Annotated in this window: 51 protein-coding genes, 1 tRNA gene and 1 pseudogene (1 of these 53 cut by a window edge); 22 read left to right on the top strand and 31 right to left on the bottom strand. The window is 71.8% G+C overall.

Translation table 11 applies throughout. The features are described 5' to 3' along the window. On the top strand, positions 1 to 266 hold the 3' portion of the coding sequence (locus FZ103_RS19470) for a type 1 glutamine amidotransferase (protein ID WP_156003090.1). The gene continues 445 nt to the left of window position 1, outside the view; only the last 266 of its 711 coding nucleotides appear in the window; its start codon lies off the left edge, out of view; its stop codon occupies positions 264 to 266. Between the two features lie 78 nt (positions 267 to 344). On the opposite strand, the gene FZ103_RS19465 is transcribed toward FZ103_RS19470, so the two are convergent. From FZ103_RS19465 to FZ103_RS19455, 3 genes are all read right to left on the bottom strand, one after another. After that, on the bottom strand, positions 345 to 1,118 hold the full coding sequence (locus FZ103_RS19465; protein ID WP_156003089.1) for a GIDE domain-containing protein: 774 nt from the start codon (positions 1,116 to 1,118) through the stop codon (positions 345 to 347). Positions 1,119 to 1,400: 282 nt separating this feature from the next. Next, a complete protein-coding gene (locus FZ103_RS19460; protein ID WP_156003088.1) occupies positions 1,401 to 2,429 on the bottom strand; it encodes a folate-binding protein YgfZ in 1,029 nt (342 codons plus the stop codon). A 675-nt stretch (positions 2,430 to 3,104) separates the two neighbouring features. Continuing rightward, complete coding sequence (locus FZ103_RS19455; protein ID WP_156003087.1) at positions 3,105 to 3,632, bottom strand: FABP family protein; 528 nt, start codon at positions 3,630 to 3,632, stop codon at positions 3,105 to 3,107. A gap of 301 nt (positions 3,633 to 3,933) precedes the next feature. Between FZ103_RS19455 and FZ103_RS19450 the strand changes: the two genes are divergently transcribed. Continuing rightward, positions 3,934 to 4,722 carry a GIDE domain-containing protein gene (locus FZ103_RS19450; protein WP_156003086.1) on the top strand — a complete coding sequence of 263 codons (789 nt, stop codon included), beginning with the start codon at positions 3,934 to 3,936 and terminating at the stop codon, positions 4,720 to 4,722. A gap of 43 nt (positions 4,723 to 4,765) precedes the next feature. Then, positions 4,766 to 5,128: a DsrE family protein gene (locus FZ103_RS19445; RefSeq protein WP_156003085.1), complete on the top strand. Its 363-nt coding sequence runs from the start codon at positions 4,766 to 4,768 to the stop codon at positions 5,126 to 5,128. A gap of 24 nt (positions 5,129 to 5,152) precedes the next feature. Here the strand turns inward: FZ103_RS19445 and FZ103_RS19440 are convergent, their stop codons facing one another. The 5 genes from FZ103_RS19440 to FZ103_RS19420 all read right to left on the bottom strand — a co-directional run bounded on the left by FZ103_RS19440 (position 5,153) and on the right by FZ103_RS19420 (position 9,761). Then, positions 5,153 to 5,899: a phosphoglyceromutase gene (locus tag FZ103_RS19440; protein ID WP_156003084.1), complete on the bottom strand. Its 747-nt coding sequence runs from the start codon at positions 5,897 to 5,899 to the stop codon at positions 5,153 to 5,155. Positions 5,900 to 5,988: 89 nt separating this feature from the next. Continuing rightward, a complete protein-coding gene (locus FZ103_RS19435; RefSeq protein WP_156003083.1) occupies positions 5,989 to 6,507 on the bottom strand; it encodes a YbjN domain-containing protein in 519 nt (172 codons plus the stop codon). A gap of 94 nt (positions 6,508 to 6,601) precedes the next feature. After that, the gene (gene mshA / locus FZ103_RS19430) at positions 6,602 to 7,852 is read right to left on the bottom strand and encodes a D-inositol-3-phosphate glycosyltransferase (RefSeq protein WP_186356552.1); all 1,251 of its coding nucleotides are present in this window, start codon (positions 7,850 to 7,852) and stop codon (positions 6,602 to 6,604) included. 366 nt (positions 7,853 to 8,218) lie between these two features. Then, positions 8,219 to 9,211 (bottom strand): alpha/beta hydrolase-fold protein, encoded by a 993-nt coding sequence (locus tag FZ103_RS19425; RefSeq protein WP_186356549.1) that lies wholly within the window; start codon positions 9,209 to 9,211, stop codon positions 8,219 to 8,221. A 22-nt stretch (positions 9,212 to 9,233) separates the two neighbouring features. Continuing rightward, entirely contained in the window at positions 9,234 to 9,761 is a 528-nt protein-coding gene (locus FZ103_RS19420; protein ID WP_156003082.1) for an O-acetyl-ADP-ribose deacetylase, read from the bottom strand. A gap of 150 nt (positions 9,762 to 9,911) precedes the next feature. Here FZ103_RS19420 and FZ103_RS19415 point away from each other — a divergent pair, with 150 nt between their 5' ends. The 4 genes from FZ103_RS19415 (at position 9,912) to FZ103_RS19400 (ending at position 12,141) form a co-directional block, all read left to right on the top strand. Then, positions 9,912 to 10,262 (top strand): DUF6247 family protein, encoded by a 351-nt coding sequence (locus tag FZ103_RS19415; RefSeq protein WP_156003081.1) that lies wholly within the window; start codon positions 9,912 to 9,914, stop codon positions 10,260 to 10,262. Between the two features lie 134 nt (positions 10,263 to 10,396). Further along, complete coding sequence (locus FZ103_RS19410) at positions 10,397 to 10,759, top strand: BlaI/MecI/CopY family transcriptional regulator (RefSeq protein WP_156003080.1); 363 nt, start codon at positions 10,397 to 10,399, stop codon at positions 10,757 to 10,759. A 5-nt stretch (positions 10,760 to 10,764) separates the two neighbouring features. Beyond that, positions 10,765 to 11,706: a M56 family metallopeptidase gene (locus FZ103_RS19405; RefSeq protein ID WP_156003079.1), complete on the top strand. Its 942-nt coding sequence runs from the start codon at positions 10,765 to 10,767 to the stop codon at positions 11,704 to 11,706. 150 nt (positions 11,707 to 11,856) lie between these two features. Continuing rightward, the gene (locus FZ103_RS19400; RefSeq protein WP_156003078.1) at positions 11,857 to 12,141 is read left to right on the top strand and encodes a DUF2516 family protein; all 285 of its coding nucleotides are present in this window, start codon (positions 11,857 to 11,859) and stop codon (positions 12,139 to 12,141) included. On the opposite strand, the gene FZ103_RS19395 is transcribed toward FZ103_RS19400, so the two are convergent. From FZ103_RS19395 to FZ103_RS19385, 3 genes are all read right to left on the bottom strand, one after another. After that, complete coding sequence (locus FZ103_RS19395; protein ID WP_156003077.1) at positions 12,028 to 14,529, bottom strand: hypothetical protein; 2,502 nt, start codon at positions 14,527 to 14,529, stop codon at positions 12,028 to 12,030. The two genes, FZ103_RS19400 and FZ103_RS19395, sit on opposite strands and share 114 nt — an antisense overlap. Before the next feature lie 74 nt (positions 14,530 to 14,603). Then, positions 14,604 to 15,551 (bottom strand): neutral zinc metallopeptidase, encoded by a 948-nt coding sequence (locus FZ103_RS19390; RefSeq protein WP_156003076.1) that lies wholly within the window; start codon positions 15,549 to 15,551, stop codon positions 14,604 to 14,606. Positions 15,552 to 15,618: 67 nt separating this feature from the next. Further along, a complete protein-coding gene (locus FZ103_RS19385; protein ID WP_343233605.1) occupies positions 15,619 to 16,599 on the bottom strand; it encodes a neutral zinc metallopeptidase in 981 nt (326 codons plus the stop codon). A gap of 211 nt (positions 16,600 to 16,810) precedes the next feature. Between FZ103_RS19385 and FZ103_RS19380 the strand changes: the two genes are divergently transcribed. After that, a complete protein-coding gene (locus tag FZ103_RS19380; protein WP_394350122.1) occupies positions 16,811 to 18,583 on the top strand; it encodes a DUF2207 domain-containing protein in 1,773 nt (590 codons plus the stop codon). Positions 18,584 to 18,682: 99 nt separating this feature from the next. Beyond that, entirely contained in the window at positions 18,683 to 19,108 is a 426-nt protein-coding gene (gene dtd, locus FZ103_RS19375; RefSeq protein WP_156003074.1) for a D-aminoacyl-tRNA deacylase, read from the top strand. Positions 19,109 to 19,151: 43 nt separating this feature from the next. On the opposite strand, the gene FZ103_RS19370 is transcribed toward dtd, so the two are convergent. Together FZ103_RS19370 and FZ103_RS19365 are read right to left on the bottom strand one after the other, a co-directional pair. After that, positions 19,152 to 19,844, bottom strand: coding sequence for a response regulator transcription factor (locus tag FZ103_RS19370; RefSeq protein WP_186356548.1), 693 nt, complete (start codon positions 19,842 to 19,844; stop codon positions 19,152 to 19,154). Continuing rightward, entirely contained in the window at positions 19,841 to 21,019 is a 1,179-nt protein-coding gene (locus FZ103_RS19365; protein WP_186356547.1) for an ATP-binding protein, read from the bottom strand. Before FZ103_RS19365 ends, FZ103_RS19370 begins: the two co-directional genes overlap by 4 nt. 122 nt (positions 21,020 to 21,141) lie before the next feature. Between FZ103_RS19365 and phoU the strand changes: the two genes are divergently transcribed. The 3 genes from phoU to ispF all read left to right on the top strand — a co-directional run bounded on the left by phoU (position 21,142) and on the right by ispF (position 23,246). Next, positions 21,142 to 21,804 (top strand): phosphate signaling complex protein PhoU, encoded by a 663-nt coding sequence (phoU, locus tag FZ103_RS19360; RefSeq protein ID WP_156003073.1) that lies wholly within the window; start codon positions 21,142 to 21,144, stop codon positions 21,802 to 21,804. 443 nt (positions 21,805 to 22,247) lie between these two features. Beyond that, positions 22,248 to 22,730, top strand: coding sequence for a CarD family transcriptional regulator (locus tag FZ103_RS19355; protein WP_156003072.1), 483 nt, complete (start codon positions 22,248 to 22,250; stop codon positions 22,728 to 22,730). 36 nt (positions 22,731 to 22,766) lie between these two features. Then, complete coding sequence (ispF, locus tag FZ103_RS19350; RefSeq protein WP_156003071.1) at positions 22,767 to 23,246, top strand: 2-C-methyl-D-erythritol 2,4-cyclodiphosphate synthase; 480 nt, start codon at positions 22,767 to 22,769, stop codon at positions 23,244 to 23,246. Between the two features lie 238 nt (positions 23,247 to 23,484). Here ispF and FZ103_RS19345 read toward each other — a convergent pair whose 3' ends face one another. Next, positions 23,485 to 25,257 carry a DUF2637 domain-containing protein gene (locus FZ103_RS19345; RefSeq protein WP_186356546.1) on the bottom strand — a complete coding sequence of 591 codons (1,773 nt, stop codon included), beginning with the start codon at positions 25,255 to 25,257 and terminating at the stop codon, positions 23,485 to 23,487. Between the two features lie 563 nt (positions 25,258 to 25,820). Between FZ103_RS19345 and cysS the strand changes: the two genes are divergently transcribed. The 3 genes from cysS to FZ103_RS19330 all read left to right on the top strand — a co-directional run bounded on the left by cysS (position 25,821) and on the right by FZ103_RS19330 (position 28,712). Further along, a complete protein-coding gene (gene cysS / locus FZ103_RS19340) occupies positions 25,821 to 27,224 on the top strand; it encodes a cysteine--tRNA ligase (protein WP_186356545.1) in 1,404 nt (467 codons plus the stop codon). Positions 27,225 to 27,540: 316 nt separating this feature from the next. After that, the gene (gene rlmB / locus FZ103_RS19335; protein WP_156003069.1) at positions 27,541 to 28,584 is read left to right on the top strand and encodes a 23S rRNA (guanosine(2251)-2'-O)-methyltransferase RlmB; all 1,044 of its coding nucleotides are present in this window, start codon (positions 27,541 to 27,543) and stop codon (positions 28,582 to 28,584) included. Between the two features lie 55 nt (positions 28,585 to 28,639). Further along, positions 28,640 to 28,712: transfer RNA gene (locus tag FZ103_RS19330), tRNA-Thr, on the top strand. A 101-nt stretch (positions 28,713 to 28,813) separates the two neighbouring features. Here the strand turns inward: FZ103_RS19330 and FZ103_RS19325 are convergent. The 8 genes from FZ103_RS19325 to FZ103_RS19290 all read right to left on the bottom strand — a co-directional run bounded on the left by FZ103_RS19325 (position 28,814) and on the right by FZ103_RS19290 (position 35,815). Then, positions 28,814 to 29,998 carry a site-specific integrase gene (locus tag FZ103_RS19325; RefSeq protein ID WP_156003068.1) on the bottom strand — a complete coding sequence of 395 codons (1,185 nt, stop codon included), beginning with the start codon at positions 29,996 to 29,998 and terminating at the stop codon, positions 28,814 to 28,816. 30 nt (positions 29,999 to 30,028) lie between these two features. Then, complete coding sequence (locus tag FZ103_RS19320) at positions 30,029 to 30,271, bottom strand: AlpA family transcriptional regulator (protein ID WP_156003067.1); 243 nt, start codon at positions 30,269 to 30,271, stop codon at positions 30,029 to 30,031. Next, positions 30,268 to 31,944, bottom strand: coding sequence for a replication initiator (locus FZ103_RS19315; protein WP_156003066.1), 1,677 nt, complete (start codon positions 31,942 to 31,944; stop codon positions 30,268 to 30,270). The genes FZ103_RS19320 and FZ103_RS19315 overlap by 4 nt, the downstream gene beginning before the upstream one ends. Next, on the bottom strand, positions 31,944 to 33,359 hold the full coding sequence (locus FZ103_RS19310) for an FtsK/SpoIIIE domain-containing protein (protein ID WP_156003065.1): 1,416 nt from the start codon (positions 33,357 to 33,359) through the stop codon (positions 31,944 to 31,946). Before FZ103_RS19310 ends, FZ103_RS19315 begins: the two co-directional genes overlap by 1 nt. Next, positions 33,359 to 33,610: a hypothetical protein gene (locus tag FZ103_RS19305; protein WP_156003064.1), complete on the bottom strand. Its 252-nt coding sequence runs from the start codon at positions 33,608 to 33,610 to the stop codon at positions 33,359 to 33,361. Before FZ103_RS19305 ends, FZ103_RS19310 begins: the two co-directional genes overlap by 1 nt. A gap of 108 nt (positions 33,611 to 33,718) precedes the next feature. Next, positions 33,719 to 34,150: a plasmid replication, integration and excision activator gene (locus FZ103_RS19300; RefSeq protein ID WP_156003063.1), complete on the bottom strand. Its 432-nt coding sequence runs from the start codon at positions 34,148 to 34,150 to the stop codon at positions 33,719 to 33,721. Between the two features lie 151 nt (positions 34,151 to 34,301). Beyond that, positions 34,302 to 35,510 carry a helix-turn-helix transcriptional regulator gene (locus tag FZ103_RS19295; RefSeq protein ID WP_186356544.1) on the bottom strand — a complete coding sequence of 403 codons (1,209 nt, stop codon included), beginning with the start codon at positions 35,508 to 35,510 and terminating at the stop codon, positions 34,302 to 34,304. Beyond that, positions 35,507 to 35,815, bottom strand: a complete 309-nt coding sequence (locus FZ103_RS19290) for a putative quinol monooxygenase (RefSeq protein WP_156003062.1) — start codon at positions 35,813 to 35,815, stop codon at positions 35,507 to 35,509. The genes FZ103_RS19295 and FZ103_RS19290 overlap by 4 nt, the downstream gene beginning before the upstream one ends. A gap of 156 nt (positions 35,816 to 35,971) precedes the next feature. Here FZ103_RS19290 and FZ103_RS19285 point away from each other — a divergent pair, with 156 nt between their 5' ends. The 3 genes from FZ103_RS19285 to FZ103_RS19275 all read left to right on the top strand — a co-directional run bounded on the left by FZ103_RS19285 (position 35,972) and on the right by FZ103_RS19275 (position 39,015). Next, complete coding sequence (locus tag FZ103_RS19285) at positions 35,972 to 36,391, top strand: ATP-binding protein (protein ID WP_156003061.1); 420 nt, start codon at positions 35,972 to 35,974, stop codon at positions 36,389 to 36,391. Between the two features lie 252 nt (positions 36,392 to 36,643). Next, positions 36,644 to 37,966 (top strand): hypothetical protein, encoded by a 1,323-nt coding sequence (locus FZ103_RS19280; RefSeq protein ID WP_156003060.1) that lies wholly within the window; start codon positions 36,644 to 36,646, stop codon positions 37,964 to 37,966. Between the two features lie 692 nt (positions 37,967 to 38,658). Continuing rightward, positions 38,659 to 39,015 carry a hypothetical protein gene (locus FZ103_RS19275; protein ID WP_156003059.1) on the top strand — a complete coding sequence of 119 codons (357 nt, stop codon included), beginning with the start codon at positions 38,659 to 38,661 and terminating at the stop codon, positions 39,013 to 39,015. A gap of 501 nt (positions 39,016 to 39,516) precedes the next feature. On the opposite strand, the gene FZ103_RS19270 is transcribed toward FZ103_RS19275, so the two are convergent. Continuing rightward, positions 39,517 to 40,152, bottom strand: coding sequence for a maleylpyruvate isomerase family mycothiol-dependent enzyme (locus FZ103_RS19270; RefSeq protein WP_156003058.1), 636 nt, complete (start codon positions 40,150 to 40,152; stop codon positions 39,517 to 39,519). A 187-nt stretch (positions 40,153 to 40,339) separates the two neighbouring features. Between FZ103_RS19270 and FZ103_RS19265 the strand changes: the two genes are divergently transcribed. Continuing rightward, positions 40,340 to 40,807 (top strand): SRPBCC domain-containing protein, encoded by a 468-nt coding sequence (locus FZ103_RS19265; RefSeq protein WP_255430162.1) that lies wholly within the window; start codon positions 40,340 to 40,342, stop codon positions 40,805 to 40,807. A 176-nt stretch (positions 40,808 to 40,983) separates the two neighbouring features. Here FZ103_RS19265 and FZ103_RS19260 read toward each other — a convergent pair whose 3' ends face one another. The 7 genes from FZ103_RS19260 to FZ103_RS19230 all read right to left on the bottom strand — a co-directional run bounded on the left by FZ103_RS19260 (position 40,984) and on the right by FZ103_RS19230 (position 49,763). Next, positions 40,984 to 41,814 carry an SAM-dependent methyltransferase gene (locus FZ103_RS19260; protein WP_156003057.1) on the bottom strand — a complete coding sequence of 277 codons (831 nt, stop codon included), beginning with the start codon at positions 41,812 to 41,814 and terminating at the stop codon, positions 40,984 to 40,986. 358 nt (positions 41,815 to 42,172) lie between these two features. Then, on the bottom strand, positions 42,173 to 42,388 hold the full coding sequence (locus FZ103_RS19255; RefSeq protein ID WP_156003056.1) for a hypothetical protein: 216 nt from the start codon (positions 42,386 to 42,388) through the stop codon (positions 42,173 to 42,175). A gap of 2,923 nt (positions 42,389 to 45,311) precedes the next feature. Beyond that, on the bottom strand, positions 45,312 to 46,220 hold the full coding sequence (locus tag FZ103_RS19250) for a hypothetical protein (RefSeq protein ID WP_156003055.1): 909 nt from the start codon (positions 46,218 to 46,220) through the stop codon (positions 45,312 to 45,314). Between the two features lie 42 nt (positions 46,221 to 46,262). After that, positions 46,263 to 47,588: a type VII secretion integral membrane protein EccD gene (gene eccD / locus FZ103_RS19245; RefSeq protein WP_156003054.1), complete on the bottom strand. Its 1,326-nt coding sequence runs from the start codon at positions 47,586 to 47,588 to the stop codon at positions 46,263 to 46,265. 85 nt (positions 47,589 to 47,673) lie between these two features. After that, a complete protein-coding gene (locus tag FZ103_RS19240) occupies positions 47,674 to 48,759 on the bottom strand; it encodes a TNT domain-containing protein (RefSeq protein ID WP_156003053.1) in 1,086 nt (361 codons plus the stop codon). A 339-nt stretch (positions 48,760 to 49,098) separates the two neighbouring features. Beyond that, positions 49,099 to 49,401 carry a pore-forming ESAT-6 family protein gene (locus tag FZ103_RS19235; RefSeq protein WP_156003052.1) on the bottom strand — a complete coding sequence of 101 codons (303 nt, stop codon included), beginning with the start codon at positions 49,399 to 49,401 and terminating at the stop codon, positions 49,099 to 49,101. Between the two features lie 26 nt (positions 49,402 to 49,427). Then, the gene (locus FZ103_RS19230; RefSeq protein ID WP_156003051.1) at positions 49,428 to 49,763 is read right to left on the bottom strand and encodes a hypothetical protein; all 336 of its coding nucleotides are present in this window, start codon (positions 49,761 to 49,763) and stop codon (positions 49,428 to 49,430) included. Positions 49,764 to 49,948: 185 nt separating this feature from the next. On the opposite strand from FZ103_RS19230, the gene FZ103_RS19225 reads away from it, so the two are divergent. Beyond that, on the top strand, positions 49,949 to 50,422 hold the full coding sequence (locus FZ103_RS19225) for a hypothetical protein (protein WP_156003050.1): 474 nt from the start codon (positions 49,949 to 49,951) through the stop codon (positions 50,420 to 50,422). Between the two features lie 30 nt (positions 50,423 to 50,452). Beyond that, on the top strand, positions 50,453 to 50,794 hold the full coding sequence (locus tag FZ103_RS19220; protein ID WP_156003049.1) for a DUF6507 family protein: 342 nt from the start codon (positions 50,453 to 50,455) through the stop codon (positions 50,792 to 50,794). A gap of 39 nt (positions 50,795 to 50,833) precedes the next feature. Here the strand turns inward: FZ103_RS19220 and FZ103_RS19215 are convergent, their stop codons facing one another. Next, positions 50,834 to 53,092 carry a germacradienol/geosmin synthase gene (locus FZ103_RS19215; RefSeq protein WP_156003048.1) on the bottom strand — a complete coding sequence of 753 codons (2,259 nt, stop codon included), beginning with the start codon at positions 53,090 to 53,092 and terminating at the stop codon, positions 50,834 to 50,836. 485 nt (positions 53,093 to 53,577) lie between these two features. Between FZ103_RS19215 and FZ103_RS24950 the strand changes: the two are divergent. Next, positions 53,578 to 54,863 (top strand): annotated as a pseudogene (locus FZ103_RS24950) (hypothetical protein); the annotation flags it as partial.

The raw sequence follows: 54,863 nt of genomic DNA, 5'->3' as shown, positions 1-54,863 counted from the left end.
CCGGCTTCGAGAACCACCAGGGCCGCACCACTCTGGGCCCCGGCGCCACCCCGCTGTCGCGCACGCTGACCGGCATCGGCAACGACGGCCGCACCGAGGGCGCCTACCAGGGCCAGGTCCTGGGCACCTACCTCCACGGCCCCGCGCTGCCGCGCAACCCGCAGCTCGCCGACCTGCTCCTGCGTATGCGGGTGGGCGACCTCGCCCCCCTGCCCCCGTCCTGGGGCGAAGCCCTCCACGAGGAGCGCCTGGCCGCGGCGCTGTAGCACGGTCGGCGCGGCCGCGCCGGACCGGCGGCCGCGCCGACCGCTCAGGCCGATGCGGCCGGGTCTGCCGGAACCGGCCTAACCCAGCAGCAGGGCGAAGGCCAGCAGGACGAGGGCCACCGGCAGGGCGGTGTAGCCGAGGACCTCCTTGCTGCGGTCCTCGCGGATGAGCTCCTGCTCGCTGTGGGTGGAGATCGTCATCGGCTCGTCCTCGCCGCCCATCAGGACGACGGTGCCGTCCTTGCGGTGCGGGAACGCGCGGACGAAGATGCGCTCACCCGGGCGGATCACCCATTCGCGGAACGTGCAGCCGGGTGTGAGCGCGGCCGGACCGGCCACCTTGGTGCTGGCCGCCTGCACGCCCCGCTCCGCCGGGTCCAGGTGCGGCGGGGACAGCGCGTCGGTGGGCGGAATCGCGCCCTCGTCGAAGCGGTCGTGCACGAGGTCGGCGTGCTCCACCTCGATCCAGTGCGGGCGGCACTGGGCCGAACCGGTGACGTCGGTGAGCGTGAAGGGCTCGTGGGAGTGCAGGTCGAAGACCGGAGTCACCTCCAACCGGTCGCCGGTCTCCTCCTCGTAGTGGTGGTGCTCCACCTCGACCCGGAACCACACGCACTCCGTCTGCGAGTACGGCGAGACCAGCGGTCCCTCCGGGCCGGGCCCGGCCTCGGCCAGGACCTCCGCCTTGGCCGGCAGTTCGGCGGCCTCGTTCAGCAGCCCCAGGGTGTAGTTGGGGGTCGTCTGCAGCCGGAGCCGGTGCCGTCGGGCCTTCATCGCGCGCAGCCACAGGTAGCCGCTGATACCGACCAGAATCAGCGCGAGCAGTTGGAGGGTGGGTGCCAAGTCGTCCATGGGGTTCCGATACGCGTCGGTGGTGAGGGAGTGACCGGATCACCGGCGGGCCGAGGCGCCGGGCGCCGGAGCCGCGCCCGCGGCGTCCGGTCCGGTCCCGCGGCGCGGCCGCGTTCGTCCTCGGCCTGCCTGAACCCGGCCGTGGGATCCGCAGCAGCAGACTAATGGATCCGCCGCGATTCGATCACCTCCGCCGCTTCGCGGTCGCGCCTTCCCCGACGCGGCTACCCGCGGCCGGCCCGGGGGACACGTGACCAGGCTCCCATCGGCGCCCGGTGCCCGTCAGGCCGGGCGGCGGCGCAGCCGGATGTCGGCGTTGGCCCCGGTGTCGGGCGGCACGACGACCTCCTGGCCGGCGGCGATGCCGTCGACGCTGAACTGCGCGTCGGTGGGGACCGTCCGCTTCACCAGGCCCAGGGCGATGGGGCCGAGTTCGTGATGGCGGGCCGAGGATCCCACCGCGCCCACCGACCGGCCCTCAAGCTCGATCGCCGCACCCCGCTCAGGCAGGCGCTCGGCGGTGCCGTCGAGGTGCAGCAGCACCAGGCGGCGCGGCGGACGGCCCAGGTTGTGCACGCGCGCGACGGTCTCCTGACCGGGGTAGCAGCCCTTGTCCAGGTGGACGGCCGGCCCCACCCAGCCCATTTCGTGCGGGATGGCGCGGTGGTCGGTGTCCAGCCCCAGGCGAGGGCGGTGGTCGGCGATGCGCGCGGCCTCGTGCGCCCACATGCCCGCCGGGCGGATGCCGGCGTCGGCCAGCGCGGCCGCCACCGGGCTCACGGACTCCGCTGGCAGGAACAGGTCGACGCCGGAGTCGGTGCGCCGCAGGGGGACGTCCGCGCCGAGGTCGGGCACGAGCGCCAGCGCGGCCTCGCGGTCGGGGCCCGCGAGGGTCAGCACTGCCCGCGCGTCGCTGAGGTCCTCGACCTCCACCCGCAGCATGAACCGCATCGAGTCCAGGAAGGCGGCGAGGTCGGCCCCGGCGCCCGGCTCGGTGTGCATCCACACGGCGGTGCCGTCCTCGACCAGGGAGAGGTGGAAGCGGATGTGGCCGTTGGTGTCGAGCACCAGCGCCTCTGCCGCGGTGCCGGGGGCGGCGTCGGCGAGGTGCTGGCTGGTGAGGCTGTGCAGCCAGCTCAACCGGTCGGGTCCGCCGACCCGCACGACCCCCCGGTTCCCGCGGTCGATCCAGGCGGCGCTGCGGTCCATCGCGCGCCCCTCCTGCACCGGCTCGCCGTAGTGGGCGGCCACATCGGAGTCGGGGGGAGCGGCGGCGACGGCACCGGGACGCGTCAGCAGCGGCGAAGTCATACCTCCGATGGTATGCGCCGCACGGGCGTCCCGCCGTGCGGCGGCGTCCGGCGCGGGCCGCACACACGCGGAAAAGCCCGCGCGACCAAGCGAGGAGGGAAGGCGGCGCGTCTACGCCGCGTCCAAGAACAGCGGGTGCCGCTTTCCGGGCACCCACCGGGTACCGCCCGGGGCGGCCGCCATCGGGGCTGCGGCGATGGGTGCGCTTCGCGCATCACAGCCCCGTTGCCGCAGCCGCTGTGGTGTCCGGCTTCTCAACCAGGACGTGAGCGCCCCGTAGGACCGCAGGAAAAACATTTGCCCCGTTCTTCAGCCGCGCCGTAGTGTCGAAGGCACGCAGGAAAGGAGGTGGTCCGAACAGTGAAGACGTTTGGGACTTGCGAGGTGTCCGCCCGCTAGGGCGACACGAGGTATCGGTTCGCCCTAGCGAATCCACCGTGGACACCCGGATCCCCGGGTCGCCGGACCTTGTCCAGCCGGCGCGATCCCGCCCTCAGTGGCGGAGGTCACCCCGGGGATCTGTCCTTCTCCCGCGGGCGGTCGCCCCCGCACCGCCACCCGGCGGAGGCGCTTCGCGTCCCGCGTTCCTCCCCGGGCGCCGATCCCGCGGCGCCCGTCGCGGTTGCCGGCCTGGCGGCCCCGCCAGCGCCGCGCCGCCCCGATGCACGAACCGGCCTACGCCACCTGCTTCAGCTGCGCGGACATGAACGACCGCAGGTCGTGGCCGCGCGCCGCCATGTCCCAGGCATAGCCCAGGGTCTCGCGCTGTTCGCCGAAGAGGCCGTAGAGCCGCTTGCCCGCCGTCACCTGCTCGCCCGTCTCGGTGCGCAGCACCGCATCCGTGGTCAGTTCCACGCGGCTGGCGAAGATCGTGCCGAGGTACATCTCGCTGTAGCCCTCCGGATGGGTGATCAGCGCCTCGACGTGGATCGAGGGCGCCTCGCCGGCGGGCTCCTCCGCGGCCTGCGGGCGGCACCGCCAGTAACCGGCCTCGGAGGTCCACAGCTCGCCCAGCGAGCCGTCGGAGGCCAGGCGCCAGACCCGGCTGCGGTAGCCCAGGTAGGGCCCGCCGTCGTTGCTGAACTCCACTTCCTGGCCGAACTGGAACTCCGGCATGTCGGCGTAGCCGGCGACGCCCACCCCTTCCCACCGGCCGATCAGGAACGACAGCTTCTCAAGATCGCGGTGCACCTCTGACTGCATGGTCTCCGAGCGTAGCCGCTTCCGGGCCGCCGAGCGCACCACCGGGCAGGGAGCGGGTGACACCGCGTGTTCGCTCCGCATGGCACGGCATCCAGCTCGTATTCACGGTCCGGCCTCTCTGGTCGGGTATTACGGTGTTCGTTCGCGTGGACGCGGGGATGCGGGCCGCCGCACAGCGGCGATCGGCCATGTCCGGCTTCCCCGCCGAACCTGGTAAAGAAGATGCCAGCGCCGCGGCGCCGTAAGCGACGGCAGCCCACGCGGCCGACATCACCCGTGAAGCGACGAGAGGCGGCCTGGAATGCTGTTCTTGGGGGTGGCCCTCCTGCTCTGCGCGGCGATCCTCGCGCCCCTGGCCGTCCGCGCCGTGCGCCGCTGGGCGCACCGGCGCGCCGCCGACGACCTGCACCCGCGCGCTGTGGCGGCCCGAGCCGGCACCGAGGTCGCGCTCACCGGCGTCGCGGTGCCGGGCCCCCAGGGCGCCATCGAGTCGCGCCTGGCGCGAAAGGACTGCGTCTGGCACGGGCACGAGGTGCTGCGCCACTACTGGTCGCTGACCGAGGACTCCGCCACCGGAGAGCGGGTGCGCGTGCGCGCCTGCGACTCCATCGCCGACTACGGGGCCGCCGACGTCTTCGGCATCGCGGGCGGCGCCCGGTCCGCGGCCCGCGGCCGGCAGCCGGTGCTGGTCGACCCCGAGGACGCCGCCTTCTCCGGCGCCGACCTGTGCCTCCAGCGGGTCGTGGGCCGCCCCCAGCGCGGCGTCCCCGCGCCCGCCGACGACCTGCTGCCGCGGGTCAAGGGACGCATCTCGGGCCTGTTCCGCGGCGAGACGATCGAGTTCGAGTACCGCGAGTGGATCCTCCGGCCGGGCGACCCGATCACCGTGCACGGCTACCTGGAGCTGCGCGACGGGCACCCGGTCGTCACGGCCCCGCCGGACGGGCGGCTGCGCATCGAGCACGGCCGCGAGCCCTCCGCCCGGGAGCAGCCCCAGCGGCCCGCCGGCGCAGACGCGCTGCTGCTCAGCGGCGGGACGGTGGCCTCGGCGTGCGCGGGGCTGCTGCTGATGCTGGCCGGGGCGGCCTGACGGCGGCGGCCGGCACGCGGCGGGCGGCCGCTACCCTGGCCGCATGAACCGCACTCTGGTGATCAAGGCCACCGCCGGCGAGGACGCCCCCGAGCGCTGCAACCAGGCGTTCACCGTTGCCGCGGCCGCGGCGGCGAGCGGCGTCGAGGTTTCGCTGTGGCTGACCGGCGAGGCCGCCTGGTACGCGGTCCCCGGCCGCGCCGAGACGTTCGCCCTCCCCCATGCCGCGCCGCTGGCCGACCTGCTGGAGGGCGTCCTGGCCGCGGGCCGGGTCACGGTCTGCACCCAGTGCGCCGCGCGGCGGGGACTCGCCGAGGACGACCTGATCGAAGGGGTCCGCATCGCCGGCGCCCCCGCCTTCGTCGAGGAGACCCTCCAGGAGGGGGCGCAGGCGCTGGTGTACTAGCCGGGACCGCCGGGCGGGCTCCGACTACTTCTTCCCCTGGTTCTTCACGGCCTCGATGGCCTCCTTGGCGGCCTCGGGGTCGAGGTACTCGCCGCCGTGCTTGCGCGGGGTGAAGTCCTCGTTGAGCTCGTAGACCAGCGGGATTCCGGTGGGGATGTTCAGCCCGGCGATGGTCTCGGCGTCGACGTCGTCCAGGTGCTTGACCAGGGCGCGCAGCGAGTTCCCGTGGGCGGCGATCAGCACCGTGCGGTCGGCGGCCAGGTCCGGGACGATCGTGTCGTACCAGTAGGGCAGCATCCGGTCCACGACGTCGGCCAGGCACTCCGTGCGCGGCATCAGCTCGGGCGGGAGCTGGCCGTAGCGTCGGTCGCCCACCTGCGAGTAGGGGTCGTCGTCGGCGATCGGCGGCGGCGGGGTGTCGTAGGAGCGCCGCCAGACCATGAACTGCTCTTCGCCGTACTTCTCGCGGGTCTGGGCCTTGTTCTTGCCCTGCAGCGCGCCGTAGTGGCGCTCGTTGAGCCGCCAGGAGCGCCGCACGGGCAGCCAGGTCAGGTCGGCCTCGTCCAGCGCGATGTTGGCCGTGCGGACGGCGCGCTTGAGAACCGAGGTGTGCACGATGCCGGGGCGCAGGTCGGCCTGGCGCAGCAGCTCGCCGCCCCTGCGCGCCTCCTCCTCGCCCGTGGCCGAGAGGTCCACGTCCACCCAGCCGGTGAACAGCCCTTCGGCGTTCCAGACGCTTTCGCCGTGTCGCAGTAGAACCAGAGTCGCCATGGCAGCCAGCCTAGCGACTCCGCCTCGGGGGTGCGCCGCGGGCTCGGCAGTGGTCCAGACCAATCGGTCCGCCGTTTCGGGGCGCGGGGTCAGGCGCCGGCGGCGCTGCCGTCCTCCTCCACCAGATGGCGGAACGCCTGGAGGTTGCGCATGCTGTAGCCCCGGCGGTAGCGCCACTCCCACTCCTTGCGGATCGAGGAGGCGAAGCCCCGCTCCAGCGCCGCGTTGAAGTTGTCGTCGGAGTAGGTCAGCACGCAGCCCAGCAGCCGGTCGACCTCCTCGGGGGTGACACCGGCCAGCGGCAGGCGGCCCACGATGTAGACGTCGCCCACCTCGTCGGCGGAGAACGCCATCCCGAACATGCCGTCGTTCTTCTGCAGCAGCCACCGATAGAACTCGGCGTGGTTCTCGTCGGGGCGCCGGCAGAAGAACGTCTTCACCAGCAGGCTGTGCTCGCCCACGCTCAGCCATACCATCGTCTTGAGCTTGCGCTGCCCGGGGAGCGCGACGACGAAGGACTCGGGATCGGGGCGCTCGGTGTCGAGGCCCGCCTCCGCGACCGCGGTCTCCACGGCGGCGACGGCGTCGGCTCTGGCTCCGGTGGACATATGTGCGGGTGACCTTCCCTCCCTGTATGCCGCTCGGTCGCGCCCGCCCGCCGCCGTCCGGTCGCCGGAGGGGGGCGGCGGGCCGGCCCGCGGGCTACTGGCCCGAGGCGAGCGGCAGCCGCTCGCCGACCAGAGTCCCACGGTAGACGTCCAGCAGTCCGTCGACGGTCGCGTCCCAGCTCAATCCGGCCGCGTGGGCGACACCGGCCGCGCCGAGGGCGTCCCGCCGGGCCGGTTCGCGGATCAGCCGGTGCAGCACCCGCGCGTAGTCGGCGGGGTCGTGGCCGTCGACGAGCACGCCGGAGACGTTGTCGCGCACCGCGGTGGGCAGCCCGCCCACGCGCGCGGCGACGACGGGGGTGCCGCACGCCTCGGACTCCACGGCCACCAGGCCGAAGGACTCGGAGTAGGAGGGCACCACGGTGGCGGTGGCCGCGCGGTAGAACGTCACGAGTTCGGCGCGCGAGCGGGGCGGCTCCCAGCGCACGATGTCGGCGATCCCCAGCGACCGCGCGAGTTCGGCCAGGCGGCGCGGCTGCGTCAGATCCGAGCCCGACAGCCCGCCGACGACGGCCACCACCAGCCGCTCGCGCAGCGAGGGTTCGCGTTCCAGCAGCGCCGCCGCCGAGCGCAGCAGCACGTCGGGCGCCTTCAGGCGCTGCACCCGGCCCACGAACAGCAGCAGCTCGGTGTCCTCGGCCAGCCCGAGGCTGCGCAGCGCCGCCCGCCGCGAGCCGGGGCTGAACACGTCCAGGTCCACGCCCGGGGGGACGGTGCTGACGCGGAAGGGGTCGGCGCCGTAGTGCTCGACGAGCTGATCGGCTTCGACAGCGGTGTTGGCGACCAGATGGTCGGCGTTGCGCACCAGGTGGTCCTCGCCGCGCAGCCGGTACTCGGGTTCGGCCGCGTCGCCCTGGGCCAGGGCGAGGTTCTTGACCTTGGCCAGCGTGTGCATCGACTGCACCAGCGGCACTCCCCAGCGCTGCGCGGCGGCCAGGCCCGCCCGGCCGGAAAGCCAGTAGTGGCCGTGCACGAGGTCGTAGTGGTCGGGTTCGTTGCGGGCCTCGGTCTGCAGCACGCCGAAGATGAAGGGGCACAGGTAGTGCGCAAGCGCCGACTTGTCCAGGGAGCCGTAGGGGCCGGCGGGGATGTGGCGCACCGTGACGCCGGGCAGCATCTCCACCACGGGCGGCTGGTCGGGGCGGGTGGCGCGGGTGAACACGTCGGTGGCGACGCCCCGCGCGGCCAGGCGCTTGGCGACCTCGACGGTGTAGACGTTGAGTCCGCCCGCGTCCCCGCTGCCGGGCTGCTCCAAGGGGGAGGTGTGCAGGCTGATCGAGGCGATCCTGCGGGGGAGCGGGCCGTCGCGGCCGGGCCGGGGGCCCGCTGGGGCCGGCTCCGCGGCCGCGAAGCGCCGAGCGGGGCCTGTTCCGGGCGCGTCAAGGCTGTCCGCCACCACTGCTTCGTCCCTTCCGGTGCTGTCCGCTGGTGGTGTGCCCGCGGCTTCGGTGGAACCGGTCGACTCCGGCCGGATCCGCACCGGTGCGGCGGGGCATGGAGCCGGTCGACGCCGCCCGGCGCCGCGCTCCGCGCACAGCCGCGGACCTCCTCCACTCAACAGGGGGCGGGCGCACAGTGTTCCATCATGGCCGCGCAGGGTCGGCGCACCGGCACCCGGGGTGGGCTTTTCGGGCCGGGGCGGCGGCGGGAGTCAGTCGCCCCGTGCGGCGGCCGGCCCGGAGGGCGCGGTCCAGCCCTTGACGAGGAAGTCCACGGCCTGCGGGAAGGTCGGGATCCAGGTGTCCCAGGTGTGCCCGCCGTCGGGGTGCAGGGTCTTGACGGTCATGTCGCGCTCGCGCAGCATGCCGGCGAAGCGCTCCGCCTCGCCGTGGATGCTGCCCGTCTGCAGCGGCGTGTGGTCGTCCTTGCCCTCCACCAGCATGAACCGGATGTCGCGCACACCCGGCTCGTCGAGGAGCTGGTCGGGTGCGTGGGCGTCGGGGTTGTCGCCGAAGGTGTCGCTGGGGTCGTCGACCTTGAAGTAGCCGGCCCAGCTGACGGCCTGGGCATAGGTGTCGGGGTGGCGCATCGACAGCGCGGCGGCGCCGTAGCCGCCCATGGAGAACCCGCCGATGGCGCGCAGTTGGCGCGGGCGGGTGTGCTCGCCCTCGACGGCCTTGACGGCCTTCTCGGTGACGAACGTCTCGATCGCGAAGTCGCCGTCGGCGGCGTCGCCCCACTCGGTGTCGCTGCCGCCGACCTCCTGGCCGAAGGGCGCGGCGATGACGAACTCCACGCCGCTGCGGCACATCTGCTCGTCGAGGGCGTCGCCGACACCCGCGTCGCGCACGTCGAGGTGGGTGGTGGTGGACCCGTGCAGGAGGTAGAGCACGGGCAGGTCGTCGTTGTCGGGGCCGGGCGGGCGGTGCACCCAGATGGGCCGCTTCCCGTCGGGGGCGCCCTTGTCGGGGACGGTGATGATCTCTTCGCTGCCCGGCTTGTCACAGGAGGCGACCTTGCCGGGGCGCGGATGCACCGGCGAGCCCCCCTGGGCGCCGGGGACCATCGCGGCGTCGGCGGCCTGCGCGGCCGCCCCGCCGGGACGGGCCGCGTCCTCGTCCAGAGCCGCGAGCGTGCCCGCCGTGGCTACGACGAGTGATGATGCCACGAGAACCGCGGTTCTGCGTGAGAGCGTGGTGAACACACCGAGATCCTAAAGGCCAAGGTCAAGGGAACGGTCCGGTGCTCTGACCGAGCGCGCGGGCGAAGGCTTCGTAGGCTTCCGCGCTGAAGAGTACGAACCGGACCTCACCCAAGGTAATCGACGATTCCCGGACGGACCGCACGGCGATCTCGGCCGCACTCTCCATGGGCCAGCCGTAGACCCCGGCCGAAACCGCGGGAAACGCGACGCTGGAGGCGTTCAGCTCCGCTGCGACCTCCAGGCTGCGCCGGTAGCAGGAGGCGAGGATGTGCGAGCGGTCCTCAGTGGTGCTGTAGACCGGCCCGACCGTGTGGATCACCCAGGTGGCGGGCATTTCGCCGGCGGTGGTGGCCACCGCGTCGCCTGCGGCCAGGCCGTCGGGGTGAGTCGTCTCACGCAGCCGCCGGCACTCCCGCAGGATCTCGGGGCCGCCGGCCCGATGGATCGCGCCGTCGACCCCGCCCCCGCCCATCAGCGAGGAGTTCGCGGCGTTGACGACGGCGTCCACCCGCTGTTCGGTGATGTCGCCCTGCACGAGAGTGATGTCCATCCTGCGTCCCTTCCGAGGAGATGCGGCACCTCCTCTCCCACTTCCCCGCCCCGCCTCCCGTTCCCCATCGCCGAATTCGGCGATTGACCCGCACGTCCGGGATCCACCGGGATACTGTCTCCCCGACAACCGCCCGGCCCAGGGGGAGCGATGACCGAGCAGCACAGTGAGGATTGTGAAGCGCCCCGCATCCCCCGCCCGGCCGCGACTCCTGAGGCGTTGCCCAAAGCGGTCTCCAGGATCACCCCGTCCCGGCTCAAGGAGTTCGATCGCCGGCTCGTCGAGGCGTGTACGGAGGCGCTGGAGCTTCAGAGGTTGTCCCCGCTGCACTTGTTCTGCTTCAGCTGGGCCCATTTCATCGAGATCGAGCGGCACCCGGCCACCGCTCGCCGCCTGGCCGAGCTGGAGAACATGGTCGGTACCGGCCATCCGGACACCAGGAGCGCGGTGCAAGAGATCAGCCGGATCCTGCGTGAAACGGATGCGGCGTTGGGCCGGTGAGCGAGTGGACGTGGGGCTTCGAGACTCCTGATCGCGGGGGCATCCACACCGTCGAATCGGGGTAAAACCACGCGCAGCGGGCCGATCGGTGGGCCGCGACAGCCTGTAGTACTACCCGGAGTAGACTCGGACCCATGAATCGGCTCGGCGATCTCGAACGCGCGGTGATGGATGTACTGTGGCAGCGGAACGAGCCTTTGACGGTCCGCGAGGTGGGCCGTGCTCTGGCCGACCGCGACCTCGCTCACACCACCGTTATGACCGTGCTCGACCGTCTCGCCAAGAAGGGCGTCGTGGCGCGGGACCGCGAAGGGCGCGCCTGGCGCTACCGCCCGGCCGCCAGTCGTGAGAACTACGTCTCCGAACTCATGATCGACGCCCTGGGGGAGACCGGCGACCGCGACGCCGCGCTCGCGGCGTTCGTCCGCTCCATGAACGGCAGCGAGGCCGAGGCGCTCCGGCGCGCGCTAGAGGAAATCGACGAGCCGAGGACGTAGCCGAGATGGTCAGTGCCGCACTGCTCAGCGCCATCGCGATCAGCTGCTTCGTGGCGGCGGCACGGCTGCGTCGGGCCTCGTGGCCCCGCCGGGGGCCCTATGTGGCCGTCATCGTCTGGCAGGTGCTCGGACTGGCCTGGGGGTTCTCCACCATCGGCGCGCTGCTGGCCTTCGGGCTGGCCCCTTACGGCCGCGGCGTCGTCGGCGGGCTGGTCGCGCTCGTCCAGGACGCGGGCACCCACGGCCTCTACCTCTCTGAGATCGCCGGCACCTCCTTCGGCGCCACCCAGGTCGGCGCGGTGATTCTGGCCTTCAGCCTCACCCTGCTGCTGTTCAGCGGCCTGGTGGCGTCGTTCGTCCAGGTCCTGCGGGTGCGCCGCCGCCACCACGACCTGCTCGGGCTGGTGGCCCACGACGACCCCGAGGTCCCCGGCGCGCGCATCCTCGACCACCCCGCCGCCGCGGCCTACTGCCTGCCCGGCGTGCTGCGCTCGGAGGTGGTCATCAGCGCGGGCGCGCTGGAGGTGCTCGACCGCAGCGAGTTGGCGGCGGTCATCGCCCACGAGCACGCCCACCTGCGCCAGCGCCACGACCTGGTGCTGCTTCCGTTCTCCTCGCTCAAGCGCGCGTTCCCGCACGTGCGGATGGTCGAGACCCACTACCGCGCGGTCGCGCTGCTGATCGAGATGTGCGCCGACGACCAGGCGCGTCGCGAGCGCTCCCCCAAGGAGCTGGCCATGGCGCTCCTGCGCTTCGGCGCATCGGGCACCGCGCACGTGCCCGCGGGGGCCCTCGCGGTGACCTCCGACGAACCCGAGGTCCTCACCCGCGTATCCCGGCTGCTCAACCCCGTCCAGCAGCTCTCGCGTCGCCAGACCACCGCCGTGCTGAGCGCCGCTGTGGCGCTGCTGGGCACCATCACGGTGCTGTGGAGCCTGCCGGTGTAGGCGGTCGCCCGCCGCACCGCCCGGCGCCGGGGCGCGGCCGGGCACGATCGCCTGGACTCGCGCGTTTAGTCTGGGAGAGGCCGGGGGCAGCGCCGCCGGCAGATTCGTCCGCCACGAGGTTCGGAGCGTGCTGTGCTCGGCATCCTGGATATGCTTTGGTGGCTCATCTTCGTAGCGATCTTCGTCACCAGCCTGTTCGCCCTGGTCGACGCCGTCCGCACCCCCGGACAGGCGTTCCCCGCCATGGACAAGCAGACCAAGAAGCTGTGGGTCGGCCTGCTCGCCGTAGCCACGTTCGTGTCGTTCAGCGCGGTGTTCACCTCAATGCGCTTCTTCGTCTTCATCGCGCTGATCGCCTCGCTCATCTACCTGCTCGACGTCCGCCCCGCCGTCCGCAGCATCGGGCGCAACGAGGGGCCCTACGGCCGCTGGTAGCTCGGAGCCCGGCGGCGACGCCGTCCGCCTGCGGGCGTCGCCCGCCGACAGCGGCCCGGCCTCCGGCGCCGCATCGCCGGCACCGCTGCGCGCCGCCGGAACGGCGGGTGCCCCGGCCGCCCCGTCCGCCCCGGCGGTGACCGCCTCCGCGGCCCGCCCCACCGCCTCCGCGTACAACGGGTCGCGGGTGTAGTAGGAGTGCCCCAGGATCGGCGGATACAGCGCCTCGCCGGGCCGCACCCCGTAGTGGCGCGGGTCGGGCAGCGGCTCGGCATAGCCCACCGGCTGCGCGCCGCCCTCGCCGGCCGCCAGCACCGGCCCGCCGATCGGGTCGGTGGCGCGCCACAGGTTGCGCCAGCGGACCGCCCGCGTGCGCAGGTCGCCCAGCGCCAGCGGCCCGAAGTAGGCGGGGAAGTAGCGGGCGTAGAGCCGCGACAGCGGTGAGCCGTGGGTGATCAGCACCACCCGGTCGCGGCAGCGCGGCGGCGCCTGCCACAGGGCGGCCGCCGCGAGCACCGACCCCTGGGAGTGGCCGGAGAACACCACCCCCGTGCCGCGGTCGGCCATATCGGTCACCCGCGCGACCAGCTGCGGAACCGCGCGCTCGCCGTAGCAGGGCGGGGCCAGCGGATGGGCCAGCCGCGGCCAGAAGGTGCCGATGTCCCACAGCACGCCCACCGCCTGCCGGGTGGGCTGGTCGCGGTAGGCGCTGCCGCCCAGCATCATCAGCGCCGCCAGGAAGGCGCCGCCGAGGAACGAGCCGACCGCCACCAGCGCCGACAGCGCGCCCTGGGCCCAGCCCGTCGCGGCACCCGACGGCGGCTGTGCCGCCTCGCCCCCGGGCACCGGATTCAGGTGGCCGGTGATCGCGGAGTACAGCATCAGGCCCACCAGGGCGGCGACCGGCAGCAGCAGCGCGGCCAGCAGCGGCGGCAGGAACTCGGTGACCCCGCCGAAGGCGCGGGCGCGCGCGATGTCGCGGGTGCGCCCCGCGTCGGCCGGGCGGCCGTACATCGCCGCGACCGCATCGGCCTGCCGGCGCGCCCGCCAACGCAGCAGCACGAACACCGCTCCCGCGCACACCAGCGCGATCGCGGCCTCCAGGGTGAAGGCGAGCTGGAGCCAGGAGTAGGCGGCCGCCGGCCGCAGCACGATGCAGCCGTCCGCCTCGGCGCCCGGGTAGTAGCAGCCGCCCAGCCACCCGGCCGCCTGGTAGACCACCGCGGCCGAGAGCGCGCCGCCCAGCAGCGTGCCCAGGATGGCCGCCGCCGGCCCGGCCAGCCCCGCCAGCGGAACCCGCTCGGGCCTGCCCGCGCGCCGGTAGAGAACCGCCGCGGCGGCGATCAGCAGCACCCCCAGCACGCACTGCACGGCGAACAGCGAGTTGAGCACCGCCGAGTACCACGGCAGCGGGCCCTGCGCGGCCCAGCCGGGGCGCGGCCACAGCGCGTAGACCAGCGCGGCGCCCAGCAGCACCAGGGAGGCGTTGCGCACCAGGCGGCAGGCGGTGTCGGCCAGGCGCTGCGACCGGAGTGTGGAGCCCGGGACCGCCGCCCCCGCGGCACCGGCCAGCACCGCGGCGGCCGCCAGCCCGGCGATGGGCAGCCCCGCGGCCAGACCCGCGGGCGACGCCCCGTCGTGGTGCAGCGCCGGAGCGGCCAGCAGGAAGGCGACCACCGACACCGCGACCGCGATGTGCGCCGAGCGCAGCCGCGCCGTCGTGGCGCCGTCCCGCCAGAACCCCGGGCCGCTCAGCGGCGCCTCCGGCCGCGGCGCGGGCTCGGGCAGGGCCGCGGCCACCGCCTGCGCGCCGCTGCGCCGCGACAACCGCCACAGCAGCGCGATCACCAGCAGCGGCAGCAGCGCGCCGGCGGCCAGCGCCCGCGCCGGCTCGGCCAGCGGCGCCTCGGGTGCGGCGAGCATGCCCAGCAGCGGGCGCAGCTCGGCGCACCGGCGGCCGTAGCCGGCGCACTGCCAGCCGACGAGGTCCATGCCCACCCCCGCCGCCGCCAGGATCAGCAGCGCCGTCAGACTCAGCGCCAGCAGCCGGGTCGCCGCCCGATAGGCGTGCTCGGCCGCCGCCATGGTGCGCGAAGGCGCCTCGGCGCTGCGGGCGGGCCGCATCCAGTAGGCGATGTTGACCAGCATGAACGGCAGAAGCAGCAGCCACAGCGCCCGCGAGGAGCGGCCCGAGGTCAGCTTGCCCCAGGCGAAGATCTCGCGGGGGACGCCGGGCACGGTCTCGGTGTCGGGCTTGCGGCGCCACCGGAAGAACCCGGCGAGGGGATCGCCGGACACCCGCACGGCCGGCTCGACGTCCAGCAGCTCCTCGGCCTGTCCACCGCTTACTCCGTGTACCCGCAGCTCCACGGCGCGCGTCTTGGCCATGCCGCGATTCTCCCACGCGCCCGCGCCGCGCTACGGCGGAAGAGGCGGCGGCGCCGGGCGGCGCGGCCGGGCGCCTACTGCAGGACCGACTCGTCCTCGACGGCCCAGGTGTTGCAGGCGCCGGGGGACTCCTGCTTCAGCCCGTGCTCCAGCCACAGCACGCTGTTCTCGGCCGTGCCGTGGGTGCGCTCCTCCGCGGGCGCGTCGGGGCGGTCGGCGGTCGCCGCCGCGTCGTCGAGCACCGCGTCGATGTCCTCGTCGTCCAGCGGATAGGTGGCCTCGACCGCCCCCAGGAAGACTCCGGCAAGGCAGTTGGCCTGCAGCTCGCTCTTGCGGGTCCACGCGTTGGCCTGGACGCGCGAGGGCTCGTTCGCCCGCTGGTCGTGGTAGTACTCCAGCAGCCCGGCCTCGCCCTGCACGTGGTGGCCGTACTCGTGGGCCAGCAGCGAGGCGTAGACCGCGCTCTGCTCGGTGCCGCCCCACTTCTCGACCACGTCGCTGGTGCCGATGTAGATGCTCTCGACGGCCCGGCAGTAGAACGCCCCGGCCGCGGAGGGGTACTCGCGGCACGGGCTGGTCCCGCCCTCGCTCCAGTAGACCCGCTTCGGCGGGTCGAACGGGATCCCCGCCTCCTCGAACTGGCGCGCCCAGGCGTCGTCGAGGCAGTCGGTGACCGTGTCCAGGAACTTCTCGACCGAGGCGGGGTCGTGGACGTCGAGCCGCGGCGCCGGGCACGGCAGCGGCACCAGCTGTCCCGTCGAATACAGGGGGTTGTCCACGAGCGCGGCGTGCCCCGAGGGCCGCCGGGTGTCGGCCGAGGTCTGCGGAGGGCCGGAGAGGTCGGGCTCGGTCCGGTCGGCGGTGGCGGCGGGCTCGATGCCCTGCCGGACCTCCTCGTCGGACACGATGACGGTGAGGGCGGCCAGCGCCAGCAGCAGCACCGCCAACCCCGCATACAACGCCGTCCGGCGGTGGGCGGAGCCGCCCCCGCTCTGACCGCCGGTGGACCCGGACGCCCCCATGCGCTAACCGCCGGGCCGGCTCAGCCGCGGCGCGGGCCGGCCGCCCGGCCCGTGGTCGGTTCCGTTCTCACTCGACCAGCTCCTCCCCCGCTTCCCAGGTGTTGCATGCGGCGGGCTCGCCCAGGTCCATGCCGTGGGCGGTCCACATCCGGCCGTTCTCCGGAGTGCCGTGCTCGCGCTCGCCGGGGCTGAAGTCGCCGCGCCGCTCGGCGTCGGCCAGGATGTTGGCATGCTCCTGCCCGCCGATGGGGTAGGTCTCGGCGACAGCGCCGAGGAACAGCCCGCCCAGGCAGTTGGCCTGCAACTCGCTGCGCCGGGTGAGCTCGGCCTCGACCGCCGGGTCCTCCTCGGCGGCCCGCACGCCGTGGAAGTAGCCGAGAATGCCCGCTTCGCCCTGCACGTGGTGGGCGTACTCATGGCTGAGCAGGAAGGTGTAGGCCTCGGGGTGCTCGCTTTCCGCGGAGTTCTCCACAATGTCCTCGATACCCAGATACAGCCCTTCATTCGCCTGGCAGTAGAACGCCGCCGTGCCCGCCGAAGGAAAACTGCCGCACGGGCTCTGCCCGGCCGTGTACCAGTAGATCCGGCTGGGCGGGTCGAACCCCAGCCCGGTGCCGGCGAACTGCTCGCGCCAGGCGGTATCGAGGCACGAAGTGATCTCGTGCAGGAAGTCCTCCATCGACGCCGGGTCGTCGGGGTCCAGTTCCGGGGCGGGACAGGTGACCTCCGCCATGGCGCCGCTGCTGTAGAGGGGGTTGTCGGTGAGCAGGTGGGCCCCGGTGTCCCGGGGCGCCGGCTGCTCGCCCGACACCGGGGCGGCCGCCGGTCCGGAGGCGACGGGCCCGGCGTGGGCGGGCGCGGCGAACAGGGCGGAGACGCTGATGAACGCGGAGAAGCCGATCGCGGTCAGCCCGGTCAGCAGGACCAGGGTGACGCTCAGGCTCAAGCGCGGCCGCGGCCGCCGCGCGTAGTCAGGGACCGCGTAGCCGCCGGACCGCGGGCTCCGGCGGGCGGCGGTCTCCCCGGCCGTCCGTGTACGTTGGGCCACGCGCCGCCGCACCTCCCCCTTGATGCCGTGCCTCGGCCGGATGCGGATTCATCCGTGCCCATGACGATTATGCCGGTAGGTGGGGAGATGTGCAGGCCCGCCCGTCACCCCCCCACCACCCCAACGGTGGCGCAGAAGCGCCGCCTTTCCCTCGGCCCGTCACCCGGCTCCGAGCCGGCGGCGTTACCGCCGAGCGGTAGGCTCTCACCCCATGTGGCGGGTGAGAATGGCACGGTTTGCGGCCGCGGTCGGCGGTCTGCTCCTGCTGTGCGCTCCCGCGGCGGCGTGGGCGCAGGACGGGGCGTCGCCCTCCGCCGGGGCCTCGCTGCCCGCGTCCCTGCCCGACGGCGCACAGCGCCAGATCGCTAACGAAATCCGCCTCAATCTGGATGAAAAGGGCGTGCTCCACGCTGAGGAGTCCATCTCCTTCGGCGACGACCCGCCAGAGGAGTTCGTACGGACGTTCTCCGTCCGCGAGCCCTATGACTCCGACCACAGCCGGCTCTACGAGGTCGAGCGCATCTCGGCCGTCGACGGCAGCGGCCGGGAGATCCCCGTCTCGACCGACCGCGACGGCGCCGCCCTGCACGTGCGGATGGACACCGCCGGGCGCTCCGAGGCCCTGCTGCGCTACACCGTGCGCGGCGCCGTGGACCCCGTCGGCGGCGGCACCGAGCTGGAATGGACCGCCGTGGGCGGCTACAGCCGGACCGTCGCCGAGACCACCGTGGTCGTCGACGCCGCCGTCCCGCCCCGGGCCCTGTCCTGCACCGCCGGCCAGGCGCGCAGCTCCATCTACTGCACCTCCTCCGACATGGGCGGCCACGAGGCCGTGCTCGCCCGCTTCCTGCAGACCGACATGCAGCCGGGGGAGTCCCTGCACATCGTCGTGGGCTATCCCCCCGGCTCCATCGGGGGCGAGGCCATCGTCGAGCGCGACTGGTCGGTGCAGACCGCCTTCGCCATCACCCCGGCCACCGCCACCGTCTTCGGGCTGCTCCTGCTGGTGCCGGTGGGTGTGCTGATCGCGCTGATCAGGATCCGCGGACGCGACGAGCGCGCCCTGCGCACCGAGGCCGCCGTGGGCGACAGCGCACCGGTGGACGCCTCGGGCGACGCGTCCGGTTCCGGCACCCTCCGCTTCAAGCCGCCCGACGACGTCCACCCCGGCCAGATCGGCACCCTCATCGACGAGCAGGCCGACGTGGTCGACATCACCGCGACCGTCGTCGACCTGGCCGTGCGCGGCCACCTCACCATCCGCGAACTGCCGCATGCCCAGTTCTCGGCCACCGACTGGCGGCTGGACAAGACCCCCGGCCCCGTCGACGACGGCCTCCTGGGCTACGAGCGGCTGCTGCTGGACGCCCTCTTCCGCGACCGGCACCAGGTCAAGCTCTCCGAGCTGGGCCGCAGCGAGTTCCCGGCGCGGCTGTCGGAGGTCCGCGAGGAGCTCTACCGCGACATGGTCCGGCTGAAATGGTTCGCCAACAAGCCCAATGTGGAGCGCAACCGGTGGACCACCGCCGGGATCGGCACCACCGCGGCGGGCGTGGTCCTCACCGTCCTGCTGGCCGTGTTCAGCCAGGCGGCCTTCACCGGCCTGGCGGTCATCATCGCCGGGGCGGCCGTGACCGTGGGCGCGCAGTACATGCCCGCCAAGACGCGGCAGGGCAGCGTCGTCTTCGCGCACACCCTCGGCTTCCGCTCCTACCTGCTCAGCGCCGGCGCGGAAGACGTGCCGCCCCAGCACCGGGTGAGCCTGTTCTCGCGCTATCTGCCCTATGCGATCATCTTCGACAACGTCGAGCGGTGGGCGGCCGTACTGGCCTCGGCCGGCAGCGAGTGCGCAGCCGACGGCCTGCCCTGGTACGTGGGTCCCGACGACTGGCGGCTGCAGGACTTCGCCGACTCCATAAAGTCCTTCACACTGACGCTGACCGGGGTAATCTCCAACACGCGCCAGTTCCGCACGCTCCACTGAGCCGCGGTGCGCAACAGGCGGCGGGCATCGCCCGGACGGGGCCCCACAGCGAAGCCGCGGGCGCCACGCGACACCCACGAGACGACGAGGAGGGACAGCATGCGGGCGGTCCTGCAGCGGGTCGCACACGCCTCGGTCACCGTCGGCGGCGAGGTCGTCGGCGAGATCACCGGTCCGGGGCTGCTCGCCCTGGTCGGCGCGACCCACACCGACACCGCCGCCGAGGCCAAGCGGCTGGCCGCCAAGATGTGGGGGCTGCGCATCCTCGACGGGGAGGCGTCGTGCTCCGACATCGGCGCCCCGCTGCTGGTCGTCAGCCAGTTCACCCTCTACGGCGACGCCCGCAAGGGCCGCCGGCCGACATGGCAGGCGGCGGCCCCCGGGCCGGTGGCCGAGCCGCTCGTCGACACCGTCGTCAAGGAGCTGCGCGACCTGGGCGCCCACGTCGAGACGGGGGTGTTCGGGGCGCAGATGTCGGTGGCCCTGACCAACGAAGGGCCGTTCACCGTCATCGTCGAGGTGTGAACGGCCTCCGCGGCGGCCGCGGGTCCGGGGCGGCCTCAGGCGGCTACTCTTCGCTCGCCGCCTCGAACTTGTAGCCCAGGCCGCGCACGGTCACGATGAACTCCGGATTGCCCGGGTCGGTCTCGATCTTCGCGCGCAGCCGCTTGACGTGCACGTCGAGGGTCTTGGTGTCGCCCACGTAATCGGCGCCCCAGACCCGGTCGATCAGCTGCATCCGCGTCAGCACGCGGCCGGCGTTGCGCAGCAGCACCTCCAGCAGCTCGAACTCCTTGAGCGGCAGTTGGATGTTCTCGCCGCGCACCGTCACCACGTGCCGCTCCACGTCCATCCGCACGGGCCCGGCCTCCAGCGCCGTGGGCAGCAGCGCCTCGTCCTCGCCGCGCCTGCGCAGTACGGCGCGGATCCGGGCGACCAGCTCGCGGGAGGAGAACGGCTTGGTCACGTAGTCGTCGGCGCCCAGTTCCAGGCCGACGACCTTGTCGATCTCGCTGTCCTTGGCCGTCAGCATGATGACGGGGACGTTGGACTTCTGCCGCAGCGTCCGGCACACCTCGGTACCGGGCAGGCCGGGCAGCATCAGATCGAGCAGTACCAGGTCGGCCCCGGTCCGGTCGAAAGCCTCCAACGCCACCGTTCCGGTCGGTGCGACCGCGACCTCGAACCCTTCCTTGCGCAGCATGTACGAGAGGGCATCGCTGTAGGATTCCTCGTCCTCAACGACGAGTACACGCGTCACTGTGCTGCCTCCTGATTTGATCTTTCACCGGGGCTGGGACGCTCCCGGGTCTGGGCGTTGGGCAGACGCAGCGTGAACGTCGAACCCGAGCCCTCCTTGCTCCACACGGTGACTTCACCGCGGTGGTGGGTCATGATGTGCTTCACGATCGCCAGCCCCAGGCCGGTGCCCCCGGTGGCCCGGCTGCGAGCCGCGTCGACGCGGTAGAAGCGTTCGAAGATGCGCTCCAGGTCCTGGGCGGGGATGCCGATCCCCTGGTCGGCGACGCTGATCTCGACGGTCTCCCCGGAGGCCTCGACCGCGATCGACACCCGCGTACGTTCGGGACTGTAGGCCACCGCGTTGGCGACCAGGTTGCGCATGGCGGTGACCAGCAGGCTCTCGTCGCCGAGCACGACCGCGCCCTCGGTGCCGCTGGCGACCAGTTCGATCTCCTTGGTCTCGGCGGCGGTCCGCACAGCGTCGATGGCCTCGTCGACCACGACCTCGATCGGCACCCGGTCGGGCTCGGCCATCGGCTCCGCGCCCTGGATGCGCGAGAGCGTGATCAGGTCCTGGATCACGCTGGTCAGGCGGGCCGACTCCTGCTGCATGCGGCCGGTGAACCGGCGCACGGCCTCGGGGTCGTCGCTGGCGTCGGCGATGGTCTCGGCGAGCAGGGACAGCGCGCCGACGGGGGTTTTCAGCTCGTGGCTGATGTTGGCCACGAAGTCGCGGCGCACCGCCTCGACGCGGCGCCGCTCGGTCTGGTCCTCGGCCAGCACGAGCACCAGGCCGGTGCCTCCCAGCGGCGCCACCCGCACCGCGAAGGACGTGGAGTCGGGGCCGAACTTGCGTACGGCCACCTCGATCTCGGTCTCGCGGATCACGCCGTCGCGACGGACCTGGCGCGCCAGCGCGAGCAGGTCGCCGATGACCAGCTCCTCGCCGCGTACGATCCCGTAGGCGCGGGCCGCGGAGCTGGCCCGCAGCACCCGGTCGGCGGGGTCGAGGACCACCGCCGAGGACGGCAGCGCCGCCAGGACCTCGGCGATCCCGGCCGGCAGCTCGGTCTGGCACGGTTGGTCCTGGGCCCGCGCCCCGCCCGACTCGCTGATGCGGAACGCCAGGCCCGCCGCGACGCCTGTCACGAGGCCGACGAGTCCCGCGATCGCGGCGAGCAGTTCTCCTTGCACGTTTCGATCGTAAGCGGCGGACGCGCTGCCTTACCCTGCTGACCACGGCCAACAATCGAGGTTTTGCGACTATTCACCGATGCTTCCGAATTGATTCAGCTACGAACTGGGACGATGGGAACATGCGCGATACGTATCATGAGGAGCTCGACTCCCTCAGCGAGCGCCTCGTCGAGATGACGCGGCTGGCCCGGCACGCGGTCGCCCGCGCGACGACCGCCCTGCTGGACGCCGATCTCAACGCGGCCCAGGAGGTCATCTCCGGAGACGAGGAGCTCAACCGGCTCGACGAGGAGATCGAGGCCTCGGCGTTCGACCTGATGGCCCGGCAGCAGCCGGTGGCACGTGACCTGCGCATCATCATCACGTCGCTGCACATGGCAGGCGACTTGGAGCGGATGGGCGACCACGCTGTGCACATCGCCAAGATCGCCCGGCGCCGGCACCCCGACTCCGCGATCCCGGCCGAGCTGCGCTCCACGGTGCTGGAGATGGGCCACCAGGCCGAGCTGCTGGTCATCAAGGCGGGCGAGGTCGTCAGCGAGCGCGACGCCGAGACGGCGCTGGAGCTGGACTCCGACGACGACCGCATGGACAAGCTCCGCCGCCGGCTGCTCACCCGCATCCTCGACCCGAACTGGCAGCACGGCGTGGAGGCGACGATGGACGTCACCCTGGCCGGCCGGTTCTACGAGCGGTTCGGCGACCATGCGGTGCACGTGGCGGACAACCTCGTCTACATGGTGACCGGGGAGCGGCCCAAGGACTACGAGACCGAGTCCTAGCGCCAACTGAGTCCCGGCGATGCCGGGCTCGGGCCGCGGGACGCGGGAAGGCTCACACCGGCCTGCGGGGCCGCTCGCCGGAGCGGCTCCGCAGGCCGGTTCTTCGTGCTGCACAGCCCTTCCGCGCCGGCTCGGTCCGGGCGAGGGGCCGGTCGGCCCTTCTTGGCCCGGCCGGTGCACGGCGCCGTGATCGAAGTGAGACCATGGAGGCGGGAAGAGCACCTTCGGGCATCCCCCGCGTGCTTGCCACGGGCACGCGAGAGCAGCGGGTGGCAGCCGCTCCGGCCGCCGTCGGGTACCCATTCCGGGCCGACCGGAAGCACCTGACGTCAGCTTTGTCAAGACCCCGAATGCGGCACTGACCTGCGCGTACGTAAACCCAATAGGTACGTTAAGTCACAGATTCGTGGTATCCTGGTGGTAGCGGAAGGGGTACTTGTCACATGACTTTCAAGGTCGGCGACACCGTTGTCTACCCCCATCATGGGGCTGCTCGTATTGAGGCGATCGAGACTCGCACCATTAAGGGCGAGGATAGGACCTACCTCGTTCTCCGGGTTGACAAGGGTGATCTCACAGTACGCGTCCCGGCGGAGAACGCCCAGGATGTCGGTGTACGTGACGTGGTCGGGCAGGACGGCCTCGACCGGGTCTTCGAGGTCCTGCGCGCACCGCACACCGAGGAGCCCACGAACTGGTCGCGGCGCTACAAGGCGAACCTGGAGAAGCTCGCCTCCGGCGACGTCAACAAGGTCGCGGAGGTCGTGCGCGACCTGTGGCGGCGCGACAAGGAGCGGGGGCTCTCCGCCGGCGAGAAGCGGATGCTCGCCAAGGCGCGCCAGATCCTCGTGAGCGAGCTCGCCCTCGCGGAGAAGACCAACGAGGACAAGGCCGAGGCCCTCCTCGACGAAGTCCTCACCAATTGATCTGAATCACGAACAACCACTGCATTTATGCCGAAAATGCCGAGGGTGGGCGTCGGTACCGACGTCCACCCTTTTATGTCCGGAAGAATTCTTTTCCTCGCCGGGTTGGAATGGCCGGGCGAAACGGGTGTCGGCGGCCATTCCGACGGCGACGTCGCCGCGCACGCGGCCTGCGACGCCCTGTTCTCCGCCTGCGGGCTGGGCGATCTGGGCAGCCAGTTCGGCACCGACGACCCGCGCTGGAAAGGGGCCTCAGGGGTCGACCTGCTCAGCGAGGCCGCGGCGCGGGCGCGGGCGGCCGGCTTCGAGATCGGCAACGTCGCGGTGCAGATCATCGGCAACCGGCCGAAGTTCGCGCCGCGCCGCGGCGAAGCCGAAGCCGTGCTGTCTGCCGCCGCGGGAGCCGCCGTGACGGTGTCGGCCACCACCACCGACGGACTCGGCCTGACCGGACGCGGCGAGGGCCTCGCGGCGGTCGCGACGGCCCTGTGCGTGCCCCGGGACGGCGCGAGCTGACCCCGGTCCCGTTCGGATCGTCACCGGTGGGTTCGGCCGCGGACGCCTCGGCCCGCACACATCGCGCGGGCGCCCGCTTCGGCCTGGCTCTGCGCAAACGGCTTTTCACCGGCTGCCTTCGCGGACGAACACGTGATCGCACGTAAGGGATCGTCGCTGCTCCGGGCGCCCGGAGCAGCTCGGGGAGGGCGGCATCGCCCGCCACCGGTGCGCGGGATGCGGGGTGTGCCGGCGGGCGCTATCCCTCGGGTGGCTTGGGCTCGCTGCGCACCCGGTTGGACGGGGGGTCCTCCGGGAACGGCGACGACGCTCCGCCGCGCGGCGACCGGCGGGGCCTGAGCACCATCGGACGCTTCTCGATCGGGGGCGCGGCGGGATAGGCCGGTCCGCGCGGAGGCTCGTCCGGGCCGGCGTCCCGGGAGTCGCCGTCCTGTTCCCTGCCGTCCTCCGCGGCGGCCGGGGCACCGACCGCGAGCGCGCCGGCGTCGGGCTCTCCCTCGTCGCTGGTCGGATCGCCCAGCGGCAGCTCGTGCACGAATCCGTCGGGGTCCTCGCCCGGCCCCACCAGCGACGCGGCGACCTGCTCGGTGTCCGCTGCGGCAGCGGCGTCCTCTGCGCGGCCGACGGGCTCGGCCGCCGTTGGCGCGTCGGCGGCGCGCTTGATGGGGTTGTCGGCGGCTCCGGGGGTGCGCCTGGGCAGTTCGGGCGCCTCGTCGGGCGCCTCGTCGGGCGCCGGTGCGGCGGCCGCGGCGACCGAAGCGGGAACGGCGGATTCCGATGCGGGGCACGCAGCGGACGCCGAGGCCGAATCCGCCGCGCCCGCAGCGGCAGGCGCCTCATCCGGGACCGCGTTCGGCACTTCGGTCTCCTGCCCGGCCGGTCCGGCGACCGGGTCGGCCTCCGGTGCGCCCGGTCCGGTCGCGGTCTCCGCCGCCGGCGCATCCGCGGCGGCGGTCCCGGCCTGCGCGGCGGCCGAAGCCGCCCGGCTCCGCTCCTCGGCGGCCGCCTCAGGGGCGGTCGCCGGCCGCTGGTCCGCGGAGTCGTCGTCGGAGTCGGCCCAGGCCCACTCGTCGGATTCGTCGGAGTGCACGGCGGGCGCGGACGCGTCCGCTCGCGCACCGTCCGACTCCGGCCGGACCGCGGAGGTGGGCCCCGCCGCGTTCGGCCACAGCGGAGCGGTTCCGTCCGCGTCGTCGGAACCGGCACCCTCCGCGGAGTCGCGCGGTCCCGCTGCGGGGTCGGCGGCCTCCTCCGGCGCCTCGGCGCGCGCGTCCCCGGCGCCGGCGTGCGGCGAGCGGCGGGCCGTGGCCCCGGTGCGGACCGGGCCCGGCTGCGGCTCGGGGCTTTCGGGCGGTTCGGGGCGGGCCGGGCGTTGCGGCCGGGAGGGGCGCCCGGTGGGCGCCGGACGGGGCGGGTGCAGCCCGGGCTCGCGGAAGTCCGCCGGCTCCGGGTCCCGCGGCCGGGGCGGCCCCCCGGCGTCCTCGTCGCCCTGCCGTCCCGGCTCCTCGGCGCCGACCGGATGCCGGGAGTTCTCCGGCAGCAGATCGTCGAGCGGCAGCGTGTCCTGCCCGCCGCCTGCGGCGGGCCCGGAGCCGGCCCGGCGCTCGGCGCGCCGCTCCCTGCGTGTCCGGTGGGGGCCCGTACCGGGGATCTCCCCGCGCAGTTGCATGACCACCCACAGGAAGAGCCGGAAGGCCACCATCAGCGCCACCCAGGGCGCGACCGCGGCCACGACCACCGCCACGTCCGGCACGAGTTCCAGGTTGCCGGCCCGCAGCGCGCTTGCGCCGGCGGCGAGGGCGACCAGGAGCAGGATGATGCCGTCGGCCCACAGCCGCCGCGAGCGCCGTGCCGTGCGCAGCACGTAGCTCGTCCACAGCGCCATGAGCACCAGCAGTGTGAACGCGGCAGGGTAGAGGTGGGCGTAGCGGGGGCTGACGTTGCCCTGTACGGCGATCTGGTAGATGCCGTTGTAGGAGAGCAGCACCGCGCATGCGGCGATCAAGAGCACGCCCAGCGCTGTGAACAGGAGCGCGGCGACCGGAGACCCGGAGCGCGGCGCTTCGGCGGGCGGGCCCCCGTTTGCGGTAGAGCTTTTCGAGCTTTTAACGGCCATCGTGCGCAGAAGCGTAGCCCAGCGGACACGGCGAACACGAGGTACCGTCCGAAACCGGGGCGCGGGGCCGCCGCATCCGCCTCGAGGCGGGCCGGGATTCCGTCCGCTCGTGCGGCGGAAAACAGGTCGGGGGCCACGGATCGTCGGCCGCCGTGCGGTTGCGCCTGCGAAATTCCGGATATCCGTCGCCGAATTGCGGACGGCCAATTCGAGACCGCTCTGCGTTCCGCTATCGCCGGGTTCTCGGCCCGCCCGATTCCGGAGCGGCCCGCGAAGCGAGGCGGAGTGCGGCCGGCCCCCGCGCCCGGGCTTCCCGGTGGCTTCGGAGGCGCCTCCCGAGGGATTCGGCAGGGCAGGCGGCCCGGCGCCGGACGCGCGGCCGCCGAGGCGGGAACGCACGGGGCGGCGGGCTGTGGACACCGCAACCGTGGAAGGCGCGAACCGCTACCCTGGGCGGTGTGAGTCTGCGCTTCTATGACACCAGTGCCCGCGAGGTCCGCGACTTCACACCCCTGCGCGAGGGGTGCGCGTCGTTGTACCTGTGTGGTGCCACGGTGCAGGCGCCGCCGCACATCGGCCACATCCGGTCGGGCGTGAACTTCGACGTCCTGCGCCGGTGGCTGGAGTACCGCGGCTACCGGGTGATCCTGTGCCGCAACGTCACCGACATCGACGACAAGATCATCAACGTCGCCGCCGCCGAGGGCGTCGAGTGGTGGGAGGTCGCCGAACGCAACCAGCGCGCGTTCACCTCCGCCTACGACGTCCTCGGCTGCCTGCCGCCCACGGTCGAACCGCGCGCGACCGGCCACGTGCCCGAGATGATCGAGTTGATGCGCCGGCTCATCGACCGCGGCCACGCCTATCCGGCCGCCGACGACTCCGGCGACGTCTACTTCGACGTCCGCTCCTTCCCCGACTACGGCGCGCTATCCAACCAGCGGATCGAGCAGATGCGCGGCGCGGGCGACACCGACGACGAGCGCGGCAAGCGCGATCCCCGCGACTTCGCGCTGTGGAAGGGCGCCCGGCCGGGCGAGCCCAGCTGGGACACCCCGTGGGGCCGCGGCCGCCCGGGCTGGCACCTGGAGTGCTCGGCCATGTCGACCAAGTACCTCGGCAGCACCTTCGACATCCACGGCGGCGGACTCGACCTCGTCTTCCCGCACCACGAGAACGAGGTCGCCCAGTCCAAGGCCGCCGGCGACGGATTCGCCCGGTACTGGCTGCACAACGGGCTGCTGACCATGGGCGGCGAGAAGATGAGCAAGTCGCTGGGCAACTCGCTGCTCATCCCCTACATGGTCCGCAAGGTCCGCCCGGTCGAGCTGCGCTACTACCTGGCGCAGGCGCACTACCGGTCGGTCATCGACTACTCCGACGAGGCGCTGTACGAGGCCGCGGCCGCCTACCAGCGGATCGAGGGGTTCCTCACCCGCGCGAGCGAGGTCGTCGGCACCATCGAGCGGGCCGCGGAAGTTCCCGAGCCCTTCGCCGCCGCGCTCGACGACGACCTCGGCGTCTCCCAGGCGCTGGCCACCGTGCACGGCCTGGTGCGCGAGGGCAACACCGCGCTCGCCGAGGGGGCCAAGGAGCGGGTCGCGGAGCTGGGCGGCCGGGTGCGCGCCATGATGGACGTCCTCGGCCTCGACCCGCTGTCCGAGACCTGGGCGGGCGGAGCCGACTCCGGTCTGCGCGATGTGGTCGACTCCCTGGTGGCCGTGGCCCTCGAACAGCGCCAGGCCGCGCGTCAGCGCAAGGACTATGCGGCGGCCGACGCCATCCGCGACCAACTGCTCTCCGCCGGCATCGCCGTGGAGGACACCCCGCGCGGTCCGCGCTGGGAACTCCGCCGCGGCTGACCGGCGCGGGCGCCGCGCGCCGCGGAGGGCCTGGGGCTCGTGTCGCGTGCGCCGGAGGCCGTCCTCGACGGGCGCTCGCATGGCGCGGCCACCCGTCACCATCGGCGACCATGGAGGGGTGCCGCGCGTTGCGGCCCGCCGGCCCCGGGACCGGGGCCGGGCGACGACGGCGGCGGGGCGGGCGGCCGGTAACAGATCCGGCGCCACGCGCGGCGGCCGACCGGACCGGGCGGGCGCCGTGCGCGGACCGCCTCCGGCACTGAAACGGGGCGGCGCGCTGCCAGCAGCGGTAGACGAAGGGTGAGGACAGCAGACCATGCCGGCGAAGAAGAGCAAGAAGGGCCCGACCAAGGGCAGCGGCGGCAAGGGGAAGCGCTCCCTGGAAGGCAAGAAGGGCACGCTTCCCGCCGAAGAGCGCCACTGGTACGCCGACAAGATGCGCCGTGCGGCGAAGAAGTCGGCGAAGGGGGCCGCCAAACCGGCCAAGGGCCCGGCCAAGACGCCCGCACCGGGGGCACCGCCCCGCTCCGCGGGTGCCGACAAGGCGGCCCGGACCGGCGGCGCGGCGGGTTCGGGCGGCCCGGACCTGCTGGTCGGGCGCAACCCGGTGGTCGAGGCGCTGCGCGCGGGACTGCCGGCCTCGCGGCTGTTCCTGGCCAACAGCCTCGACCAGGACGACCGCGTCACCGAGGCCGCGCGGCTGGCGGGCGAGGGCGGCCTGGAGATCCGCGAGGTCTCGCGGTCGGAGCTGGACCGCCGCTGCGAGAGCGCGGGCCAGCCGGGGGCCGCCCACCAGGGCCTCGCCCTGCAGACCCGCCCGTACCGCTACTGGGATCCCCAGGACATGCTCGACGCCGCGCGGTCCACCGCCGAGGAGACCGGCGTGCCCCCGCTGATCGTGGCGCTCGACGGGGTCACCGACCCGCACAACCTGGGCGCCGTGGCCCGCTCGGCGGCGGCGTTCGGCGCGCACGGCCTGCTGATCCCCGAGCGCCGCGCGGCGGGCGTGGGCATCGCCGCCTGGAAGACCTCGGCGGGCACCCTGGCCCGCCTCCCCGTCGCCCAGGCCACCAACCTCACGCGCACCCTCAGGTCCTACAAGGACGGCGGCGTCTTCGTGGCGGGCCTCGACGGCGAGGGCGACACCGACCTCGACTCCCTGGCCGTGGCGACCGACCCGCTGGTCATCGTGACCGGCTCCGAGGGCAAGGGCCTCTCCCGCCTCGTCCGCCAGACCTGCGACCAGGTGGCACGCATCCCGATCAGCGGCGCGGAGTCCCTCAACGCCTCGGTCGCAACCGGCGTCGCCCTCTACGAGATCACCCGCCGCCGGGCCGCCTCGACCGGGCAGGGGCACTGACCCGAAACCGGTACGATGCCACTGTGCGCCCCGGGCAGCCCCGCAGGACGCACAGGCCGACGTAGCTCAATTGGCAGAGCAATCGCCTTGTAAGCGATAGGTTAGGGGTTCAAGTCCCCTCGTCGGCTCTTTTCATGCCCGAAACCGCAGGTCCGAGGGTAGACACGCAACCGCCGCCCGGCGGTACCGAGCGGCGGATGCACATTTTCTGCACACTGACAGCAATCGCTTACGCGGCCTTCGAGTCGGCGAGGCCGGCGAGGTGCGCGGCCCGGGTGGCATCGAGCGCGTCGGCCACCTCGTCGAGCCGGTCCGGCCAGAGGTGGCCGTAGGTGTCGAGCGTGATGCTCGGCTTGCGGTGCCCGAGCATCGTCTGTACCACGTAGACGTCCGCTCCGGCGGCGATCGCCAGCGACGCGGCCGTGTGCCGGAGCTTGTGCGGCGTCAGCCCGCGCCCGCCGAGGCCCGCCGCCTGAACGGCCTTGTTGAAGGTACGCGGACGCCAGTTCCGCAGCCAGATCGGCCCCCCGCGCGGCGCGGTGAACAGCAGCTCATCCGCCGAGCGGTCGCCGACCAGGTCCCGCAGCTCGGCGACGAGGAAGGCCGGGACGGGCACCGAGCGCACTTCCCCCTTCTTGGGAAGGCCGAGCGTCAGCTTGCCCTTGTTGTCCTTGTACGCGCGGTCGATGTGCGCTCGCCGGTTCTCCAGGTTCAGCCGCCCTACGGTCAGCGCCGACGCTTCGGACCAGCGCAGGCCCGTGTAGGCGAGGAAGCGGATGAGCGTCGCGTCTTTGCCGGAAGCCAGGGCGAGCCGTTCCACGTCCACATGCGACAGGTAGACGTGACCGCGCGGTGGCAGCTTGGGCAGCGGGACACCGCGCGCCGGGTTGCGGCTGATGAACTCGCTCTTGACCGCCCATTCCAGGACCGAGAGCAGCACCAGGTGAACGCCCCGGATGGTCGCAGCGCTGATCGGCTTGTCGCCGCCCTTGCGAGGGTCGGACTGGAGGGCGAGTACCCAGTCCGCCACGTCCTGGTAGCGCACAGCCGAGATGCGGACGCCGCCCCAGCGCGGGAGGACGTAATTGTCCAGGTGGTCGCGGTAGAGGTTGCGGGAGCCCTCTTCGAGGTCGGTCTTGGACTTCCACCAGGACTCGGCGACGGTTTCCACCCGGACCTTGCCGAGCGCGGGATCACGGTACGCGCCTTCCGAGATCTGGTTCTCGATCTCGGCGCGGCGCTTCTCGGCGTCGGACTTCTTCTTGAAGGTGCCGGCACTTCGGATCCGGCCGGTCGGATCGTAGTAGCGGACCATCCACCGGTTGGGGAGTTGGCGCTTCGCCGCCTTGGCCTTGGCCACCGCATCCCGGTACTTCTTGTTCTGTTGCAGGTCGTTGATCCAGGCCCGAGCCATCGGGGCCGCTCCTTTGTGCTGTCCGAGGGTTCAGGGCTGCTGCAAGACCCAGGCGTGCACCTCGTCAGGGACGTAGCGCACGTAGCGCCCGACGCGGTGCGAGGGCGGGCCGGTTTCCATGTAGCGCCAGCGGTAGAGGGTCCGTTCCGGGACGCAGAGGTATTCCGCGGTTTCGCGCACCGACCAGAGTTGGCGAGCCGAGCGTCGGCGAGCGTCGGCCTTGTCGGAAGCGGCGCCGGACGGGTCGAGCTGCGTGGTGATGCCGGTACTCATGCGGCCCTTTCTGCGGTTGCCGGAAGATCGTCGGATCGGTGTTGCCGAGCGGCGTCGATCTGGGCGCGGCGTTTGAGGGCTTCGCCGACCGCGCGCAGGAGGCGGTGTTCGCGCGGCGGGACGTCGGGGTCGGTCGGCCGCGCCAGTTCCCAGGCGTGGTTGCCGGAGGAGACTGAAGCCAGCACCGGGGCCGCCTCGTCGGGGTCGGCGTCGGGGTCGATGCCGAGCCGGTCGAGGACCCAGGCGAGGCGGTCGGCCTTGTGGTCGGCGACGGTCTTGCCTGACCACTTCCGAGACACCAGCACGCGGCGTCCGGCGTATCCCAGGTGTTCGCGCCGGTGTGCCTTGGAGCGGCAGAAGCCCGGCACCATCCCGGCTTTGGCGTTCTCAGGTTGGACGCCGTAGCGCAGCCAGTTCGCGCACTTCGGCGAGCAGGGTTCGAACCGCAGGGCCTCGACGAGCCGGTCGACGTGCCGCGCCTGTGCGTCGGTCTCCACGGCGTGGCACTCGGCGATGTCCTTGGTCAAATATTTCGCCATGTACCGGACGCACCGGTCGGCGTCGGGGGTGCCGGCCACCACCCCCTTGGCATCCGCCTGCGGCCCGAAGCGCACCACGTGCAGGGGTTCTGCGTTGGGGTCGGCGTCGAGGGCGTCGAGCGCCTGTTCCCAGGTGGGCAGGACTTCCCCGGTGGCCGGATCCACGTAGTTGCCGGTCGCCTCGTCGAAGACCGGCAGGTTCTCCCCCTGATAGACGGCCTCGTCGGCTTGGGGCCACCACACCTGGTGGTAGGTGGCGGCGGCGATCTGGCGCAGCTCCGCCCGCGGGATGGTGCCGCGGGTGGCCATGTGCAGGTGCGGCGCGAGCCTGCGTTGCGGTTCGACGGTGGCGAAGTACTGCACGTCGAACCCGGCCACGCGGCGCAGGTTCTGAACGAACCGGTCGATGAGCTTGGAGAAGTGCAGCGCGTCGCGCGCGGCCCGCCGGTAGTCGTAGGTGGAGGGATCCACCGGTGTGCCGTCTGCCTTCACGCGCCCGTAGGTGTCGCAGGTCAGGGTGAGGAACAGTGAGGGGCGGAAGGTCTTGCCGGTGGCGGGGTCCTCGTAGGTGCGGCCGAGGGTGGTCTTGGCCATCTGCCGTTTGGGCAGGTCCGGCGCATCTTGGCGCCGCTTGGTGGAGCGTACCCGGCGGGCACGGCCCGACGAGGAGGTTCCGCGTGAGACCGACCCGCGCATCCCCGACGCGGTGATCTCGGCGTCGAGGTCGGCGATGGCCTGATCCAGCGCGGCCACCTCGTCGGGGTCGGCCCCGCCCTCGTCGACGAGCCGGTCCCGCTCGGCTGTGACCACGGCGCGGCGTTCGACCCAGGCGCGTTGCACTTCGGATGGGTCATCCGGGATCACGGTCGGTTCTTCGGCCAGGTGCCAGCCCTCTTCGCACTGCGTGCGGCGGATGGAGCGCTTGCGGCGTGCGCAGGCCGGGCACCGGGACTCCAGCGTCGAGCCGCACGGCGCATCCACGATCTCAGTTGCGCCGGTGGCGATGTCGGTGCGCCGCAGCGACACCGGCCGGATGCACACCCCCTTGTCGGCGGCGATCTGCTCGGCCACTTCACGCGCGAGCGGTTGGGCTTGGCGTTCGGCCCGTGTGGTCTTCCCCGTGACGGTGGGCATCAGGCATCCGCCCCCGCCGTCACGGCACCGGCCATGGTGTCGATGTCGGTATCGGTGACGAAGGCGGCGCGCACTCGCACGGGTGCCGGGGAGCCCTCCAGCTTCACGAATGCCACCCCGGGAAGGTCGGGGTCGATCAGGTGGGCGTTGGCCCCCCGGTCGCGTGCCCCGTCCCCGAGGACCATGTCCACCTGCGAGGCCTCGTCCAGCCGGAGCGCGATCTTGTCGGGGAACAGGTTGCGCAGGTTCAGCACCTCTTTGCGCGGGTCTTGCAGCGCGGCCAGGACGCAGAACCCGACCGACCGGCCCTGACTGGTGAGCGTCGCTATGGCGTTCTCCGCGCGCCGGCGGATGTCGCGGTCGGGGTGGTAGGCGGTCAGGAACGCGACCTCGTCGAGCACCACGACGACGAACGGGTCCCGGATGCTGGGCACGTGAGTGCGTTGTTTGCCCGCGTAGCGCTCGGCGCGTTCCTGCATCGCCGAGACGGCCTCTTCCAGGAGGGACACGGCCTCGTCGGCGGCGTCGGCGTAGCGAGCGAACAGCGCCCACCCGTAGGACAGCTCCATCCGCTTGGGATCGATTGCCCACACCTGCGCCGTGCCCGCGCGGATGGCCGGGGTCAGGGCGCGGATGGCCGACCACAGCACCGACCCCTTCCCAGCGCCCGTGACGCCGACGGTCAGCACGTGGGTTCCGTGCAGCCGCAGACGCCACGGCTCACCGTCCTCGCACCGCCCGACCGGCAGCGCCGACAGGTCCGGCTCGTCGGGCACCGGTAGCGCGCCGATCGGCTCGGCGAGCGTGTCGCGGCGCGGGAACTCCAGCACCACATCCCGCGGCCCGCGCACCTCTACCCGGCAGGAGGGAGCGCCGAAGCCGTGCGCCAGCTCCGCCACCCGGTTCTCGAAGTCGGTTGGAGAAGTGCCGGCCACCAGCTTCACCCGCACCCGGTCGGCCCAGGCCGAGCAGGTCACGCCCCGGATCTGCGGGAGGTATTGGCGTTCCAGGTAGGACTCGGCCAGTCCGGAGACGACCAGCACCGGTTGCCAGTGGCGCCGGTAGACCCACAGCCACCGCCACGCGGCCAGCGCCCGGCGCGCCACCAGAGCCTTGAACGACTCCGGCCACCGGCGCCACCACACCAGGAGCGCGACATCGGCGAGCGTCCAGGCCACGGCCAGACCCAGCCAGCCGACCAGATAGACCAGGCCAGCCGAGACCGCCAGGGTCGCGACGGCCACGGGAAAGCGGAAGGGCAGGCCGACGAGCATGCGCACCAGGCGCCAGACGAAGCCCGCCACCACGACGATGCCCGGCGTCTCGACCACCGGAGTCGAGAAGCGGATGGTCTGCGCGGGAACCGGCGCGGTCGGCTGTACCTGGGTCGCCCCGGCGCTCTTGCGTCCCAGCATCACCGACCACCCCCACTCGCCTCGTCGGCGCGGAGCGCGGCCAGTTCGGCGCGGGCCTCGTCGGCGACCGCGCGGGTCTGGGCGTCGTCGGTCTGGGCCGCGATGCGGTCGAGGATGCTGGATCTCCAGGCCAGCAGCCCCGCATCCGGACGGGGAGGAGTGCCGTTGAAGGCGGCGGTGCGGTGGGCGCGCAGGGCGTCCATGAACTCGGCGATCTCGCGCGGGCTGACCCGCATTGACAGCTCGGACATACTGAACAGACACCTCTTCTGTGGTCTTTGGCGAGTTCACGAGGGGTTGAAGGGGCGGCCGAAGGTGTTGGCGCACCAGGCCGCCCCGCTTTGTGGTCAGCGGACGATTCAGCCCGCGTCCTTGGAGCCGGAGGCACCGGCAGCGGCGGGAGCCTTGCGCGAAGCGGCGCCGTTGCCGCCGGGGGTCTTCACCCCGCGTGCGCGCAGCGAGTAGGCCACGCGCGGGCGGCGCCCGGAGTCGTCGACGTAGGGCATGACCGACATCTGCTCGAACTCCACCGGCCGGAACGGCAGGCCGGGAACCTCGTCGGGCAGCGTCGGGCAGTGCTCGGCGGCCACCTTGACCTTCACGCTCTTGGCCTTGCCGCGCGCCTCGGGGTCGGCGTCGATCACGTCGACCGCCCACAGCGGCAATCCGGTGTTCTTGTCGAGCTGCGGCCGCTTGGTCTCGAAGTCGGTCACCGGCTCCACCCCGAGCGCGTAGGCGCCGTGCGGGAACACCGTCCCGAACTCCACCGGCAGCGCACCTTGAATCGCCATGCTTCTACCTCTCTACGGCCCGGTGAGCGGGCCGGACATACGAAAGCGTGCGGGCCATCGCCCCTTCCCAGAACAGGAAGGCCATCGGCGATAGCCCACACGCTAACCCGTACTTTTAGTTTTGTCTAGTACTTCGAGTTCTAGTTAGTACTCAAAGTACGCCCGCCCGTCTGGCCAGCCCTTGCAGAGCCGGACCCGGAGGGTCCTGGATGGTCAGCAGGTCACCGAGCGATTGGCGCACCAGCGGATGACTGCGCACCTGCTCAGGGGTGATCTGCTCGGCCCGCTCCAGCGCCGAGACGGCTGCGTCCGCGCTGCGGCGCTGAAGGTGGGCACGCGCCACGTCGATGAGGAACCGGCCTTGGCGCTCCGAGGACAGGCCCGAGGCGTCGACGCCGTCAGCGGCCCGCAGCGCCACCCCGGCGTCTCCCAGCTCGACCGCAACGGCGACCTCGTGCAGGGACACGTTGGTCGGCCCGAACTCGGTGTTGTAGTCGTTGCGGTCGCCGCCCAGCCGCTCGGCCACCGACCGGGCGTGTGCGATATGGCGATAGGCGGCGGTCGCCTCATTGCGCCGGGCCGCACCGACAGCGCGTTGCAGGGTCAGCGCACCCAAGAGCGACATGGCCTCCACATCACCCCGGTCGGCCAGGCCCGACAGCGCCTCGCACGAGGTGCCGGCGGTCGCTTCCACCTGCTCGTAGTAGCCCGCTCCCTGGAATGTCAGGCACAGCCGGAACTCACCCGCGGCCATCAGCAGCGGATCGTCCGCGCGCTCGGCCGCGGTGATCGCCCGGTCGGCCGCGATCCACGCCGCCTCGTACTCGCCGAGTTTGGTCAGCGCCGACGAGCACGCCTGATAGGTGGAATTGAGCAGGCGGAACAACGGCACCCGCGCCCCGTTGGGAACCGAGCGCGCGGCGGCTTCCAGGTCGGGCACCAGCGCCTCAAGGAGTTCCGTCAGCTCCAGGTACCGGGCCGCGTGCGTCAGAGTCCACGCCTGCTCGGTCCGTTGCCGAAGGCCGTCCACGTCGGGAGTGCCGCCGCCGTTGCCCAGGATGGCGCTCAGCGCGTGAGCGCGGCTCAGCACCAGACGCAGGCGGCTACTGCCGGGAGCCTCTTCGGTGGTCGAGGCGACGATGGGCGACTCGGCGGCCAACTCCGACAGCGGCACTTCGAGCACGTCGGCGACGGCTTCCAGCACCGACATGCGATCGATCCGGCGCACGCCCCGCTCGACCTGGGAGACCCAGGCTTCCGAGCGGTCGACGAGGCCGGCGAACTCCCGTTGGGAGAGCCCGCGCCGCTTGCGGTGCTGGGCGATCTTGCGCCCGAGCGCCTTCTGATACTCGTTGCTCACCCGGTGACTCCCTTTGCATCCTGCGCCGTCAGGAAGTCCACTTCCACGGAGGCGAGGTACTGGCCGCGCGCGTCGAGGAACCGCTTCACATGCGGCTGCTGCTCATGAGCGTCGAAGGCCGCCCGGTCGCGGTACAGCTCGTAGAAGTACCGCTGAAGCGGCTTGTCCTCCACGGTGTGCACCGCGTAGACGAGCGTGCCCGGCTCACTCTCGCGGATCTGCGGCAGCGTCTCCGCCACCAGCGCGTCGAAGCCTGACGCGCTGTCCTCGTCCTTCAGCGTGAACCGCACCGCCAGTCCGAACATGGCGTCTCCTCACCTCACGTCGACATCTTGAGTCGCACTAATTGTCTTCCAAACGTAGTGCAAGTACCAGGCACCTAATGTACGGTAGCCGTACTTATAGTACTAGTCATGCAGCTCACTGTCTCGTGATCTGCCGATCTCACCGAGGTGAGGCGTATGACCCTCCACCCCAACGACGCCGACCGCCCCCGCGTCGCCGCCTGCCGCTGGTTCCCCGGTTCACAGTCATCCGTGCGAGACGTACGCAGGTTCATCGCCAACCGGTTGGCCGACTGCCCGCAGACCGACGACGCCGTCCTCGTCGCCAGCGAACTCGCCACCAACGCCATCCAGCACACCGAGTCCGGCACCTGGACGACCGGCTTCCTCGTCATGCTCGAACACACCGCCGATGAGGGAGCCCTGATCACCGTCCACGATGCCGGCAGTGCTATCCGCACGCCCTATCTCGCCGAGTCCAACCCTGATACCGAGCACGGCCGCGGCCTGAACCTCGTCAACGCCGTCGCCAAGAGCTGGGGCAGTCAAGGTGGCCCCGCAGAGCGGATGACCTGGTCTGTCGTGCAGTGTCACTAGGTAGTTGGTGGGGACACCGTCGATAACTAGAGAGCGTCCAGTCTTTGGCTCTGAAGACAGAGCGCTTCGGCTGTGCGAGGCCCTCTACCTATATAAAATCGGCGTAGTGAAGCATGGCGCCACCTTGAGCCAAGATGACCGACTATTAGAGTGACACTCGACAGTCGAATCAACCAGCCAAATTCCATTTACTATTCCGTGGTAGCAATTATGTAAGGAATAGGTCGCTCCCTTTGTCGTTAGGAAGAAAATATGAGGCCACCAACAAACGAGGAAGCTTTGCGGCCCTTGCATGAACTGACTGGAAACCCCCAAGATCCTGTTGCTCTATACAGGGGGCCAATTAGAATACAGGGTAAGGATAAGGCGTTAGTGCGCGAGGGAAGCATATTCTGGGATTGGAGTCCAACCCCAGGGGCGCATTATTACCTTGACGAGGCCAATGATGATTTCCCTCTTCTCGACCTGCAACTCTCTTGCGATGATCCACCAAACGCCGTCCCAGTCGATAGTCCCTTGGATATACCGACTGAAATCTCTGTCCAACAGGCGGAACCCGACGGGATCATAACCGACTATGAGGCGGAACCACCCAGTAATAACCTTAAGGAAGTGCACTTCCTACTTCCAAACTTTCACGATGTGATAGGCGAGTGGGTAAGTTTCGGTACATCCTATCGACGTGGTCGTCTCCACCTTACAGGTAAGAGGTGGAGTTTTATTATCGACCCACTAGAAGACCTAAAGAATCGAAAGGCATCGGCAAAGCGATCGTCCTCTTATGCGTTTACCCATGTCGGAAAGATTATCCGATCCGACAATTCACTCTTTACCGTGGACGAGGCCAACGATGCCGCAATACTCCTCCGCCATTTTCTAAGTTTCTGTACAGGAAGGTGGGTTAGCCCGACGATTCCTGTCGGCCTCGATGAGTCTGGCCATAAGGTCTGGGCAAGTTGGAAGAGTTTTCGTTCTGACCCTTGGAAGGGATGCCATCAATTCGCGGACCCTTCTTGGGCTTCGATATTCATTGAAGCCTACGCGGCTTACGAGGACGTGTGGCTCAGACAGGAGCGGCACCGCCCATTGTTCATGGCAACGAATTACTACTTAGGCGCAAACAAACCCAATCCGCTAGAGACGGCTCTTTCTGTATCTCAATCAGGACTCGAGTTGCTGAGCTGGATGGATCTTGTGGAAGAAGGGAAATTGCTATCTGAAAAGGATTACAATAATAGTAATAAATGGCCTGCACACAAGAAGATCACCAAATTCTTAACAAGACAGAAGATTCCAACTCAAATTCCGTCACATATTAGCAATTTCAGTGGCACTAAACCAAAGGGCAAGAAAAATGGTCCTGAATTGATAACGTACATGCGGAATCGAGTCATTCATCCAAAGAAGGGTGATCCGAAATTCACTACGGATCAATGGTACTCCGCATGGCGACTCTCACAGGAATATTTGTTGTTGGGAATACTGTCCTACATCGGTTATCTCGGTGCATATCGGAGCTTTACCGACGACAACAAATGTCTCGGCCACGTTGCAAAGGTTCCATGGAAGCGGTAACTGCTGCCGAATTGGGCTGTATGGGATCAAGGCGACGGCGCTCCGCGCCGTCGCTACCGGCTTGCCGTCCGCCGCTCGGGCTGCGGGCTGGCGCCCGGTCCCGAGCGTGCGGACGGCCGCCGGGGGCCGCAGCACCGCGCGCCGCCTGGACCACATCCGCCCCATCTGGGTCGCGCCGTCGCCGGAGCACGGCCAGCCAGAGCGTCGACAGGTCCGCATCGGAAGCCGCCCTATGGTCACTGGCGCTCTAAGTCCCGAGGCACTCGGTCGCGCGACTCTGTCTGTCTCGGGTTGCCGGCACCGGCGCGACCGAGCACCTCGGACCGGGACCGTGGTTGCTCGCTACTGCGGTTGCCGAAAGAGTGGTTGCGCGTGCGCGCGTAGCCGCCCCGTCGGTGCTGGTTGCTGCGGTGGCTGAGGTCCCGAGCGGATGCACATTAGATGCACACGGCACCGAGAAGGACCGGGAAACGGTGCGAACCGGCGAACAGGCCGACGCCCAGCTCAGCGGCCGTCCGGGGGAGTGGCCGCACCCCAGCGGCACCCCCGCAGGCTAACGATAGGTTAGGGGTTCAAGTCCCCTCGTCGGCTCTTTTCATGCCCGTATTCGCTGGTCGAAGCCTTGACATGACACCGCCGCCCGGCGGGAGCGAGCGGCGGATGTGCATGCGGGTGCTAATAGGGTTGCCGGTATGGCGAAACCACGGCTGCGGGCAATCGTCGATGGCGGGCGCGTTGTGGAGGATCCGGCGAAGGACGCGCTGCATGACCTACTCGCCGATATGACGCTGCACAACCGGTTCGTGATCTTTGAACGGCTCGACCTGGAGCCCGTGGACCAGCACTACATGCAGGCGTACCTGAACGACGACATGAGCTATCAGGTGGAGTATCGCGAAGGTAGCGCCGACAGGCACTTCCAGGCTCATTACGCTCCAAGGCCGTTCGAGATGTTCGGGCCGGAACCGATCGCCGCAGTGATGATGGACTGGGCGCATGATCGCCCCGGATGGCGCGAAGCCATGCCGTGGGTTCCGAAGCCCGGTTAGCAGCACCTCCGCGAACGGCCGGAGCGGACAGCCGACGGTTACCTGGCACCGGAATCCAGGCGGATTTTGCCGCCCGTCGCCTTGTAAAGCGCCCGCGGAAGCAGTGAAACCGGGACTCCGGGGAGTTCGCGCAGTCGTCGTTCGAAGGAGTCGGGTCGACCGGCCGGGCGCTCGGGAGTTGCGGGCGGGACGCTGCCCCCTTCGAGGAACGCCCTGGCCTCCCCGGAGCCGGCGACCGCCCAAACGGATCCGCCGCCTCCGGCGTGGCCGGCCTGCGGTCCGGACAGGTGATGGGCCGGTGGGATCGCGGAGATCTACGCGGTTAGTGCGTCGTTGCCGACCGCGGGCGGCTGCGGTGCGCCGCATGCACCGCCTCGATCTCTTGCGGGTTAGGGGGCCAAGTCCTCTCGTCGGCTCTTTTGTGGCCGTAGTAGCCGGTCAGAGCCGTGGCGCGAAACAGCTCGCTCGCACCCTCCAGGCAAGCCGGTCCTGCCGCGCGATTCACATGCGTTCCGCCAGCTGGTGGCGGCCAGGGCCGTCGATGTCCGGCAGTGCGTCGGGGCGTCCCGCGATCGACATCAGGAGGGCCTCGCCCGGGCCGCGTACCTCGGGGCCGCTGCCGGTCGTCCAGTGGAGGTCGTCGGCGACCAGGGTCAGGCCCCTGGCGCGCTTGGCCGCTCCGATGGGCGGGGCCTGCAGGGCCAACCGCAGCGCGGTGCGGAGCCGGTCGTGCGGGATGTCGCGGGGAAGGCCGAGTGGGCGGCGGATGTCCTGCTGGTGGATCATCCCGTCGACGAGGGCGATCATGCCTCCGCGTATCGCGGTTAGCCCGCGGGGGCGCTCGTAGGTGCGCATGAGGCGCACGAGTTCGGCGGGGCTGCGGGAGTACTCGGCGACGCCGATCGCGTTGGCCTTCTCGGGGTTGAAACCGGCGCGGAGGAGCCGCAGGACGGTGCGGGGCCACCCCAGCTCCTCGTAACTGATCACATGGGCGGCGACGTCGCGGACGCGCCAGCCCTCGCACAGACTCGGGGCTTCCCACTGCTCCGGTGGCAGTGAGTCGAGCAGGTCTGCGAATTCGGCGCGTTCCCGCATGGCCATGGACAGCACATCGGTTCCGTCGCCCTGCTGCGCCATAGTGCCGCCTCAACGAATCGCGGGTCCGGCCGATGCGATGAGCCGGCCGGGGCGGCCGCGGCCGCCCCGGCCGGACCGCTTCGCGCCGCTGATCCGGAAGTATGGACTCGCGGCAGGACCCGGTCAATCGTTCGCTCGCGCGGTGTGTGTGTTGGCTTGTATATTCCTGTCTGGTTATATTGCTGGTATGGAACGTAAGACGCCGGGTCAGGCCGATACGAAGGAGGAGACCATGAGCGACGCCTTGCGCCCCGTCGGGGACGAGTGGGAGCTGCGCTTCGAGCGGCGCTTCGCGCACCCGCCGCAGAAGGTGTGGCGGGCCGTCACCGAGCCGGAGCACCTGAGCCGGTGGTACCCCTTCACCGCAACGGAGTTCGATCCCCGCGTCGGAGGAACCATCCGGTTCAGCGACGAGGACGGCACCGAACTGCGGGCGGAGATCACGGAGTTCCTGCCGCCACGGGTCTTCGCGTTCCAGGAGCACGACGAGGAGGCCGGCACCCAAGGGCTGCGCATCGAACTGGAGCCCGACGGCGACGGCTGCCGGCTGGTCTTCGTCCATTCCTTCGCCGACAGCACCTGGGCGGAGCAGACCGAGGCCGGTTGGGTGCGCTGCCTCGACGAGCTTGCGCGGGTCGTGGACGAGGCGGGCTGAGGCGAAGGTCTCGCCCGCGTCCCGGTCGGGGGCCGCCGGCTCTCGTCCGCCGCAGCACGCGGGGCGAGGCGCCGAGCCGCCCGCCCGCCGCTCTTATCCGCAGGGCCGGGTTCGTCGCCGAGAACGTCCCGAGGGACGGCCGCGCCGAGCCCGGCCAATCCCGCCTCCGGTAAGGACTACCCGGGGATCCGGGCCACTCCGGCCAGGCCCCAGGCCTGTTCCGGCGGGATGTGGTCGTCGGCGTCGACGACGGGCGAGGGGTCGGTGGTCCAGTCGCCGCCGTGGGCGAGGCCGGGCGGGTCGACGAGTTCCAGGCCCTCGAAGAAGCGGGCGATCTCCGCGCGGGAGCGGGTCTGGCCTGGTGAGCTGGTGCTCGCGTAGAACCGCTCCAGGGCGGCGGCGCGTTCGGGGGCCGTCTCGTTCTCGACGTGGCTGATGGCCACGAAGGAGCCGGCCGGCAGCCGCTCCAGGTAGCGCCGAAGCAGGCCGTAGGGATCCTCGTGGTCCTGCAGGAAGTGCAGCATCGCGACGAGCAGCAGCCCGACCGGGCGGTCGGGGTCGATGCGGCCGGTGAGCGCCGGGTCGGCGAAGATGCCCTCCGGATCGCGCATGTCCGCCTGGATGACGCCCGTGATTTCGGCCCGGTCCGCCAGCAGCGCCTCGGCGTGGACCCGCACCACGGGGTCGTGGTCGACGTAGACCACGCGTGCCTCGGGACTGTGCCGGCGCGCGACCTCGTGGACCGGGTCCGACGCGGGCAGGCCGGAGCCGATGTCCAGGAACTGATCGATCCCTTGGCGGGCCATGTACTCCACCGCGCGAGTGAGGAACCGCCGGTTCGCGCGCGCCATCTGCTTGATCTCGGGGACCTGCGACTCGATCTTCGCCGCGAGCTCGCGGTCCACTGCGAAGTTGTTCTTGCCGCCGAGGTAGTAGTCGTAGAGGCGGGCCGCGCTGGGCACGGTCGGGACGCCGTGCCCCCCGTCCTGACCGGGATCGGTGCTCATCGGGGCCGTCTCCTCAGAACGCGATTGGCCGTGAGACAGCACATTTTGCCCGACACGGGTGCTGCTTCGTCACCCTCGATGTTCGGGATTACGACTGGCGCGCATGCGCCGGACAGGACCCCCGCGGGGCGCGGGGGTCCTGTCCGGCGCCGCGCGCGGTTCACCGTGCCGCAGTTCCACCACTTCAGCGCGGAAGCATCGCTCACGGACGTGCCCATGTGCCGGCACGCCCGTCGGCGCGGAACGGGCCTCTGCGGGCGCGGGCCGGTTGTGGACGCGCCCGCGCTCTGGCGCGGCGCACCGGCATCCTGTAATCCGGGCGCCCCGCTGGTCGCCCGCCGCGGCCGGTGCTCCCCGGCTACCCGGCGCGTGTGCGGCCGCCCAGGCGGATCCTGCCGCCGGTCGCCTTGTAGAGAGCCCTGGGCAGCAGCGAGACGGGGACTCCGGGCAGCTCGCGCAGACGGCGCTCGTAGGAGTCGGGCCGACCGGGCGCGGGGCGCGCCGGCGAGGACGGAGCAGGGTTCGTCCCCTCGATGAAGGCCCGAGCCTCCGCGGAGCCCGCGACGGCAGACACCGAGTGCCCGGCCGCGTAGCCGGCCTGCGGCCCGGACGGGTGCTCGGCGGGCGGAACCGGCGCGACGTGGGACAGCGCAGTGTCCGCTCCCGGCGGCGCCTGAGCGGAGGCGGCGCTTGCGGCGGGGTATCCGGCCGAAGGCGCCGACGACGGCGGCCGCTCGTGCGGCGACGGCGAACCCGCGGAGGGAGTCTGCTGCCGGAACGCCGCCTGCGGCCCCGAGGCGGGCGCCTGTTGCCGGAACGCGGCCTGCGGCCCCGAAGCGGGCGCCTGCCGCGCCGTCTCACCCGGTTGCGCGGTCCGGTCCGCAGCGCCTGCGGACGGATCGGCCGGCGGATGATAGGCCGTACCGGCTTGCTGGGGACCGGTATCGGGACGCACCTCCGGCCGCTGCGGTCCGGTCGCCGGGCGCGGCTGAGCCGCCTGTTCCCGGGTTCCCGCCTGCCCCTCGGGCTGGGGACGCCGGTATCCCTCCGCTCCGTGAGCGGCCTGCCGCTCACGGTCCTGTTCCGGTCCGGCGGTCTGCTGCGGCCCGGGCGCCGGGCGGTCCCGGCCGGGCTGCGCTGCGCCTCCGCCCGGACCCGTCGGAGACGACCCGGGCGCCTGCCCCGGCCATCGGGTCCCGGCGGAACGCCGGTCTCCCTCCGGAGCTTTCCGGTCCGGCTCGTACCGCGATCGCTCAGAATGCTCCTGGGCCGACCGGTCCGCCTGCTCGGCACGTCCCGAACCGCCTACCCGGCGCGGTCGGACCGAGGGCAGGGGAGGCCCGGCCGTGTCGGTGGCCGAAGCGTCGATGCGCTGCAGGTTGACGGTCTGCTCTTCCGGCTTGGGCTCCTCCGCCTGCGGAGCGGCCCCTGCACCCGGCTGTGGAGAACCGGTCGCCGGGTAACCGGCGCGCGATCCGGGGGCGCCGGGCGAGCCCTGCGGTCCAGTTGCCGGCCGCGCTGCTTGCGGTTGGCGCGGGCCGGTTCCCGATGGGGGGTTTGACGACTGCGGTCCGGTTGCCGGGCGCGCCGTCACTGATTCCTGCGGGGGCCGCCCCTGGTCTGTGCCCGGTGCCTGCGGGGTCGCCCCGGACGCCTGAGGCCCGGTCGCCGGGCGCCGAGCGTCAGATTCCGGCGGACCGGCTTGCCCGCCCCAGGACTCGGCGGTGGGGCGCGGGGTCGCGGGTGGCGCCGATGCGTCGACGGGCGGCAGGAGCACGGTCTGCTCGGCAGCCTCGGGTTCCCCGAGCCGATCGGGCTGCTCGCCGCCGCCCGGCCCTTGCCGACCGGTACTCGGGCGCGCCGGGCCGGAGCCGGCCGCGGTCGTGCCGGGATGCTGCGGTCCGGAAACGCCCTGCGCCGAGCCCGTCCCCGAAGCGCCGCTGTGAGCCTGGCGCCCGGTCGCAGGCCGGGCGGGACCGGACTTCTCCGGAGTCGACGAACGCCGCAGCGGCGTCGTCTCGTCCTCCGGATTCGGCTCCCCGGAATCGGCGGAACCCGCCACCTGCTGCGGCCCCGTGTTCGGGCGGGGGGACCGGGGCTGCTGCGGACCGGTGGCCGGCCGGGCGGGGGTGTCCTGCGTACCGCTGTGCTGCGCGGAACCGGTACCGGACTGCGCGGTGCCGGTTGCCGGGTCGGTGGCCGATTGCCGGGGCCCGGTCGCAGGTCGGGCGGTGCCCGACTGCTGGGGACCGGTGGCCGGCCGCGCGGAGGTGGCGCCCTGCGTACCGCTCGCCTGCTGAGGTCCGGCGGAGGCCTGAGATGTGTGGGGGCGGGCTGGGCTGCCGGGCGACTGTGCGCCCGTGTCAGGGCGTGGTGCCTCGGCCTGCTGGGGTCCGGTCGCGGGGCGGGCGGTGCCCGGCCGCGCGGTGCTGGTGTCCTGGGTGCCACTGGACGGCCGGTGCCCCCCGGTGTCGGGGTGCGGGGCGTGGGATCGCTGCGGCCCGGAGGCGGGGTATGGGGTGCGGGACCCCTGCGGGCCGCTGGGCTGGTGGGTATCCCAAGCCGGGTTCGCTGATCCGGGATGGGCCGTGCTGCCGGCCTGCTGCGGTCCGGTTGCGGGGCGGGCGGCCCCCGACTGCTGGGGACCGGTGCCAGGGCGCCCCGTGCCTCCCTCCGCGTTCGCAGTCGGCTGCTGCGGACCGGTGACCGGACGGGGGTTGCCGGTTCTGCCGCTCTGCTGCCGGGCCCCGGTGGCCGGGCTCGCCGAGCCGGGGCCGGGCGTGCTGCCGGCCTGCTGCGGTCCGGTCGCGGGGCGGGCGGTGCCCGACTGCTGGGGACCGGCCGCCGGGTGCGCCGGGGTGGCGGAGCGGTTCAGCGGGGTCGTCTGGTCTTCCGGCTTGGGGGCCGCGGAGGCCCCGGACTGCCGGGGCGCCTCGTATCCAGCCGTGCTGCCGGGCCACTGCGGGCTCGCCTGAGGGTGAGCCGGGCGGCCTGCCGCGGGCGTCCCGCCGACCTGCTGCTGCCCCTGCTGCCCCGATGTCCCGCCGTCCGGCGGCCGCTGCGGCCCACTGCCAGGCCGCTGCTGAGCGGGATCAGCGCTGCGGCCCCCCTGCTCGCCGCGCCCCGGCAGGCGGTAGGGGTTGCCGTCCGCCGCATCCCCCTGGGCCGCGTGGCGGCCGCGGCCGGGGCGGCCGGTGTGCTCCGGATACGGCGGCGCCTGACCTCCCGACCGCTGCTCGGACCGGTACTCCTGCGGCCCGTACCGGGCATAGGGCGGCGGAGGCGCGTCGAAGTCCGCGTACGGGGAGGCGCCGTCCTGTGGTGCCTCCGGTGTGTTCGGGGCCGGCTCCTGCGGTTCCCCGTTCTCTCCGTTCGGCGGTCGGTCGAGCATCGTCGGGCACTCCCGGGCGTCGGTTCGGGCGCGGCGCACTCATCGCGCCCCGGTAGTCATCGTCACACGGATCGGGCCGCCGCGGATCCCCACCGCGGCACGGCCGTCACAGGGATCGGCGCAGACATTCCGCCGCGATCCGGGTCGCTGTGGCGTGTGTGGCGGCGGAGACGCGGGCCGGGTCGATGCGCGTCCCCTCGGCGAGGTGCCGGTCGAAGCCGAGCCGGAACACCTCGGCCCCGCTCCCGCGCAGGATCGCCGCGGATCCCCGGAAGTCGAAGGCGGGATCCTGCCCGCGCGACTGCTCGGTGAACACCACGACGATACGGTGCGGCAGCGACTCGGCGCCGTTGGCGGTCATCCAGTCGAAGGCGCGTCCGATGCTCGCCGCGCCCTCGCGGGTGGAGGGCACCACGAGCACGTGGACGTGCGCACTGGCCTGCGCGGCCCGGTTGAGCCCGTCGGACATGTCGGCGGCGCGGTCGATCACCGTCAGCCCGAAGAACCGGGTCAGCGGCAGCACCGACCCCTGGTAGGCGTTCGCGTCCAGCCGCCCCTGCGCCATCTCCTCCTGCAACCCGGGCAGCAGCCACAGCCCGTCGCCGATCGGCTCCAGGCACGTCGCCACGTCGTCGAAGGAGTCCGACTCGATCGCGCCCCCCGCCAGCCCCGGCGCGGCGGACGCCGGCACCCCCAGCCGTGGCCCCAGCCCGCTGTTGCCCGGACCCAGGTCCAGCGCCAGCACCCGGTCGTAGCGGAAGTGCGCGAAGACCAGCGCCAGCAGCGCCGTCACCGTGCTCTCCGCCGCCCAGCCCTGCGGCCGGCTGACCACGACGCGGCGCCCGGTGGTCACCGGCCGCTGCAGCTCCCGCCCCAGCCGGATCGGCACCAGCACGTCCTCCGGCGGCCGGAACGGGCGCACGGCCCCGCGGCCGAACCGGCGCAGCAGCGAGTCACCGTGCCTGGCGGCGCGGGCGGCGGCCGTGCCGGCGGACGGTTCCGCGCTGTCGTGCATCGTCTGGCCTCCGGGAACGTGTGCCGAGGGTGGGATCCGACGTCAGAAGGTGTTGATGAGGCGTTCGTAGGTGCCGAACGACCCGATCGCCACCGGGATCAGCACGATCACCGCCACCGCCTCGAACCGGTTGGCGATGCGCCGCAGCCGCGCCCGGGTGTGGTCGGCCGGGTCGGAGGAGAGCACCACGGCCGGGATGAGCAGCACCGCCAGCAGCCCTCCGATCGCCGGCCACAGCGCCCAGGCCGACTGCTCGACCCAGGCGAAGGCCAGCGCGACGACGATCGCCAGCGCCGCCGCCATCAGCGGCGCCTTCTGCAGGATGAGGGGGAACAGCCGCGACCGGCTGCCTATGACGATCGCCAGCAGGCCGGCCAGCGCCGCCGTCCACCCGCCGAGGTCCGCGGCCAGCCCGACCCCGGCCACCCCCGCCGACACGGCGGCCGCGACGGTGGCGATCGTCATCGTGCGGTGGGCGTTGGCCAGCGCCGTCATGACGTCGCTGCGCGCCACCGCCGAGCCGCCGCCGCGCCGGTCGTCCAGCGCCGTCAGCCCGGACATGGCCATGGCGAAGCGCAGGACCAGGCTGAGCACCACCACGCATGCGATCGCGACCGCGGCGCCCACCTGGGAGACCGGCATGCCCAGGGCCGAACCGCCGGCCCACACCGCCGTCAGCGCCAGTGTGACGGCGCCGCCGATGGTCCCGCCGCGGCCCAGCGGAGTCGTCAGCCCCAGTCCGATCACGACGGCGCCGGCGATGGCCGCCAGCCCGCACCACAGCGCCCAGCCCGGCCAGCCGTAGACACCCGCGGCCAGCCAGAGCGCTTCTCCGCCCAGCGCCCCGCCGGCGATCGCGAGCGCGGTGCCCGCGGGTTCGCGCCAGGTCGCCGCGAGCGTCAAGCCCAGTCCGAGCAGCGCCGCCGCGCTGGCGCTCAGCGCGAGGACCCCGGACGCTCCGCCGGTGCCCGTCCACAGCAGGGCGCCGATGGCCAGGGCCAGTACGGTGACGGCACCGGTGGCGCTCCACCGGGCGGCGGCGGGGTTCCACCGCCCGAGGTTGCCGTCGAGGACGTCGCCCACCGCGTCGGGCACCTCGTGGACGACGGGCGCCGGGACGGGCTCGTCGACGCGGACCAGACGCAGCACGTCGCCGTCGGAGACGCCGCGGTCGGCCAGCGTGGAGTCGCCGTCGAGGTGCACGCCGGAGGCGGTGGTCAGGTGCACCGGCAGGGCGGGGTTGCGCACCTGGTCGCCCAGCAGCCTCAGCACCTCGGGCATCAGCGCTCCGATCGGCTCCTGAGCAGGCAGGACGGCGTCGACCCGGCGGTTCTCGCCGACGAGTGTCACGCGGCTCCAGGACGTCATCGAGCCTTTCCCATCACTTCTTCGCTGCGGTCCCTGCCCGGTCGGCGCAGGGGGTGGGGGACGCCGCCGCGGTCGCGGCCGGGGGTCAGGCGGGCACCCGGGTCACCTCGACCCGTTCGAGGTAGCCGTTGCTCAGCAGCCAGCGGATGCTCGGCAGCGCCGGGGGCTGGACGAACCCGCCTGCCTCGACGGTGAACCGGACGCCTCCGCCCGGGTTGGCGCCCTCGTTGGGGGACAGCGACGCGTCGACCTTGAAGGGGTGGATCACACGGTATCGGTGGTAGCTCTCGGCCGGGGTGGCCGCCTCGGTCCCGGTCTGGGCTTCGGGGCTCTCGGCGGGCGCGGACGGCGCCGAGGTGCCGGTCTCCTGCGGCGACGGCGCGGGGCTGGTGTCGCCCGGCGCGGTGCCGCGCGCGATCTCGGGCAGCCCGCGCTCGCTGAAGGGCTGGCCGTCGGGGAAGAGCAGGGAGCCGCTCTCCTGGCCGAAGGCGTCGACGAGCGTGCCCGGCCGCAGGGTGTACTGGACGCTGCCGCCGGTGCCCTCGCGGAGCTGCTTGCGGACCTCGCGAACGGCCTTCTCCGTCTTCTGCCGCCCCTTGTTCTCCGCGGCGGCGGTCAGGGCCTTGGGGTCGGCGTCGACGAGGACGAGTTCGCCGTAGACCCAGCGGGCCGCTTCGTCCTCGGTCGGGAAGTCCATGCCGGTGCGGCCCTGCTCGTACTCGACGATGCCCGCGGAGTAGCCGCGCTCGTTCTCGGTCACCAGGTAGTAGCTGGTGGCGGTGCCGGCCGGCGGCTGCGGTTCGCCCGGCAGCACGTAGAGCTCGGGCGGCACGCCGGCGTCGTCGAGTTCGGCGGCCAGCATGTCCATGGTGACCTCGCCGCCCACCCAGTCGGCGGGAACGGGGGCCGACGGCGCGGCCGGAGGTGGGGCCTGGGCCTGTTCCTGGGCCTGGGCGGCCTCCTCCTGGCTGCTGAGCTGGCTCTGCAGGAACGACCAGCCCACGCTGCCCGCGCAGGCGACGGCGGAGATGACCAGCCCGGTGATGATCTTGCCGATGTTCTCGTCGAGGAGTCTGCGGGTGCGCTGGGGACCGAAGAGGACCGCCTCCCGGAGCCGCTTGCGGCGCACGGCGACCGATTCGAGCAGTTGGCTGTCGTAGTCGCGGGCCATCAAGCCTCCTTCCGAAAGCGGGCGGCGGATACGGTCCGTGGCGGCTGGGGCAGGCCGTGTGGCGGCCGCAGGGCGTGCTGAAGCGAGGTCACCCGCCAGAGTACGGGGCGTTCGCGGGCCCGCGGACAGCGCGGGGCGGGCGGCGCTCGGGGCGCCGCGGAGGACGAGCGGCGGGTTCGCGGCCGCCCGATCCGGGGGAGAGAGGGGCGGCGGCCGACGCCCCGGGGCGCCGACCCGCCGGCGGTTCGAGCGGAGCGCGGCGGGCCCGGCGCGGGGCCGCCGACCGGCGGCCGGGGCGATCCCGGCGGAAGACCGGTTCGCAGGCGCCGCGCCCGCCGCCTAGATTCCCTGGACGGCGGCGTTCGCCTTGCTCAGGGACTCCTGAGCGGTGCCGTCGTTGGTCTCCAGGGTCTCGCGCACCAGCCGGATGATCTCACGCACCTCGTTGGCGGCGTCGTGCCACTTCTGCTCCTTGGCGCTGTACTCATCGTCGACGCCGTCGGCGATGAAGTCGGACATCGCGGTGGTCACGTCGCCCTGGTGCTCGCCGATCAGGCCTTCCAGGCGCGTCATGATCGAGTGGATGTTGGTCTGCGCCTCCTGCGAGGCGCCGATGTCGTAGCTGTTGCGTCCGGTCGACATGGGGGTCCTCCTCAACCGCGGTGGGGTCAGGCCGTACGGAACTTGGCGGCGTCGAAGTTCGCGGCGCCCATGTTCTTGTTGGCGTCGTCGGCCATGGTCTGGTTACCGGTCGAAAATGCGGCCTGCATCCCGCCCTGACCCTGGTTGATGTTGGTCAGACCGGCGTTGAGGTCGGCCGTGATCTGGTCCGCGCGCGCCTTGAACGAGTCGAAGGCCGCCTTGCCCGAGCCGTTGAACCGTCCGGCCAGGGGCTCGGCGGCGTCGATCAGCTGCGTGATCAGGGTGCCGAGCTCGTCGCCCGTGCCCGAGGTGTTGCGGGTCAGGGTGATGAGGGTCTGATCGCCGAAGTCCCAACGTGACATCTGTTCACCTGCTCCTCGGTTACCTGCAGTCTTCCGCGGTTGGACGCCTCCGCCGGGTCACCGGTTCCGGCGATCCGGAGTCGACGGTAAACGGGAGGAATCGCCGCTAAATTATATTGGTCGAACCTGCCGACGGCAGTGGGAAGCACCGGACGGTTACGTGCGCACCTGTGGGGGGCGACCGCATGAAGTTCGAACTCGTCGATCCCGCTGAATGGCCCGATGACGACGGATCCGCGGCGCCCGCCGACCCGGGCGCCGAGGAATTCGACGACCCCGACCTGGCCGAATCCGGCGGTCCGGCCGAGGACGCCGATTCCGATGAGGCGGGCGAGGCCGAGCAGGACCCCCAGAAGCGGCTCCAGGCCTCGACCCGGCGACTGAGTGCGCAGGTCAAGCAGGACGCCGCGCTGATCCGAGACAGCCTGTCCAAGCTGGAGCAGCAGGTCGCCGACCTCGAAGCACCGGTGGCCGATTCCGGCCATTCCGCGCCCCCGCCCTCCAGTTTCCGCGCCGAGCGGTTCAGCACCGATCACGCCGGTTTCGCACCGCCGGCATCGGCCGCATGGGGCCGTGCGGCGGGCGGCGGGCCGCCGGCTGGGCCGACAATGGAACCGGGCGCGCCCGGGATACGCCCAATCTTCGACGACCGGCGTTGAGGCCCGCGCAGGAGGAGGGAACCGGAACCGATGAGCAAGTGGGACATTCAGGTCTCTGAGGTCAACGGGGTCGTGCAGACGGTCGGCTCCCACGTCGCCGGCGCGGACGGCGAAGGGGGCCTGGTCGCCAAGATCGAGACGTTCGGAACCCACATCGGCGAGGCCGGCACGGCCGCGGCCAGCGGCCCCATCGGCACGGCCCTGGAGGAGTTCGTCGGCGAGTACGGCACCACGCTGCAGGAGATGGTGCTCAAGAGCGGCAGCTGCATCAAGGGCTGCGTCGACGCCACGACGGCGTACCTGAACGGCAACCTGCAGATGGCCTCCGACGCCCAGGGCAACGCCGGCAACATCGACGACCTCGACCTCTGACGGGCCGGCCGCGCCGCGCGGCCGGCCCGCGGACGCGGATCAGCTGCGCGCGCCGCCCCCCGCGGCGACCGGCGGCCGCCCGATGCGGGCCGCAGCGGTACCCAGCCCGGTGGGTCCCCAGGAGAACCCCCGCCGGGGGTCGGGGGCGTGCTTGCGCCGCAGGTAGTCCTCTTTGTACCGCAGGCACGACCGGTGCCACTCCAGGATTCCCGACATCCAGTCCTTGAGGCCTTCGGCGTGGCCGGTGATGACGGCGCGGGCGCGGTCGTCGAGGCCCCACTGGTCGAGAAGGTCCTCGAGCCCGGTGGCGAGGATGTGTTCGAACTGCTCCATGCGGGCGCGCGCGAGGTCGACGACGATGTCGCGCGCGGTCTCGCGGCCGACGTCGAGGAAGTTCTCGACCACCAGGACCAGGTTGTGGACCTCTCCCTCGAACTCGACCTCCTTCTGATAGGAGTACAGATCGTTCAGGAAGCAGGCGTAGTCCTGCGCGGCGGTTTCGAGTTCGCGCAGCGTGCGCGTCTCGTAGATCCCCTCGGGGACCTCCTCGTCGTGCGCGAGCCGCGCCAGGCTGATGGTCATGTCCGAGCCGAAGGTGCGGCGGCGCATCTCGATGTAGTCGACGGGGTCGGGCACCCGGTTCTGCGCCTGGTTGTGCAGCTCCCACAGCCAGCTGTCGGTCATGGTCTCCACCACGGGGCGGAACCGGCGGCGTGCGGCGGGGGTCCAGGGCGCGGTGGTGCGGCGCCACAGGTCGGCCAGGCCGCGTTCGATCGGGTTGGCGGGCTCGGGGACGGCCTCGTCGGAGTCCAGCGGCATGAACAGCGCGAGCCGCTCGTTCTGCAGCTTCGCGGCCTGGAGGTTGCGGGTGGCGCCGAACCACCGGGGGTAGGCGTCGTCGCCGTAGGTGCCCCAGGCCAGCCAGTCGCTGGAGAGGTGGAGCTGCTCGGGGTCGGCGTCTGCGTGGATCATCGACGCGCAGTAGGCGAGGTCGAGATCGATGAACTCCTGCTCGGTCCAGACCGCGCCGGTGCCGGCCCCGGGGACGGATGCGAGCATGCCCATGTCGCGGGCCCAGCCCACGGCATAGGCGCGCGCGTCGTCCAGGTGCGTGCTGCGGCGGATCGGGAAGGGCATGTACAGCGGTTCGCACTCCAGACTGCCAGTCTGCGGCAGCAGGGGCTGGGAGTGCTGGCGGGACCTGCGGCGCAGGCCCGGCCCGATCGAGGAGAAGGCCGGACGGCCGCCCGAGGTGCCCAGGCCGGTCGGGCCGCTGAGCCCGCCCGAGCGCGCGGTGGCGCCGTCGTTCATGTACCGGCTGGAGCGCGCGTGCCACTCGTGCCCGCCGGCCTGCCAGTCCTGCAGGCCCTTGGCGAACGCGGCCACGGCTGCCTGCCGGTCCGGCGGCAGGCCGTGTTCGGCCAGCAGCGCGGGCGTCTCGATCAGTGCGGTGTCCTCGAACTGCAGCATGCGCGAGGTGAGCAGGTCGTTGACGAGTTCGGCGGCCTCCTGGGTGGAGCAGCCGAAGAACCGCTCGAAGACGAGCACGGCGTTGGAGTTCTCGCCCTCCTCGCCGACCTCGCGCTGGTAGGAGAACAGGTCGTTGCGCAGGTGCACGGCGTCGGCGAAGGTGTCGACGAGCACGGTGACGGGCCGCGAGCCGACGATCTCCGGCGGGACCTCGGCGCCCGCGGCGACCTCGACCAGGTTGGCCGACCACGGAGCGCCCCCGACCCGGCGGCGCATCTGGATGTACTCGATCGGGTTGGCCACCCGGTTCCGGTTGATGTTGTCGAGCTCCCACAGCGACTCGACCATCAGGTTGTGGGTGCTGCGGATGAAGCGCTGCCGCCAGTCGTCGGACCGGTGCGGGACCGTGCGCTGCCAGAGGTCGCGCAGGCCGGCTTCGGCGGGGTTGGCGGGTTCGGGGGACTCGCCGTCCGCGGCGGTCATGAAGCGTTCGAGTCCGTCGAGGTAGGCCTGGGCGCCGGCGAGGTCGCCGGAGTATTTGAACAGCTCCAGGAAGTGGTCGTCGAAGAAGAACACCCAGACGTACCAGTCGGTGATCAGGTCGAGCGTGGGGCCGTCGCAGTCGGGGTGGGTGTAAGCGCACAGCAGCGCGTAGTCCATGACGGCGAGGTCGTGTTCGTCCCAGACGAGGCCGCCTCTGGGGGCGGGGGTGTCCAGCATCCCCATGCGCCGCGCCCAGTCCACCGTGTGCCGGCGGGACCGCTCGACGTGCGGATTGATGCGAGCGGGGTGCGACAGATAGAAGTCGGGCAGTGTGAACGCGTTCATCCGCGTACCTACTCTCATCGACCGACCGGGGTGTCTCTACCCTGCGAATTCTATTGGTCGCACGCTGTATCGGCCGGATGTGTCGATTCGCGAACGCTCCCGGTGAGGCGGATGTGGCGGCGGAGGAAGCCTGATATGCGAAGTGCGGGATCAATGCAACTTTTCGCGGGCGGTGTGCGTCCGATCGGAAGTGCACCCCGTAGGCGACGGAAGCGGAGAGTGAGAGTGCCAGCGGTGACGCGGTCGGCCGTCCGGTCCGGCGCTGAGCGAACGGATCGTCCGCCCCTGCTGCGCGCCTCGCCCGGTTCCGCGCGATACGGGAATCGGAGGGCCGCGATCAGGTCTGTGCGCTGGCCGGAAACGGACAGTGCGCTTGGGGAAACGCGGAGCGAGTGGAATCCTGCTGACGACCCCCTGTCCCGCGGTCGTGTCCGCGTGCGTGTAGACATCCTGCGAGTTCCGGCGGTGGCGTTTTGAGTGAGAAGGTGATCAGTCCCGAGGACGTCCCGATTCCCCCGGTCGATTGCGATGCGGTGGAGAAGGCCGGGGAGAAGCTCAAGGGCGACGGGGACGATGTGTCCCAGGCGGGTCAGGACATCAAGTCCTCCTGGCAGGGGCTGCAGGGGATCTACTCGGCTCCGGAGCAGGAGACGCTGTTTGCGGCGATCGATCCGGTGGCGACCAAGGGCGACGACTTCGACGGGGCGGTCACCTCGGTGGGCACGGCGTTGATCAACTTCGCCAACGATGTGCGGCCGCCCGGCGGTGGCGTTTTGAGTGAGAAGGTGATCAGTCCCGAGGACGTCCCGATTCCCCCGGTCGATTGCGATGCGGTGGAGAAGGCCGGGGAGAAGCTCAAGGGCGACGGGGACGATGTGTCCCAGGCGGGTCAGGACATCAAGTCCTCCTGGCAGGGGCTGCAGGGGATCTACTCGGCTCCGGAGCAGGAGACGCTGTTTGCGGCGATCGATCCGGTGGCGACCAAGGGCGACGACTTCGACGGGGCGGTCACCTCGGTGGGCACGGCGTTGATCAACTTCGCCAACGATGTGCGGCCGATCAAGAGGCGGTTGCAGACGCTGAAGGCCGATGCGGAGTCGTTCCAGTCCAAGATCTCCGGTGATGAGGACTGGCGTGAGGACGAGGACAAGATCAATGAGCTGGACTCGCTGAACAACGACATCCTGCAGGCGGTGTTTGAGTATCAGCGGGCCGAGCGGGAGTGCGCCAACACGATCACCGCGTTGTTCGGGGGCACGACGTTCGTGGCCACCGAGCCGGGTGAGCAGGGCTCCTTGGGTGCCAACCAGGTGGCGCACGGCACGAGTGAGGCGTTGAAGGACATCGAGACGCCGTGGGTGACGCCGCAGGAGCATGATGCGCCGTGGTGGGAGGACGTCGGCAACGGCATCAAGGACTTCGGTGTGGGTATCGCCGAGGACCTGGGTGCTCTGGTGGGCCTCTACGGCGAGGGCGGCTGGGGTGTGAGCTCCTGGAGTGAGTGGGGCAGCAACCTCAAGAACAACTGGGGCGACACTCTCAACGGCCTGGGCAGCCTCGTTGGCTTCTACGGCAAGGACGGCTGGGGGGTGAGCTCCTTCGGCGAGTGGTGGGGCAACTTCTCCTCGGGCTGGACGGAGTTCGCCCACGCGGTGGTGCCCTGGCGCGAGTGGGGGGATCGGCCGGGGTATGTGATCACGCAGTCGGTGCTGAACATCGGGAGTATGGCGCTGGGTGGTGCCGGCGTGGTCAAGGCGCTGGCCAACCCGCG

Source organism: Streptomonospora sp. PA3, from assembly GCF_009728995.1.
Lineage (GTDB): Bacteria > Actinomycetota > Actinomycetes > Streptosporangiales > Streptosporangiaceae > Streptomonospora.
This window is presented reverse-complemented; position numbering and strand designations above follow the sequence as displayed.

Excerpts from the sequence above, each read along its gene's own strand:
- FZ103_RS19420 (WP_156003082.1), bottom strand. The coding sequence starts at position 9,761 with ATGGACATCACTCTCGTGCAGGGCGACATCACCGAACAGCGGGTGGAC.
- FZ103_RS19250 (WP_156003055.1), bottom strand. The coding sequence starts at position 46,220 with ATGCACGACAGCGCGGAACCGTCCGCCGGCACGGCCGCCGCCCGCGCC.
- FZ103_RS19235 (WP_156003052.1), bottom strand. The coding sequence starts at position 49,401 with ATGTCGACCGGACGCAACAGCTACGACATCGGCGCCTCGCAGGAGGCG.
- eccD (WP_156003054.1), bottom strand. The coding sequence starts at position 47,588 with ATGACGTCCTGGAGCCGCGTGACACTCGTCGGCGAGAACCGCCGGGTC.
- FZ103_RS19410 (WP_156003080.1), top strand. The coding sequence starts at position 10,397 with ATGAATCGGCTCGGCGATCTCGAACGCGCGGTGATGGATGTACTGTGG.
- FZ103_RS19460 (WP_156003088.1), bottom strand. The coding sequence starts at position 2,429 with ATGACTTCGCCGCTGCTGACGCGTCCCGGTGCCGTCGCCGCCGCTCCC.
- FZ103_RS19300 (WP_156003063.1), bottom strand. The coding sequence starts at position 34,150 with ATGGCGATTCAAGGTGCGCTGCCGGTGGAGTTCGGGACGGTGTTCCCG.
- FZ103_RS19440 (WP_156003084.1), bottom strand. The coding sequence starts at position 5,899 with ATGGCGACTCTGGTTCTACTGCGACACGGCGAAAGCGTCTGGAACGCC.
- FZ103_RS19225 (WP_156003050.1), top strand. The coding sequence starts at position 49,949 with ATGAAGTTCGAACTCGTCGATCCCGCTGAATGGCCCGATGACGACGGA.
- FZ103_RS19230 (WP_156003051.1), bottom strand. The coding sequence starts at position 49,763 with ATGTCACGTTGGGACTTCGGCGATCAGACCCTCATCACCCTGACCCGC.
- FZ103_RS19290 (WP_156003062.1), bottom strand. The coding sequence starts at position 35,815 with ATGTTCGGACTGGCGGTGCGGTTCACGCTGAAGGACGAGGACAGCGCG.
- FZ103_RS19315 (WP_156003066.1), bottom strand. The coding sequence starts at position 31,944 with ATGCCCACCGTCACGGGGAAGACCACACGGGCCGAACGCCAAGCCCAA.
- FZ103_RS19260 (WP_156003057.1), bottom strand. The coding sequence starts at position 41,814 with ATGAGCACCGATCCCGGTCAGGACGGGGGGCACGGCGTCCCGACCGTG.
- rlmB (WP_156003069.1), top strand. The coding sequence starts at position 27,541 with ATGCCGGCGAAGAAGAGCAAGAAGGGCCCGACCAAGGGCAGCGGCGGC.
- FZ103_RS19215 (WP_156003048.1), bottom strand. The coding sequence starts at position 53,092 with ATGAACGCGTTCACACTGCCCGACTTCTATCTGTCGCACCCCGCTCGC.
- FZ103_RS19380 (WP_394350122.1), top strand. The coding sequence starts at position 16,811 with ATGTGGCGGGTGAGAATGGCACGGTTTGCGGCCGCGGTCGGCGGTCTG.
- phoU (WP_156003073.1), top strand. The coding sequence starts at position 21,142 with ATGCGCGATACGTATCATGAGGAGCTCGACTCCCTCAGCGAGCGCCTC.
- ispF (WP_156003071.1), top strand. The coding sequence starts at position 22,767 with ATGCCGAGGGTGGGCGTCGGTACCGACGTCCACCCTTTTATGTCCGGA.
- FZ103_RS19435 (WP_156003083.1), bottom strand. The coding sequence starts at position 6,507 with ATGTCCACCGGAGCCAGAGCCGACGCCGTCGCCGCCGTGGAGACCGCG.
- FZ103_RS19220 (WP_156003049.1), top strand. The coding sequence starts at position 50,453 with ATGAGCAAGTGGGACATTCAGGTCTCTGAGGTCAACGGGGTCGTGCAG.
- FZ103_RS19240 (WP_156003053.1), bottom strand. The coding sequence starts at position 48,759 with ATGGCCCGCGACTACGACAGCCAACTGCTCGAATCGGTCGCCGTGCGC.
- FZ103_RS19280 (WP_156003060.1), top strand. The coding sequence starts at position 36,644 with ATGAGGCCACCAACAAACGAGGAAGCTTTGCGGCCCTTGCATGAACTG.
- FZ103_RS19355 (WP_156003072.1), top strand. The coding sequence starts at position 22,248 with ATGACTTTCAAGGTCGGCGACACCGTTGTCTACCCCCATCATGGGGCT.
- FZ103_RS19265 (WP_255430162.1), top strand. The coding sequence starts at position 40,340 with ATGGAACGTAAGACGCCGGGTCAGGCCGATACGAAGGAGGAGACCATG.
- FZ103_RS19455 (WP_156003087.1), bottom strand. The coding sequence starts at position 3,632 with ATGCAGTCAGAGGTGCACCGCGATCTTGAGAAGCTGTCGTTCCTGATC.
- FZ103_RS19445 (WP_156003085.1), top strand. The coding sequence starts at position 4,766 with ATGAACCGCACTCTGGTGATCAAGGCCACCGCCGGCGAGGACGCCCCC.
- FZ103_RS19390 (WP_156003076.1), bottom strand. The coding sequence starts at position 15,551 with ATGGGGGCGTCCGGGTCCACCGGCGGTCAGAGCGGGGGCGGCTCCGCC.
- FZ103_RS19465 (WP_156003089.1), bottom strand. The coding sequence starts at position 1,118 with ATGGACGACTTGGCACCCACCCTCCAACTGCTCGCGCTGATTCTGGTC.
- FZ103_RS19275 (WP_156003059.1), top strand. The coding sequence starts at position 38,659 with ATGGCGAAACCACGGCTGCGGGCAATCGTCGATGGCGGGCGCGTTGTG.
- FZ103_RS19325 (WP_156003068.1), bottom strand. The coding sequence starts at position 29,998 with ATGGCTCGGGCCTGGATCAACGACCTGCAACAGAACAAGAAGTACCGG.
- FZ103_RS19405 (WP_156003079.1), top strand. The coding sequence starts at position 10,765 with ATGGTCAGTGCCGCACTGCTCAGCGCCATCGCGATCAGCTGCTTCGTG.
- FZ103_RS19320 (WP_156003067.1), bottom strand. The coding sequence starts at position 30,271 with ATGAGTACCGGCATCACCACGCAGCTCGACCCGTCCGGCGCCGCTTCC.
- FZ103_RS19395 (WP_156003077.1), bottom strand. The coding sequence starts at position 14,529 with ATGGCCAAGACGCGCGCCGTGGAGCTGCGGGTACACGGAGTAAGCGGT.
- FZ103_RS19270 (WP_156003058.1), bottom strand. The coding sequence starts at position 40,152 with ATGGCGCAGCAGGGCGACGGAACCGATGTGCTGTCCATGGCCATGCGG.
- dtd (WP_156003074.1), top strand. The coding sequence starts at position 18,683 with ATGCGGGCGGTCCTGCAGCGGGTCGCACACGCCTCGGTCACCGTCGGC.
- FZ103_RS19415 (WP_156003081.1), top strand. The coding sequence starts at position 9,912 with ATGACCGAGCAGCACAGTGAGGATTGTGAAGCGCCCCGCATCCCCCGC.
- FZ103_RS19450 (WP_156003086.1), top strand. The coding sequence starts at position 3,934 with ATGCTGTTCTTGGGGGTGGCCCTCCTGCTCTGCGCGGCGATCCTCGCG.
- FZ103_RS19310 (WP_156003065.1), bottom strand. The coding sequence starts at position 33,359 with ATGCTGGGACGCAAGAGCGCCGGGGCGACCCAGGTACAGCCGACCGCG.
- FZ103_RS19400 (WP_156003078.1), top strand. The coding sequence starts at position 11,857 with ATGCTTTGGTGGCTCATCTTCGTAGCGATCTTCGTCACCAGCCTGTTC.
- FZ103_RS19305 (WP_156003064.1), bottom strand. The coding sequence starts at position 33,610 with ATGTCCGAGCTGTCAATGCGGGTCAGCCCGCGCGAGATCGCCGAGTTC.
- FZ103_RS19285 (WP_156003061.1), top strand. The coding sequence starts at position 35,972 with ATGACCCTCCACCCCAACGACGCCGACCGCCCCCGCGTCGCCGCCTGC.